The 53,651-nt window shown below is 64.3% G+C and carries 63 protein-coding genes (2 of these 63 only partly in view); 44 read left to right on the plus strand and 19 right to left on the minus strand.

What is annotated here, in order from left to right; all coding sequences use genetic code 11:
• Positions 1-712: the 3' portion of a GGDEF domain-containing protein gene (locus tag JEQ47_RS14145; protein WP_198877085.1), read on the plus strand. The gene continues 353 nt to the left of window position 1, outside the view; the window shows 712 of its 1,065 coding nt (coding positions 354-1,065); the start codon falls outside the window, past its left edge; the stop codon is at positions 710-712.
• Between the two features lie 122 nt (positions 713-834).
• On the opposite strand, the gene JEQ47_RS14150 is transcribed toward JEQ47_RS14145, so the two are convergent.
• Both JEQ47_RS14150 and JEQ47_RS14155 read right to left on the minus strand, forming a co-directional pair.
• Positions 835-1,944 (minus strand): hypothetical protein, encoded by a 1,110-nt coding sequence (locus JEQ47_RS14150; protein ID WP_198877086.1) that lies wholly within the window; start codon positions 1,942-1,944, stop codon positions 835-837.
• A 171-nt stretch (positions 1,945-2,115) separates the two neighbouring features.
• On the minus strand, positions 2,116-2,847 hold the full coding sequence (locus JEQ47_RS14155) for a TetR family transcriptional regulator C-terminal domain-containing protein (RefSeq protein WP_198877087.1): 732 nt from the start codon (positions 2,845-2,847) through the stop codon (positions 2,116-2,118).
• Between the two features lie 173 nt (positions 2,848-3,020).
• Between JEQ47_RS14155 and aptA the strand changes: the two genes are divergently transcribed.
• From aptA to JEQ47_RS14205, 10 genes are all read left to right on the plus strand, one after another.
• Positions 3,021-4,301 (plus strand): omega-aminotransferase AptA, encoded by a 1,281-nt coding sequence (gene aptA, locus JEQ47_RS14160; RefSeq protein ID WP_198877363.1) that lies wholly within the window; start codon positions 3,021-3,023, stop codon positions 4,299-4,301.
• Between the two features lie 66 nt (positions 4,302-4,367).
• Positions 4,368-5,864, plus strand: coding sequence for a CoA-acylating methylmalonate-semialdehyde dehydrogenase (locus tag JEQ47_RS14165; RefSeq protein WP_198877088.1), 1,497 nt, complete (start codon positions 4,368-4,370; stop codon positions 5,862-5,864).
• A gap of 70 nt (positions 5,865-5,934) precedes the next feature.
• Positions 5,935-7,185 (plus strand): Zn-dependent hydrolase, encoded by a 1,251-nt coding sequence (locus JEQ47_RS14170; RefSeq protein ID WP_198877089.1) that lies wholly within the window; start codon positions 5,935-5,937, stop codon positions 7,183-7,185.
• Positions 7,186-7,336: 151 nt separating this feature from the next.
• Positions 7,337-7,852 carry an endonuclease domain-containing protein gene (locus JEQ47_RS14175; RefSeq protein ID WP_198877090.1) on the plus strand — a complete coding sequence of 172 codons (516 nt, stop codon included), beginning with the start codon at positions 7,337-7,339 and terminating at the stop codon, positions 7,850-7,852.
• Entirely contained in the window at positions 7,849-9,300 is a 1,452-nt protein-coding gene (hydA, locus tag JEQ47_RS14180) for a dihydropyrimidinase (RefSeq protein WP_198877091.1), read from the plus strand. The genes JEQ47_RS14175 and hydA overlap by 4 nt, the downstream gene beginning before the upstream one ends.
• A gap of 186 nt (positions 9,301-9,486) precedes the next feature.
• The gene (locus JEQ47_RS14185; RefSeq protein WP_328769094.1) at positions 9,487-10,317 is read left to right on the plus strand and encodes an ABC transporter ATP-binding protein; all 831 of its coding nucleotides are present in this window, start codon (positions 9,487-9,489) and stop codon (positions 10,315-10,317) included.
• 217 nt (positions 10,318-10,534) lie between these two features.
• Positions 10,535-11,401, plus strand: coding sequence for an ABC transporter permease (locus JEQ47_RS14190; RefSeq protein ID WP_198877092.1), 867 nt, complete (start codon positions 10,535-10,537; stop codon positions 11,399-11,401).
• Positions 11,398-12,507: an ABC transporter permease gene (locus JEQ47_RS14195; RefSeq protein ID WP_198877093.1), complete on the plus strand. Its 1,110-nt coding sequence runs from the start codon at positions 11,398-11,400 to the stop codon at positions 12,505-12,507. The genes JEQ47_RS14190 and JEQ47_RS14195 overlap by 4 nt, the downstream gene beginning before the upstream one ends.
• Positions 12,508-12,527: 20 nt before the next feature.
• Positions 12,528-13,508, plus strand: coding sequence for an ABC transporter substrate-binding protein (locus JEQ47_RS14200; RefSeq protein WP_198877094.1), 981 nt, complete (start codon positions 12,528-12,530; stop codon positions 13,506-13,508).
• A 239-nt stretch (positions 13,509-13,747) separates the two neighbouring features.
• Positions 13,748-14,647: a hypothetical protein gene (locus JEQ47_RS14205; RefSeq protein ID WP_198877095.1), complete on the plus strand. Its 900-nt coding sequence runs from the start codon at positions 13,748-13,750 to the stop codon at positions 14,645-14,647.
• Positions 14,648-14,928: 281 nt separating this feature from the next.
• Here the strand turns inward: JEQ47_RS14205 and JEQ47_RS14210 are convergent, their stop codons facing one another.
• Positions 14,929-15,516, minus strand: a complete 588-nt coding sequence (locus tag JEQ47_RS14210; RefSeq protein WP_198877096.1) for a TetR family transcriptional regulator — start codon at positions 15,514-15,516, stop codon at positions 14,929-14,931.
• A 76-nt stretch (positions 15,517-15,592) separates the two neighbouring features.
• Here JEQ47_RS14210 and JEQ47_RS14215 point away from each other — a divergent pair, with 76 nt between their 5' ends.
• The 10 genes from JEQ47_RS14215 to JEQ47_RS14260 all read left to right on the plus strand — a co-directional run bounded on the left by JEQ47_RS14215 (position 15,593) and on the right by JEQ47_RS14260 (position 22,288).
• Entirely contained in the window at positions 15,593-16,003 is a 411-nt protein-coding gene (locus tag JEQ47_RS14215) for a VOC family protein (RefSeq protein WP_198877097.1), read from the plus strand.
• Between the two features lie 328 nt (positions 16,004-16,331).
• Complete coding sequence (locus tag JEQ47_RS14220; RefSeq protein WP_198877098.1) at positions 16,332-16,814, plus strand: glutathione peroxidase; 483 nt, start codon at positions 16,332-16,334, stop codon at positions 16,812-16,814.
• Positions 16,815-16,937: 123 nt separating this feature from the next.
• Positions 16,938-17,396 (plus strand): Crp/Fnr family transcriptional regulator, encoded by a 459-nt coding sequence (locus JEQ47_RS14225; RefSeq protein ID WP_198877099.1) that lies wholly within the window; start codon positions 16,938-16,940, stop codon positions 17,394-17,396.
• Positions 17,393-17,686: an Rdx family protein gene (locus JEQ47_RS14230; RefSeq protein ID WP_198877100.1), complete on the plus strand. Its 294-nt coding sequence runs from the start codon at positions 17,393-17,395 to the stop codon at positions 17,684-17,686. The genes JEQ47_RS14225 and JEQ47_RS14230 overlap by 4 nt, the downstream gene beginning before the upstream one ends.
• A 67-nt stretch (positions 17,687-17,753) precedes the next feature.
• A complete protein-coding gene (locus JEQ47_RS21180; protein WP_198877101.1) occupies positions 17,754-18,119 on the plus strand; it encodes a YegP family protein in 366 nt (121 codons plus the stop codon).
• Between the two features lie 73 nt (positions 18,120-18,192).
• Positions 18,193-18,981 (plus strand): substrate-binding periplasmic protein, encoded by a 789-nt coding sequence (locus tag JEQ47_RS14240; protein ID WP_198877102.1) that lies wholly within the window; start codon positions 18,193-18,195, stop codon positions 18,979-18,981.
• Positions 18,982-19,146: 165 nt separating this feature from the next.
• Positions 19,147-19,965, plus strand: coding sequence for an amino acid ABC transporter permease (locus tag JEQ47_RS14245; protein WP_198877103.1), 819 nt, complete (start codon positions 19,147-19,149; stop codon positions 19,963-19,965).
• A 182-nt stretch (positions 19,966-20,147) separates the two neighbouring features.
• A complete protein-coding gene (locus JEQ47_RS14250) occupies positions 20,148-20,675 on the plus strand; it encodes a CreA family protein (RefSeq protein WP_198877104.1) in 528 nt (175 codons plus the stop codon).
• A 168-nt stretch (positions 20,676-20,843) separates the two neighbouring features.
• The gene (locus tag JEQ47_RS14255; RefSeq protein ID WP_198877105.1) at positions 20,844-21,479 is read left to right on the plus strand and encodes a peroxiredoxin; all 636 of its coding nucleotides are present in this window, start codon (positions 20,844-20,846) and stop codon (positions 21,477-21,479) included.
• 455 nt (positions 21,480-21,934) lie between these two features.
• Entirely contained in the window at positions 21,935-22,288 is a 354-nt protein-coding gene (locus JEQ47_RS14260) for a septal ring lytic transglycosylase RlpA family protein (protein ID WP_198877106.1), read from the plus strand.
• Between the two features lie 189 nt (positions 22,289-22,477).
• On the opposite strand, the gene JEQ47_RS14265 is transcribed toward JEQ47_RS14260, so the two are convergent.
• Genes JEQ47_RS14265 through JEQ47_RS14275 form a run of 3 tightly spaced genes read right to left on the minus strand, consistent with a single transcriptional unit; the run spans position 22,478 to position 24,623 of the window.
• A complete protein-coding gene (locus JEQ47_RS14265) occupies positions 22,478-23,443 on the minus strand; it encodes an aldo/keto reductase (protein WP_198877107.1) in 966 nt (321 codons plus the stop codon).
• Positions 23,444-23,466: 23 nt separating this feature from the next.
• Complete coding sequence (locus JEQ47_RS14270; protein ID WP_198877108.1) at positions 23,467-24,462, minus strand: aldo/keto reductase; 996 nt, start codon at positions 24,460-24,462, stop codon at positions 23,467-23,469.
• Entirely contained in the window at positions 24,453-24,623 is a 171-nt protein-coding gene (locus tag JEQ47_RS14275) for a YjiS-like domain-containing protein (protein ID WP_198877109.1), read from the minus strand. The genes JEQ47_RS14270 and JEQ47_RS14275 overlap by 10 nt, the downstream gene beginning before the upstream one ends.
• 184 nt (positions 24,624-24,807) lie before the next feature.
• Here JEQ47_RS14275 and JEQ47_RS14280 point away from each other — a divergent pair, with 184 nt between their 5' ends.
• From JEQ47_RS14280 to JEQ47_RS14310, 7 genes are all read left to right on the plus strand, one after another.
• Positions 24,808-25,683, plus strand: coding sequence for a LysR family transcriptional regulator (locus JEQ47_RS14280; protein ID WP_198877110.1), 876 nt, complete (start codon positions 24,808-24,810; stop codon positions 25,681-25,683).
• 71 nt (positions 25,684-25,754) lie between these two features.
• Complete coding sequence (locus tag JEQ47_RS14285) at positions 25,755-26,336, plus strand: hypothetical protein (protein WP_198877111.1); 582 nt, start codon at positions 25,755-25,757, stop codon at positions 26,334-26,336.
• 90 nt (positions 26,337-26,426) lie between these two features.
• A complete protein-coding gene (locus tag JEQ47_RS14290; protein WP_198877112.1) occupies positions 26,427-27,599 on the plus strand; it encodes an MFS transporter in 1,173 nt (390 codons plus the stop codon).
• Positions 27,596-28,789, plus strand: coding sequence for an MFS transporter (locus JEQ47_RS14295; RefSeq protein ID WP_198877113.1), 1,194 nt, complete (start codon positions 27,596-27,598; stop codon positions 28,787-28,789). Before JEQ47_RS14290 ends, JEQ47_RS14295 begins: the two co-directional genes overlap by 4 nt.
• Positions 28,782-29,246, plus strand: a complete 465-nt coding sequence (locus JEQ47_RS14300) for an MmcB family DNA repair protein (protein ID WP_198877114.1) — start codon at positions 28,782-28,784, stop codon at positions 29,244-29,246. The genes JEQ47_RS14295 and JEQ47_RS14300 overlap by 8 nt, the downstream gene beginning before the upstream one ends.
• Positions 29,243-30,145, plus strand: coding sequence for an SMP-30/gluconolactonase/LRE family protein (locus tag JEQ47_RS14305; protein ID WP_198877115.1), 903 nt, complete (start codon positions 29,243-29,245; stop codon positions 30,143-30,145). Before JEQ47_RS14300 ends, JEQ47_RS14305 begins: the two co-directional genes overlap by 4 nt.
• A gap of 11 nt (positions 30,146-30,156) precedes the next feature.
• Positions 30,157-31,293 (plus strand): MFS transporter, encoded by a 1,137-nt coding sequence (locus tag JEQ47_RS14310; RefSeq protein ID WP_198877116.1) that lies wholly within the window; start codon positions 30,157-30,159, stop codon positions 31,291-31,293.
• Positions 31,294-31,445: 152 nt separating this feature from the next.
• Here JEQ47_RS14310 and truB read toward each other — a convergent pair whose 3' ends face one another.
• The 4 genes from truB to JEQ47_RS14330 form a co-directional block, all read right to left on the minus strand.
• Positions 31,446-32,351, minus strand: a complete 906-nt coding sequence (gene truB, locus JEQ47_RS14315; RefSeq protein ID WP_236020882.1) for a tRNA pseudouridine(55) synthase TruB — start codon at positions 32,349-32,351, stop codon at positions 31,446-31,448.
• Between the two features lie 2 nt (positions 32,352-32,353).
• Positions 32,354-32,761 (minus strand): 30S ribosome-binding factor RbfA, encoded by a 408-nt coding sequence (gene rbfA / locus JEQ47_RS14320; RefSeq protein WP_198877117.1) that lies wholly within the window; start codon positions 32,759-32,761, stop codon positions 32,354-32,356.
• Positions 32,762-32,794: 33 nt separating this feature from the next.
• Entirely contained in the window at positions 32,795-33,454 is a 660-nt protein-coding gene (locus JEQ47_RS14325; protein ID WP_198877118.1) for a hypothetical protein, read from the minus strand.
• A gap of 160 nt (positions 33,455-33,614) precedes the next feature.
• Positions 33,615-34,634 carry a 2-hydroxyacid dehydrogenase gene (locus JEQ47_RS14330; protein ID WP_198877119.1) on the minus strand — a complete coding sequence of 340 codons (1,020 nt, stop codon included), beginning with the start codon at positions 34,632-34,634 and terminating at the stop codon, positions 33,615-33,617.
• Positions 34,635-34,748: 114 nt separating this feature from the next.
• Between JEQ47_RS14330 and JEQ47_RS14335 the strand changes: the two genes are divergently transcribed.
• Positions 34,749-35,291: an SH3 domain-containing protein gene (locus JEQ47_RS14335; protein WP_236020883.1), complete on the plus strand. Its 543-nt coding sequence runs from the start codon at positions 34,749-34,751 to the stop codon at positions 35,289-35,291.
• A gap of 7 nt (positions 35,292-35,298) precedes the next feature.
• On the opposite strand, the gene JEQ47_RS14340 is transcribed toward JEQ47_RS14335, so the two are convergent.
• On the minus strand, positions 35,299-36,096 hold the full coding sequence (locus JEQ47_RS14340) for a siderophore ferric iron reductase (RefSeq protein WP_198877121.1): 798 nt from the start codon (positions 36,094-36,096) through the stop codon (positions 35,299-35,301).
• A gap of 166 nt (positions 36,097-36,262) precedes the next feature.
• Between JEQ47_RS14340 and JEQ47_RS14345 the strand changes: the two genes are divergently transcribed.
• The 3 genes from JEQ47_RS14345 to JEQ47_RS14355 all read left to right on the plus strand — a co-directional run bounded on the left by JEQ47_RS14345 (position 36,263) and on the right by JEQ47_RS14355 (position 39,547).
• The gene (locus JEQ47_RS14345) at positions 36,263-36,691 is read left to right on the plus strand and encodes a TadE/TadG family type IV pilus assembly protein (RefSeq protein ID WP_198877122.1); all 429 of its coding nucleotides are present in this window, start codon (positions 36,263-36,265) and stop codon (positions 36,689-36,691) included.
• 41 nt (positions 36,692-36,732) lie between these two features.
• Positions 36,733-38,331, plus strand: a complete 1,599-nt coding sequence (locus JEQ47_RS14350) for a TadG family pilus assembly protein (protein WP_198877123.1) — start codon at positions 36,733-36,735, stop codon at positions 38,329-38,331.
• A gap of 88 nt (positions 38,332-38,419) precedes the next feature.
• Positions 38,420-39,547 carry a Gfo/Idh/MocA family protein gene (locus tag JEQ47_RS14355; RefSeq protein ID WP_198877124.1) on the plus strand — a complete coding sequence of 376 codons (1,128 nt, stop codon included), beginning with the start codon at positions 38,420-38,422 and terminating at the stop codon, positions 39,545-39,547.
• A 374-nt stretch (positions 39,548-39,921) separates the two neighbouring features.
• Here the strand turns inward: JEQ47_RS14355 and JEQ47_RS14360 are convergent, their stop codons facing one another.
• A complete protein-coding gene (locus tag JEQ47_RS14360) occupies positions 39,922-40,527 on the minus strand; it encodes a hypothetical protein (protein WP_198877125.1) in 606 nt (201 codons plus the stop codon).
• A gap of 99 nt (positions 40,528-40,626) precedes the next feature.
• On the opposite strand from JEQ47_RS14360, the gene JEQ47_RS14365 reads away from it, so the two are divergent.
• The gene (locus JEQ47_RS14365) at positions 40,627-41,064 is read left to right on the plus strand and encodes an Rrf2 family transcriptional regulator (RefSeq protein WP_198877126.1); all 438 of its coding nucleotides are present in this window, start codon (positions 40,627-40,629) and stop codon (positions 41,062-41,064) included.
• Positions 41,065-41,143: 79 nt separating this feature from the next.
• The gene (locus JEQ47_RS14370; protein ID WP_198877127.1) at positions 41,144-42,034 is read left to right on the plus strand and encodes an NAD(P)/FAD-dependent oxidoreductase; all 891 of its coding nucleotides are present in this window, start codon (positions 41,144-41,146) and stop codon (positions 42,032-42,034) included.
• 49 nt (positions 42,035-42,083) lie between these two features.
• On the opposite strand, the gene JEQ47_RS14375 is transcribed toward JEQ47_RS14370, so the two are convergent.
• Positions 42,084-42,452, minus strand: coding sequence for an endonuclease domain-containing protein (locus tag JEQ47_RS14375; protein ID WP_198877128.1), 369 nt, complete (start codon positions 42,450-42,452; stop codon positions 42,084-42,086).
• Positions 42,453-42,535: 83 nt separating this feature from the next.
• Positions 42,536-43,573 carry an aldo/keto reductase gene (locus JEQ47_RS14380; protein ID WP_198877129.1) on the minus strand — a complete coding sequence of 346 codons (1,038 nt, stop codon included), beginning with the start codon at positions 43,571-43,573 and terminating at the stop codon, positions 42,536-42,538.
• Between the two features lie 70 nt (positions 43,574-43,643).
• Between JEQ47_RS14380 and trhO the strand changes: the two genes are divergently transcribed.
• Genes trhO through JEQ47_RS14395 form a run of 3 tightly spaced genes read left to right on the plus strand, consistent with a single transcriptional unit; the run spans position 43,644 to position 45,237 of the window.
• On the plus strand, positions 43,644-44,684 hold the full coding sequence (gene trhO / locus JEQ47_RS14385; protein WP_236020884.1) for an oxygen-dependent tRNA uridine(34) hydroxylase TrhO: 1,041 nt from the start codon (positions 43,644-43,646) through the stop codon (positions 44,682-44,684).
• A gap of 30 nt (positions 44,685-44,714) precedes the next feature.
• Complete coding sequence (locus JEQ47_RS14390) at positions 44,715-45,005, plus strand: BrnT family toxin (RefSeq protein WP_198877130.1); 291 nt, start codon at positions 44,715-44,717, stop codon at positions 45,003-45,005.
• On the plus strand, positions 44,971-45,237 hold the full coding sequence (locus JEQ47_RS14395) for a BrnA antitoxin family protein (protein WP_198877131.1): 267 nt from the start codon (positions 44,971-44,973) through the stop codon (positions 45,235-45,237). Before JEQ47_RS14390 ends, JEQ47_RS14395 begins: the two co-directional genes overlap by 35 nt.
• On the opposite strand, the gene JEQ47_RS14400 is transcribed toward JEQ47_RS14395, so the two are convergent.
• Both JEQ47_RS14400 and JEQ47_RS14405 read right to left on the minus strand, forming a co-directional pair.
• On the minus strand, positions 45,234-45,548 hold the full coding sequence (locus JEQ47_RS14400) for a HigA family addiction module antitoxin (protein ID WP_198877132.1): 315 nt from the start codon (positions 45,546-45,548) through the stop codon (positions 45,234-45,236). The two genes, JEQ47_RS14395 and JEQ47_RS14400, sit on opposite strands and share 4 nt — an antisense overlap.
• A complete protein-coding gene (locus tag JEQ47_RS14405) occupies positions 45,523-45,804 on the minus strand; it encodes a type II toxin-antitoxin system RelE/ParE family toxin (protein WP_198877133.1) in 282 nt (93 codons plus the stop codon). The genes JEQ47_RS14400 and JEQ47_RS14405 overlap by 26 nt, the downstream gene beginning before the upstream one ends.
• A 121-nt stretch (positions 45,805-45,925) precedes the next feature.
• On the opposite strand from JEQ47_RS14405, the gene JEQ47_RS14410 reads away from it, so the two are divergent.
• On the plus strand, positions 45,926-46,879 hold the full coding sequence (locus tag JEQ47_RS14410) for a LysR family transcriptional regulator (protein ID WP_198877134.1): 954 nt from the start codon (positions 45,926-45,928) through the stop codon (positions 46,877-46,879).
• Here the strand turns inward: JEQ47_RS14410 and JEQ47_RS21080 are convergent.
• Positions 46,837-47,631 carry a LytTR family DNA-binding domain-containing protein gene (locus JEQ47_RS21080; RefSeq protein WP_198877135.1) on the minus strand — a complete coding sequence of 265 codons (795 nt, stop codon included), beginning with the start codon at positions 47,629-47,631 and terminating at the stop codon, positions 46,837-46,839. The genes JEQ47_RS14410 and JEQ47_RS21080 overlap by 43 nt on opposite strands.
• Before the next feature lie 89 nt (positions 47,632-47,720).
• Here JEQ47_RS21080 and JEQ47_RS14420 point away from each other — a divergent pair, with 89 nt between their 5' ends.
• Positions 47,721-48,242 (plus strand): DUF2306 domain-containing protein, encoded by a 522-nt coding sequence (locus JEQ47_RS14420; protein ID WP_236020885.1) that lies wholly within the window; start codon positions 47,721-47,723, stop codon positions 48,240-48,242.
• On the opposite strand, the gene JEQ47_RS14425 is transcribed toward JEQ47_RS14420, so the two are convergent.
• Entirely contained in the window at positions 48,187-49,017 is an 831-nt protein-coding gene (locus tag JEQ47_RS14425; protein ID WP_198877137.1) for an alpha/beta fold hydrolase, read from the minus strand. The genes JEQ47_RS14420 and JEQ47_RS14425 overlap by 56 nt on opposite strands.
• A gap of 39 nt (positions 49,018-49,056) precedes the next feature.
• Positions 49,057-50,037 (minus strand): iron exporter MbfA, encoded by a 981-nt coding sequence (gene mbfA / locus JEQ47_RS14430; RefSeq protein ID WP_198877138.1) that lies wholly within the window; start codon positions 50,035-50,037, stop codon positions 49,057-49,059.
• Positions 50,038-50,200: 163 nt separating this feature from the next.
• Here mbfA and JEQ47_RS14435 point away from each other — a divergent pair, with 163 nt between their 5' ends.
• From JEQ47_RS14435 to JEQ47_RS14455, 5 genes are all read left to right on the plus strand, one after another.
• A complete protein-coding gene (locus JEQ47_RS14435) occupies positions 50,201-50,602 on the plus strand; it encodes a hypothetical protein (RefSeq protein WP_198877139.1) in 402 nt (133 codons plus the stop codon).
• 64 nt (positions 50,603-50,666) lie between these two features.
• Positions 50,667-51,188: a YcnI family copper-binding membrane protein gene (locus JEQ47_RS14440; protein WP_198877140.1), complete on the plus strand. Its 522-nt coding sequence runs from the start codon at positions 50,667-50,669 to the stop codon at positions 51,186-51,188.
• A 50-nt stretch (positions 51,189-51,238) separates the two neighbouring features.
• A complete protein-coding gene (locus JEQ47_RS14445) occupies positions 51,239-52,843 on the plus strand; it encodes a copper resistance CopC/CopD family protein (protein WP_198877141.1) in 1,605 nt (534 codons plus the stop codon).
• Positions 52,844-52,864: 21 nt separating this feature from the next.
• Positions 52,865-53,359, plus strand: a complete 495-nt coding sequence (locus tag JEQ47_RS14450; protein ID WP_198877142.1) for a copper chaperone PCu(A)C — start codon at positions 52,865-52,867, stop codon at positions 53,357-53,359.
• Positions 53,360-53,362: 3 nt separating this feature from the next.
• Positions 53,363-53,651 carry the 5' portion of an SCO family protein gene (locus JEQ47_RS14455; RefSeq protein ID WP_198877143.1) on the plus strand. The gene runs 302 nt beyond the window's last position, so the window shows 289 of its 591 coding nt (coding positions 1-289); the start codon lies at positions 53,363-53,365; the stop codon falls past the right edge of the window.

Below are 53,651 nucleotides of genomic sequence, written 5' to 3' on the forward strand. Positions count from 1 at the left end.
GCAATTCCTGGTCTGGACTTCGGACCGCCCCGGCCTTGTCCTGCTCCGCACCCACGCTCCGGTGCGCGTGCCGCTGATCCTCACCATGATCGGCGGTGTGATGGCCTGCCTCCTCCTCATGCTGCGCCATGTCAGGCGCATCGAGAGCCAGCGCCTCGAGGCCCGGCACCAGGCCCTGCGCGATCACCTCACCGGCCTCCCCAATCTCCGCGCGCTCGAAGCCGAACTGGCGCGGCTCGCCGGCGCCGGACAGCGCTTTTCAGTGCTGGCGCTTGATCTCGATCGCTTCAAGCCGGTCAACGATCTTTTCGGTCACCATGCCGGCGACCTGGCGCTGGTCGAAGTGGGCAAGCGTCTCGCCGCGCAACTGCAACCGGGCGAATTCCTGGCCCGCATCGGCGGCGACGAATTCGTCGCCATCGTCAGGCGCGGCGACGGGCGCCCGGCGCTGACCCAGTTGGCCCGCGACTGCATCGCGGCCGTCAACCGCCCGCTCCATGTCGTGGGCCAGAACGTCTCCGTCGGCATCAGCCTCGGCATCGTCGAAAAGGGCCTGGACCATCCCGCCGACGCCCTGCTCAAGCTCGCCGACAGGGCGCTCTATCAGGCCAAGGACCTCGAGGGCGGGGCGTTTTGCTTTGCAGGGGAGGCGGGGGTGCGGCGCACGATGGAGCCTGCGCGTACCCTACAGCGGTTGCGAGCAGAACAATAATTTGCGCAAAAGATGCGGTTGAGGCGGCACAGGATACCAGCTTCCTAAGACTGGGACGCAACTGACAGTCTAGCGATGCGACTATGCCGGGGCGGGGTATTTGGAGGGTTTGGCTATGTTGCCTAAGCTGCTTCGACGCCCGGATCGATATCTGAGATACTTGGCACGTCTGACTCCACGCTCTTGGGAATATCGACTTTGATCCAATTGCTCGGGCTGCTACCGATCCGCAGATCGGCACCAATCCGCTCAACGTGGATCGGCAACGTCGCCCCCGGGTGGACACCCCAGCGTTTGAGTGTGGGCAACGCGATTACCCCGACGAACTGTTGAAGGTCGTTGAGTTGGTCCACCAATCTCATGTCGCGCCTCGTACGGTTATAACTGCTCAATGCCTGTCTGCGGTCCTCGTCTGTCCAGGAGGACACATCAGGATGCGTCGTGATTTGGTCGATGATGCGTGAGAGACCGAACTTGATGTTATTCAAGGTCATATCGAACGATCTGGCCATCGGATCTAAAATCCTAAAGCCTCGCAATGAAGCATAGGCTATCTTCGCGTCCACTTCGCGTCGTTCAATTTCACCATCCTTGTTGATAGTGACTTCAGTGCGACGCTCGAAAATTGACAATACTCCTTGCGAGCAATGGTCCCACAGAGGCAGGTTTTGCAAAGCTGGTGCTTGTTGAATTTCTGACCGCAGGCTATCTACACCATAGGCAATCTTTCGGACTTCTTTGAATGCGTCGGAGATCGCCAACAAACGCGGCAGACTGTCTGACAGGTATCGAATTCCTTGCTCGCGCTTACGTCGCGCCACTAACTCTGCCATTGCTTCGCGATGGCCCATAGCGTTAAGCGACTTATAGCACTCTGGTCCTATGAGCCGAATTACACCCTCTTGGGGGAACCATGCGATCTTCCCGCCTCGCTTGTATTTGGCTTTTAGGGGAGAGCAGCAAGGACAAGGCGCAACGGCGTGCACGTTTCGTCCGCCCGTGGGAACATCAAACTCATCAAGGTATTTGGGTGCGGGGCCGTCAGCGGGCGGCTTAGTGTGAGTGTGTCCGCGCCACTCATGTGGAAGCCCTGTTGACCGTACCCAATCTAGTATTTCCCGTACGATTTCGCGATCTGGTTCTTCATGGAAGACAGATTTCACCTCGAAGCACTTCGTCGGAACCACCAGCTCGTCTCGGTAGGCAATCGAATCAGCAATGGAGTTGTTCATGTGCTGATAATAAACCCACTGGGTACAAGAGTCTCAACAAACAGAACAATAAGAGAACTGAAGGCGACTAAGGTTGGTTTGTCTTGGACCTGTCGGAACGTTCGAGTGTGCGTTAGTCTCCGTATCGCCAGCTATAAGCGCCCCCTTCCTTCGCCCTTTACCCCTTTACCCCTACACCCCCACCCGTGGCTTCGGGGTGAGGCCGTGCATGAATAGCTGTTCGAGATACCGCGCGGCATCCTCGAACCGCCCTTCGCCATTGCGGCCTTTTCCCAGCACCGCCCGCACCTGCACGTCGAAATCGGCATAATGCTGGGTCGTCGCCCAGATGGAAAAGATCAGGTGATAGGGATCGGCGCGGGAGAGGCGCCCCTGGTCCATCCAGGTGAGCAGCACCTTGGCCTTTTCGTCCACCAGCGCCTTCAGATCCACCTCGATCATCTCGGCGATGCGCGGCGCGCCCTGCAGCATTTCATTGGCGAAGAGCCGGCTTTCGCGCGGGAAGTCGCGCGCCATTTCGAGCTTGCGGCGGATATATGAACGGATCTCGGTGAAGGGGTCGCCGCTTTCGTCGAAATCGCGCAGGGGCGCCAGCCAGGTGTCGAGCAGGGCTGAGATCAGGCGGCGGTGAATCTCTTCTTTCTTCGGGAAATAATAGAGCAGGTTGGGCTTGCTCATCCCCGCCTGGGTGGCGATCTGGTCGATGGTCGCGCCGCGAAACCCGTGCAGCGAAAACACTTCCAGCGCTGCCTCGAGGATAATGTCCTGCTTTTCCTTCTGGATGCGGGTGAGCGGCCGCGGCCGGGCCGGCGGATGGCTCGACGCGGCCCTGGCATCGGCCTTGTGCTGGCGCTTGACCGAGGCCGGCGCCGGGTCGGCGGCATTCAGTTTTCGAGGGGCCATTTTCGCCTTGCGGGAAAGTATAGGGATGCTAACATTTTTCCAACTGGTCAAAATTTCCGGGGTTCGGGACGGTCCGTCAAGAGCCAATCGGTGACCGGAGCAAAAACATCGGGAGCGAGAGTTTCGTGTCCACTTCGTCCAACGTTGCGCCGAACGATCTCAGCGCGTTCTGGATGCCCTTCACGGCAAACCGGCAGTTCAAGAAGGCCCCGCGCATGTTCGTGGCGGCCAAGGACATGCACTACACCACGGCCGATGGGCGGCAGGTGCTCGACGGGACCGCGGGGCTCTGGTGCTGCAATGCCGGCCATGCGCGCCCCAGGATTGTCGAGGCCATTGCCAACCAGGCGGCCGAACTCGATTATGCCCCCGCCTTCCAGATGGGCCACCCCAAGGCGTTCGAACTGGCCAACCGGCTGGTCGACCTGACGCCCGACGGGCTCGATCACGTGCTCTTCACCAATTCCGGCTCTGAATCGGTCGAGACGGCGCTCAAGGTTGCCCTCGCCTATCACAAGGTGAAGGGCGAAGGTTCGCGCACACGGCTCATCGGCCGCGAGCGCGGGTATCACGGCGTCAATTTCGGCGGCATTTCCGTAGGTGGCATCGTCACCAATCGCAAGATGTTCGGCACGCTGCTGACCGGCGTCGACCACATGCCGCATACCCATAACCTGGCGAAAAACGCCTTCTCCAGGGGCCTGCCGCCGCATGGCGCGGACCTAGCCGACGAGCTCGAACGCATCGTCACCCTCCATGACGCTTCGACCATCGCCGCCGTCATCGTCGAGCCGGTGGCCGGTTCGACCGGCGTCCTGATTCCGCCCGCGGGCTATCTCCAGCGCCTGCGCGAGATCACCAAAAAGCACGGCATCCTGCTGATCTTCGACGAAGTCATCACCGGCTATGGCCGCCTCGGCACGCCTTTCGGCGCCGACTATTTCGGCGTCGTCCCGGACATCATGGTGACGGCCAAAGGCCTCACCAATGGTGTCATCCCCATGGGCGCGGTGATGGTCTCGGCCGATATCCACGACACCTTCATGCAGGGCCCCGAGCACCTGATCGAGTTCTTCCACGGCTACACCTATTCGGGCAATCCGGTGGCCTCGGCCGCCGGTCTCGCCACGCTCGAAACCTACAAGGAAGAGGGCCTCCTCACCCGCGGTGCGGACCTCGCGCCGAAATGGGAAGAGGCGCTGCATTCCCTCAAGGGCCTGCCGCATGTCATCGACGTCAGGAATATCGGCCTTGTCGGCGCCATCGAACTGCAGCCCATCGACGGGCAGCCCACCAAGCGCGCCTTCTCGGCCTTTTTGAAGGCTTTCGAACAGGGCCTGCTGATCCGCACCACGGGCGACATCATCGCGCTCTCGCCGCCGCTGATCATCTCGGAAAGCCAGATTGACGAAATCGTCACCAAGCTGGCGGGCATTCTGAAGACGCTGGACTAGAATGGAACGAAAATTCTATACACAAGAATATAGAATGAATGTTCCCGAATTGGAGGGGAAACCCTGATGCATGTCATCGAAAACGCCGTTTCCGGCAAACGCTACGTTTCCGCGTCCACCCGCCGCGTCCCGGTGTTCAATCCAGCCACCGGCGAGCAGGGCGCCGAATTGCCGCTCTCGACCATGGACGAACTGAACGCGGCCGTGGCCTCGGCCGTCAAGGCACAGGTGGCCTGGGGCAATACCCCGCCGATGAAGCGCGCCCGCGTCATGTTCAAGTTCAAGGCGCTGCTCGATCAATATGCCGATGACCTGGCGCGCGAGATCTCGAAAGAACACGGCAAGGTCCATGACGATGCGCTGGGCGAAGTGGCGCGCGGCATCGACTGCGTCGATTTCGCCTGCGGCATCCCTCAACTTCTTAAAGGCGAATTTTCGCGCAATGTCGGCCCCTCGATCGACAGCTATTCCGACCGCCAGCCGCTCGGCGTCGTCGCCGGTATCACCCCGTTCAACTTCCCGGCCATGGTGCCGATGTGGATGTATCCGGCCGCCATTGCCTGCGGCAATGCCTTTATCCTCAAGCCCTCCGAGCGCGACCCGTCCGCCCCGATGCTGGCCTGGAACCTCTTCATGGAGGCGGGTCTGCCAGAGGGCATCCTCAATATCGTCCACGGCGACAAGGAAATGGTCGACGGCATTCTCGACCATCCCGATATCAAGGCCGTCAGCTTCGTGGGCTCCACGCCCATCGCCGAATATGTCTACCAGCGCGGCACCAAGGCCGGTAAGCGGGTGCAGGCGCTGGGCGGCGCCAAGAACCACATGATCATCATGCCCGATGCCGATCTCGATCAGGCGGCCGATGCGCTGATGGGCGCCGGTTACGGTTCGGCCGGCGAGCGCTGCATGGCCATTTCCGTGGCCGTGCCGGTGGGCAAGGACACGGCCGACGCGCTGATCGCCAAGCTGAAGCCGCGCGTTGAATCACTCAAGATCGGCCCGGCCACCGACAAGGACGCCGAAATGGGTCCTGTCGTCACCAAAATGCATCGTGACAAGATCGTGGGCTATATCGACAGTGGCGTCGAAGAAGGCGCCAAGCTCGTGGTCGACGGGCGCGGCTTCAAGCTGCAGGGCTATGAGAACGGCTATTATGTCGGCGGCACGCTGTTCGACAATGTCGAGCCGGACATGAAGATCTACCGCGAGGAAATCTTCGGGCCGGTGCTGTCGGTGGTGCGCCGCGACAGCTTCAAGGACGCCGTCGACCTGATCCAAGGCCACGAATACGCAAACGGCACGGCCATCTTCACCCGCGACGGCGACGCCGCGCGCGAATTCGCCGACAAGATCGAGGTCGGCATGGTCGGCATCAACGTGCCGATCCCGGTGCCGGTGGCCTACCACTCCTTCGGCGGCTGGAAACGCTCGCTGTTCGGCGATCATTCCATCTACGGACCCGAAGGCGTGCATTTCTACACGCGGCTCAAAACCGTGACCACCCGCTGGCCCGCCGGCATCAAGGGCGGCGCCGAATTCAGCTTCCCCAGCGTGAAGTAGCACAATGGACCCCGCCTCGCTTTGCGACGGCGGGGTCTTTTCTTTGACCAACTCGTATCAAGAGCAAGACATGACTTCTCCCGGTGAAAACCTTCGCATCAATGGTGATCGGCTCTGGGAGAGCCTGATGGAAATGGCCAAGATCGGCCCTGGCGTTGCGGGCGGCAACAATCGCCAGACGCTGACCGACGAGGACAAGCAAGGCCGCGCGCTGTTCCAGCGCTGGTGCGAGGAGGCGGGGCTCACCATGGGTGTCGACCAGATGGGCACCATGTTCATGACGCGCCAGGGGACCGATCCCGATGCGCTGCCGGTCTATGTCGGCTCGCATCTCGATACCCAGCCCACCGGCGGCAAATATGACGGCGTGCTGGGCGTGCTCGCCGGCCTCGAAGTCGTCCGCTCTTTGAACGACCTGGGCATCAAGACCAGGCATCCCATCGTCGTCACCAACTGGACCAATGAGGAAGGCGCCCGCTTTGCCCCGGCCATGCTGGCCTCGGGCGTCTTTGCCGGGGTTATCCCCCTCGAGCATGCATATGCGCGCACCGACATGGACGGCAAAACCTTCGGCGATGAGCTCAACCGCATCGGCTGGGTCGGCGACGAAGAGGTCGGGGCGCGCAAGATGCACGCCTATTTCGAATATCACATCGAGCAGGGCCCGATCCTCGAAGCGGAGGACAAGCAGATCGGCGTCGTCACCCATTGCCAGGGCCTCTGGTGGCTCGAATTCACGCTATCCGGCAAGGAAGCCCATACCGGCTCGACACCCATGACAATGCGCGTCAATGCGGGTCTGGCCATGGCCCGCATCATGGAAATGGTGCAGGAGGTGGCCATGGCCGCCCAGCCCGGCGCCGTCGGCGGCGTGGGGCAGGTAAAGTTCACGCCCAATTCGCGCAATGTCCTGCCGGCCAAGGTGATGTTCACCGTCGATATCCGCTCGCCCGACATCGAAAAACTCAACCGCATGCGCGCCGAGATCGAGAAACGCGCGGCCGAAATCTGCGCCGAGATCGGCGTCGGCTGCGCCGTGGAAGCCATCGGCCACTTCGATCCGGTGACGTTTGATCCGACGCTGGTCGGCCGTGTCCGCGCCGCCGCCGAGCGGCTCGGCTACAGCCACATGAACGTCATTTCTGGCGCCGGCCACGACGCCTGCTGGGCCGCCAAGGTGGCGCCAGCGACAATGATCATGTGCCCGTGTGTCGATGGCCTCAGCCACAACGAAGCCGAAGAGATTTCCAAGGACTGGGCGACCGCCGGGGCCGACGTGCTGTTCCACGCGGTAGTGGAAACGGCGGGGGTGGTAGAGTGAAATTATCTCTCGTTTCAACATCCCCCTCATCCGGCGCTCCGCGCCACCTTCTCCCCGAGAGGGAGAAGAATGGCCCGGCCTACGCCTCTTATTCCTCTCCCTCTCGGGGAGAGGTGGCTCGGCGCAGCCGAGTCGGTGAGGGGGATTACAGGTGAACACCCGCCCCCGACAGTTGCGCAAAAATGCATCCGACGCCGAAAACCGGCTCTGGTACGTGCTGCGCAATCGGGGATTGAGCGGGCTGAAGTTCAACCGGCAATTCGCGGTCGGGCCCTACATTGCCGATTTCGCCTGTCGCGAGGCAGCGCTGATTGTCGAACTCGATGGCGGCCAGCACGCTGGCAATATGGCGGATGAAAACCGGACCACCTTCCTCAATGCCGAAGGCTATTCGGTGCTTCGCTTCTGGAACGATGAAGTGCTCAAGCATCGCGACACGGTTTGTGAATTGATCCTGGGGGTGATCGAGGGATCCCCCTCACCCGACCTCCGCTTCGCTCCGGCCACCCTCTCCCCGAGTGGGAGAGGAATAAGAGGCGTTCGCGCTGCCGCCGGCGCACAATTTCTCAATCAGGCACGGTCCGTTCTTCTCCCACCTGGGGAGAAGGTGGCTCGCCCGCAGGGCGAGACGGATGAGGGGGCCTCAGCATCAAGAGGGAATCCATGAGCACAGTCATCAAGAACGGCACCGTCGTCACCGCCGACCTCTCCTACGCAGCCGACGTCCTTATCGACGGCGATGTCATCGTCGAGATCGGCAAGAACCTTTCCGGTGACGAGACCCTGGATGCCACCGGCTGTCTCATTATGCCGGGCGGCATTGATCCGCACACCCATCTCGAAATGCCGTTCATGGGCACCTATTCGGCGGACGACTTTGAGAGTGGCACACGGGCAGGGCTCGCGGGCGGGACGACCATGGTGGTCGATTTCTGCCTGCCCAATCCGGACCAGTCGCTGCTTGAAGCCCTCAAGATGTGGGACAACAAGACCGGCAAGGCAGCGGCCGACTATTCGTTCCACATGGCCATCACCTGGTGGGGGGAACAGGTGTTCAACGAAATGGCCGAAGTGGTCGATCGCGGCATCACCTCGTTCAAGCATTTCATGGCCTATAAGGGCGCGCTGATGGTCAATGACGACGAGATGTTCGCCTCGTTCCAGCGCTGCGCCGCGCTCGGCGCGCTGCCGCTCGTCCATGCCGAAAACGGCGACGTGGTTGCTGCCATGACCGCCAAGCTCCTCGCCGAGGGCAATAACGGCCCCGAAGGCCATGCCTATTCGCGGCCGCCCGAGGTCGAGGGCGAAGCCACCAATCGCGCCATCATGATCGCCGACATGGCGGGCGTACCGCTCTATGTCGTCCACACCTCCTGCGAGCAGGCGCATGAAGCCATCCGCCGGGCCCGCCAAAAGGGCATGCGCGTCTATGGCGAGCCGCTGATCCAGCACCTCACGCTAGACGAAAGCGAATACTTTAATCCTGACTGGGACCATGCGGCGCGGCGCGTGATGTCGCCGCCCTTCCGCAACAAGCAGCATCAGGATTCGCTCTGGGCCGGTTTGCAGTCGGGCTCGCTCTCATGCGTCGCGACCGACCACTGCGCCTTCACCTCCGAGCAGAAGCGGTTCGGCGTCGGCAATTTTGCCAAGATCCCGAACGGCACGGGCGGGCTCGAAGATCGCCTGCCAGTTCTGTGGACGGCAGGCGTCAATACCGGCCGCCTGACGCCCAATGAATTCGTCGCGGTGACCTCGACCAATATCGCCAAGATCCTCAACATGTATCCCAAAAAGGGTGCGGTCATGGTCGGGGCCGATGCCGATCTCGTGGTCTGGGACCCCAAGCGGAAAAAGACCATTTCGGCGAAATCGCAGCAGTCGGTCATCGACTACAATGTCTTCGAAGGTTTTGAAGTCACCGGTCTGCCGCGCTTTGTCCTCAGCCGGGGCAAGGTGTCCATCGTCGAGAACGAAGTGAAGGCCGAGCCGGGCCACGGCAAGTTTGTCGCCCGCGAAGCGAAAAACCCTGTGAACCGGGCGCTGAGCCAGTGGAAGGAACTGGTCGCACCGCGCAAGGTCGAACGGACGGGCATTCCGGCGACCGGGGTGTGATTGGGGCACGATGACCAAGAAAGCGGCAGTGGCGAGGGAGGAAACCGGGACGGAGCGCGCCGGCGCTGCGCACCGGCCGTTCGGCACGCCGCTTGCAAGGTCGTCGCAGAAGCAATTCGTCAACCGGGGGAGCACCAGAGGCTCCGGCTACCCTCGGCCGCATAAGACTTGAAAGGCAGAGCGCCAGTGTCCGATACCGTGATTGAAACTTCATTTGCAAAGGACACCGGCCCCGCCGTCGTCCGTGCCGAACATCTCGGCCTGACCTTTCCGACCGGCGATGGCGACGTAGTGGCGCTGAGCGACGTCAATCTCACCATCAACAAAGGTGATTTCGTTTCGTTCATCGGCCCATCGGGCTGCGGCAAGACCACGTTTCTGCGCACCATTGCCGATCTCGAAAAGCCCACGTCCGGCACCTTGACCATCAACGGCATGAGCGCCGAAGAGGCGCGCCGGGCGCGGGCCTATGGCTATGTGTTCCAGGCGCCGGCGCTCTACCCCTGGCGAACGATCGAAAAGAACATCGCCCTGCCGCTCGAAATCATGGGCTATGCGCCGGCGCAGCAGGCCGAGCGCATCAAGCGCACCATGGACCTCGTCAACCTTTCGGGCTTCGAGAAGAAATATCCCTGGCAGCTTTCGGGCGGCATGCAGCAGCGCGCTTCCATTGCCCGCGCGCTCGCCTTCGACGCCGATCTTCTCCTCATGGACGAACCCTTCGGCGCCCTGGACGAAATCGTCCGTGACCACCTCAATTCCGAACTCTTGAAGCTCTGGGATCGGACGCAGAAGACCATCTGCTTTGTCACCCACTCCATTCCCGAGGCGGTCTACCTTTCGACCAAGATCGTGGTCATGTCGCCGCGCCCGGGCCGGGTGACGGACGTGATCGAATCGACGCTGCCAAGGGAGCGTCCGCTCGATATCAGAGAGACGCCCGAGTTTTTGGCCATCGCGGCCAGGGTGCGCGATGGGCTGCGGGCAGGGCATAGCTATGACGGGGAGCATGTGTAGTGGCTCCTGATGCGAATTGGACAGCGGGCCTTGAGCCCCTCCCCCTTGAGGGGAGGGGTTGGGGTGGGGGTGTCGATGTTCACTCCGAACTCCGCATGCATGGGGGACGTCGACACCCCCACCCTAGCTCTGCTTCGGCCTTTGGCCGAGCGACGCTACCCTCCCCTCAAGGGGGAGGGTACGACGGGGCCTACACAACGGTGTTTGGACCGCGCCCATGACCCGCATCCTCCCCGTCCTCACCATCCTCCTCGCCATCCTCCTCTTCTGGTATGCCATGGCGGTGCATATGAACGCGCCCTGGCAGACGACGCTCAATACGCGCGCCGATCTGACCGAGGTGCCCTTCACCACCTTTGCCCAGCAGACCTGGGCGCAGGACAAGCCGGTGCTGCCGGCGCCGCATCAGGTGATTACCGAAATCTGGAATGCCACCGTGGCGCTGGAGCTTTCGTCCAAACGCTCGCTGGCCTATCATGGCTGGATCACCCTTTCGGCAACGCTTCTGGGCTTTGCCTTCGGCACGGCACTCGGCGTGCTCTTGGCCGTGGCCATCATCCACAATGATGCGTCCGACCGCTCGCTCATGCCCTGGATCATCGCCAGCCAGACCATTCCCATTCTCGCCGTGGCGCCCATGGTTGTGGTGGGCCTGGGGGCAGTTGGGCTGACGGGCCTCGTGCCCAAGGCACTGATTTCGATGTATCTCAGCTTCTTTCCGGTGGTCGTCGGCATGGTCAAGGGCCTGCGCTCGCCGGAAAACATCCAGCTTGACCTGATGCGCACCTACGACGCCTCGCCCTGGCAGGTGTTCTGGAAACTGCGCTGGCCCGCTGCCATGCCCTTCCTCTTTGCTTCGATGAAGGTGGGCATCGCCATTTCGCTGATCGGCGCCGTTGTGGCCGAGCTGTCCAATGCCTCGGGCGGCGGCCTCGGCGTGCGTCTCCTCACCGGGTCCTATAACGGCCAGACGGTGCAGATCTGGGCGGCGCTGTTCATCGCCGCGGGCCTTGCCGCCATCCTTGTGGCCCTGGTCGGCAGCGCCGAGCGCCTGGTCAATCGCCGCATGGGGGCACGGGCATGAGAAGCGATCTTTCGAGCCTCCAGCTCTACCTCGCGCTGGTTGCCGCCGGCACCGGGCTTGCCGGGCTTCTCGCCGGCCTGCCGACCTTGGGCGCCGCGCCTTTGCTCACGGCCTTTTATGCCCTGGCGACCCTGTCGCTCGCCCGGCTGGTCATGCCCTGGAGCCTCTGGCTCGATCTGCTGCTGGCGCTGCTGGGCGCAGTGGCGCTGATCGCGTCGCTGCCGCCGGGCGCGGCCATGCCGCTCCACCATTGGCTGGCTTTGTTCTCGGCCTGGGCCTTGGCTTGGCTCTTTGTCGAGCGCCTTTCCGCCGCCATCAGGCGAGGCAGATTGCCCGAAACCGGCATAGGCCTCATCATCCCTGTTCTCTTCGGCCTGGCGCTGCTGGTGATCTGGGAAGTGGTGACGCGCGGCGCCAATGTGCCGCCGGTGCTGCTGCCGCCACCATCGGCCATCTGGGCGCGGCTGACGGCCGAAGTGCCGCTGCTCTGGGCCGATTTCGTCCAGACCTTCATCAAGTCGGTGATCCCCGGCTACATCATCGGGTGCCTTGCGGGGCTCGCGGTCGCCATTGCGGTGGATCGCTCGCCTTTCCTCAAGGCCGGGGTCATGCCGATCGGCAATTTCATGTCGGCTTTGCCGATCATCGGCATCGCGCCGATCATGGTCATGTGGTTCGGCTTCGATTGGCAGTCCAAGGCCGCCGTGGTCGTGGCGATGACTTTCTTTCCCATGCTGGTCAACACCGTCGCCGGGCTCAACGCCGCTTCGGCCATCGAGCGCGACCTCATGACCACCTATGCCGCCAGCTACTGGCAAACCCTTATGAAGCTACGGCTCCCCGCTGCGGGCCCCTTCATATTCAACGCCCTCAAGATCAACTCGACTCTGGCCTTGATCGGCGCAATCGTAGCGGAATTCTTCGGGACGCCCGTCGTGGGAATGGGCTTCCGGATTTCGACCGGGGTGGGGCGTCTCGCCATCGACCTGGTCTGGGCGGAGATCGCTGTTGCGGCGGTCGCGGGGTCCGCCTTCTACGCAGGTGTCGCGCTCGTCGAGAGGGCCGTCACCTTCTGGCATCCGTCTGTCCGTGGTGGACGGGCGTAAAGGGAAAAAGGGAACGACAAATGAACAAGATCATCACCGGTCTGCTGGCTGGCGCCCTGGCGCTGTCAGCCGCCCCGGCCGTCCTGGCCCTGGACGCGCTGACGCTCCAGCTCAAATGGGTGACCCAGGCGCAGTTCGCCGGCTACCTGGTCGCTGAATCCAAGGGCTTCTACGACGAGGAAAACCTCGACATCACCATCCTGCCCGGCGGCCCCAACATTGCCCCCGAACAGGTGATCGCCGGCGGCGGCGCCGACATCATCGTCACCTGGATGGCGGCCGGCATGGCAGCCCGCGAGTCGGGCGTGCCGCTGGTCAACATCGCCCAGCCCTTCAAGCGCTCGGGCCTGATGATGATCTGCCCCACCGAGACCGGCATCACCGAAGTGGCTGATTTCCCGGGCCATACGCTGGGCGTCTGGTTCTTCGGCAACGAATATCCGTTCTTTGCCTGGATGAACAAGGAAGGCATCCCGACCGACGGTTCGGCCGGCGGTGTCACCGTCCTGCAGCAGAGCTTCGACATCCAGCCGATGATCCAGGGCCAGGCGGACTGTATCTCGGTCATGACCTATAACGAATACGGCCAGGCGCTCGATGCCGGCTACGGCCCGGAAAACCTGACCATCTTCAACTATACCGAGATGGGCAATGACCTCCTCGAGGACGGCCTCTATGTCATGGAAGATAGCCTCGACGATCCGGCCAAGGTCGATGCCTATACCCGCTTCGTGAAGGCTTCGATGAAGGGCTGGCAATACGCGCTGGAGAATCCCGAAGAGGCCGCGCAGATCGTCGTCGACATGGACGATACCGGCGCCGCCACCCTCGAGCACCAGCTCTACATGGTGGGCGAGGTTTCCAAGCTCGTCGATGCCGACGATCCGGCCCTCAACATGGAAACCTATGACCGCACGGTGCAGGCCCTGCTCGACCAGTCGATCATCAAGGCCACGCCCGAAGGCGCCTATACCACCGTCGTCACCGACGCGCTGAAGTAGTTATAGCTTACAATAACTTAACAGTCGGGCGGGGGTCATCCTCCGTCCGCCTTCTTTTTGCAAAAACCCGGTTCTGCGGGCGGGAACAAATTGATGGCCCTCACAGTTGATTGATCACTAGCGTCACCAACAAGAGGGTCTAAAATGAACTCCATCATTTATCTCGTCGGTCTTGTGGTCATCGTCCTGGCCATCCTGTCCTTCATCGGCCTCGCCTGAGCGGCCCGGGAGGACTGAACATGAGCATAGAGACACCGGCCGGCATCGCGGTCGTTGAAACCTCCACCAGCGCAGGCGCCGAACGCGCCAGCTATGTCGATTGGCCAGCCATCATCGCCGGCATTGTCATCGCCACCGCGATCTCCCTGGTGCTGATCAGCTTCGGCTCGGCCATCGGCCTCAACTTCGTCGACTTCAATGCCCGCGAGGGTGCGTCGCCGATCCTTATCGGCATTGCGGCCGCGTCCTGGTTCCTCTGGGTCCAGATTTCGAGCTTCATGGCCGGTGGCTATGTCACGGGCCGCCTGCGGGCCCGCAACTATGACGCCACCGAGGATGAAAGCGATGTCCGCGACGGTGCCCATGGCCTGCTGGTCTGGGCCGGCGCGCTGATCATCGGTGCAATCCTTGCCATCAGCGGCGTGGGCGCGGCCGTCAATATGGGCGGCTCGGCTCTCGCCACCGCAACGGTTGCGGCCTCCAACGTGGCCGAGGGCGAAGCCAATCCGCTCGATCCCAACGCCTACTTCGTCGATACGCTGTTCCGCAGCGAAACCCCGGCGGCCGATACCGGCATTGCCCGCGACGAAGCCGGCCGCATCTTTGCCCAGGTGGCCCTGGGTGACGGTACGGTTGCGGCCGAAGACCGGACCTATCTCGCCAATGTCGTGGCGGCCAACACCGGCCTTGCCCCGGAAGAAGCCCAGGCCCGTGTCGATCAGGTGATCGCCAATGTCGAGGCGGCTCGCCAGGAAGCCATCGAGGCGGCCCGGATTGCCCGCAACACCGCCATCATCGCCGCCTTCCTGCTCGCTGCCTCTTCGCTGGTCGCCGCCATCGGCGCCTACTGGGCAGCCCAGAAGGGTGGCAACCACCGCGACAACAACACCGTCTTCGCCGACGTGTTCCGCCGCTTCTAAACGAGGGAAAGGAGACGAAAGATGTTCAAGGGTCTTGCCCTCTGGCTGCTCGGCGTGCCGATCTGGCTCATCATCATCATCTTCCTGGTCACCTGACCGGAAGCTGCAAAAGCGGGGCGCAAGCCCCGCTTTCTTTTTGTTATAGAAGGCCCCTCACCCGGATTGCTGCGCAATCCGACCTCTCCCCCCAGGGAGAGGTGTCGCTCCGCCACATCGGCACTCTTCACCTCTCCCTTTGGGGGAGAGGTCGCCGCGCAGCGGCGGGTGAGGGGGCCTTCGCTTTACTTCCTTAACCCCCTGATCACCGCCTCCATCGCCGCCCGATAAGCGCCGGCCTCGCCTGCCGGCGCGAGGGCCGCGCGATCGAACAAGGCGCCGAGGAGTTGCGCCGTTGGTTCGACCTCGACAGGGCGCAGGACGCCGGCCTCGACCGCACAGCGCACCCCTTCGGTCAGCGTCTGCTGCCCGTAGCGCTGGTTGATGGCGTCGAGCCGGTCCCGCCCCAAAACGGCGGGCGCGTCGATCAGCATGATGCGGCGTCGACCCTCGTCCTGCATGGCGGAAAGGAAGCCGTCGCCCCCCGCCACCAATGCGTCGATCATGTCGGGCGGAGCTTCGGCCCCGTCAGCCACCGAGGTGATGGCCTCGGCCACGGCGCGATGCTCGTCCTCCACCACCGCCTCGAACAGCGCCAGCTTGTCGGCAAAGTGGTGGTAGAGCGCGCCGCGCGTCACGCCGGCCGCGGCCACGATGTCGGGCGTACCGGTGGCGGCATAGCCCCGTTCGGCGAACAGCGTCCGCGCCGCATCCATCAAGGCCCTGCGGGTGGTTTCCCGGCGCTCTTCCTGGCTGCGTCTTGCCTCTTGCATACATACTGCCTGTATGTTATTGACATTGATACATGCAGTATGTATCTATTGTGACGACGAAGCAAGGAGAGAGACGATGAAGTTCACCAGCATGTTCCCCCTGATCCATGTCGGCGACGTGACTGCCACCGCCGACTTCTACCGCCGCCATTTCGGCTTCACCTCGGTCTTCGAAAGCGACTGGTACATGCACCTGCGCGGCGATGCCGAGGGCCTCTTCGAGATGGCACTGATCGACTATACTCATGACTCCATTCCCGAAGCCGGCCGCCAGCCGACCACCGGCTTCATCCTCAGCTTCTATGTCGAGGATGCCACCGCCGAGGCGAAACGCCTCGAAGCCGAGGGCGTCACCATTGCCCAGCCGCTGCGCGACGAACTGTTTGGCCAGCGCCACGTCATCGTCGCCGATCCCAATGGCATCCTGATCGACGTCATCCAGGCCATCGACCCCGATCCCGCCTGGCTCGCCGCCCAGCAGGGCTAGGTTCTGCCTAGGCGACTGTCCAAGCACGATGCCGCCCTCGGGCTCGACCCGAGGGCCATTTTCCACTGGCACATTGTGCGTGTCTGGAGTGGTCCTCGGGTCAAGCCCGAGGACGGCGTGGAAGGTGGGGGTAAGTCGCGTCTACCGTGCACACCCGACCTCGCATTACCCCCGGTCTGTCACCCCGGGCTTGACCCGGGGCCTATCCCCGAGATCTCAGGATGGGCCCCGGCTTTCGCCGGGGTGACAGCCGTGTCTGTCTAGCGCTCGCATTTCCCAGGCAACAAAGTGTGCTAGGTCTGGATCATTCCCGATCCAGAGCGCTCCCATGACCAAGACCCTGTCCGATTTCTCCGCCAACCGCCTTGACGGTCAGCCGCAATCGCTGGCCGACTATGCCGGCAAAGTCGTGATGGTGGTCAATGTCGCCAGCAAATGCGGGCTCACGCCGCATTATGAGGGGCTTGAGGCGCTTTATCGCCAATACAAAGATCAGCGCCTCATCATTCTCGGTTTCCCCTGCAACCAGTTCGCCGAACAGGAGCCGGGGACCAGCGCCGAGATCGCCGAGTTCTGCGAGCTGAACTACGGTGTCAGTTTCCCACTGTTCGAGCGCGTCGACGTCAATGGCGACGCCGCTCACCCGCTCTACGACTGGCTCAAATCCTCCGCGCCCGGCATTTTCGGCACCGAGGACATCAAGTGGAATTTTACGAAGTTCCTGGTCGGTCGCGATGGCCGCGTGGCCGAGCGTTTCGCGCCGGTCACCGAACCCTCGGACATCGCGCCGGCGGTCGAAAAGCTGCTCTAGGCGGTCCATTCACAGCCGTCCGGGGCCTTTCTCCGGGCGGCTTTGCTTTGCCCTTCCAATGTTTTAGATTTCGCCCAGGAGACAGCCGGGCACTGGTCCGGCGGGGTTTTGGAGGCAAGGCCGATGGCCGATATTCTCGACTATTGCGCGGACCTGGCGGAAGTGCGGTTCAAGTCCGGGCAGGTCATGCTGCCCGAGGGGGAGCGCCTGGGCAAACTTCTCGTGCTGATCGAGGGTCAGGTGGAGGTCATCCGCGAGCGCACCCAGGTCACCCATGTTGACGAGCCCGGCTCGATCTTTGGGGAAATGGCCGTGCTGCTCGACATGCCCCATTCCGCCACCGTCAAGGCGCTCTCGGCGGTGCGCGCCTATGAAATCCCCGATGCCCTGACCTTTCTCGAAACCCGCCCGGAAATGAGCCTCCACATCGCCACCATGCTGGCGCGGCGGCTTTATTACACCACTTCCTACCTCGTCGACCTGCAGCAGCAGGCTGCGGGCAAGCGGCAGGATCTCGACCTGGTGGATCAGATCCTTTCGAGCCTCGTCGATCCCGCCGAAGCCGGCAAGAAGCGGAAATGAGCGACAAGCCGGCAGTGTCGATCGCCTATTGCACGCAGTGCAACTGGCTGCTGCGGTCCGGCTGGATGGCGCAGGAACTGCTCTCCACCTTTTCCACCGAGCTCGGCCAGGTCACGCTCATCCCCGGCACCGGCGGCATTTTCGAAATCCGCCTCGGCGACGAGCTGATCTGGGAGCGCAAGCGCGATGGCGGCTTCCCCGATATCAGGGTCTTGAAGCAGATGGTCCGCGACCGCATCGATCCCGATCGCGACCTGGGCCATGTCGACCGCGTCGCGCTTGAACACTGAGGGTTTTCAACTGCCCCGATTGCGCTAATCTTGGCCTCGCAGACTTAACCTTTGGGAGGCCAGCGTCATGGCTCACAAGTTCAATATCACTGCAGCATCGGGCGACCAGTTCAAGTTCGACTTCTCCTACAATTCCGAGAAGATTTTCTGGTCCGAAAACTACAAGCAGAAATCCAGCGCCAAGGCCGGCATCGAGTCGCTCAAGAAAAATGCTCCCGGCGCGGCCACCGTCGATCTGGGCAAGGGCGAAACCGGTTCGGGCTATCGCTTCGAGATCGTCGAGAGCAAGGACGGGCAGCATTTCGTGCGCTTCGTCGCCGGCAATGGCGAGACGATGGCCCGCACCGAAACCTATGCCTCCAAGGCCAGTGCCAGGAATGCCATCGAGTCGCTCAAGACCAGGGGCCCCGGCGCCGACGTGCTGGACGCCTAGTCGTCTGCCCCATTCCCAAACCTGACCGGATTGGTCTAGTCTCCCGGGGACAATACCGGGAGACGTCAAGACCATGACCATGAAATCCGCTCTGCTTGCCGGCGTCGCGCTGGCTGTCGCTGCCCTGCCGGTCGCCGCGCAGGACCTGCCCGACCTCCAGGGCCGCACCATCCATGCGGTGACCGAGAACGCCTATTATCCGCTCAATTTCGCCGGCCCGGACGGACAGGGTATCGGGTTGGAATATGACGTCATCAACGAGGTCGCCAAGCGCCTCAATGCGACGGTGGAATGGGATCTCACCGCCTGGGACGTGATGATCGAAAGCGTGCGCACCGGCCAGTTCGACATCGGCGCCGATGGCATCACCATCACCGCCGAGCGCGAAGAGCAGATCGATTTCACCGATCCCTTCATCACCGTCGAGCAGTATTTCCTGGTCCGCGCCGATGAAGAGCGGATCACCGGCCCCGAAAGCTTTGCCGAAAACACCGATCTGCTGTTCGGCGCCCAGGCCGGCACCTCGTCCTTCTACACCGCCATCTATGACGTGCTCGATGGCGACGAGGCCAATCCGCGGGTCAAGACCTTCGACAGCTTCGGCGCCGCGGTGCAGGCGGTCAAGGCCGGCGACGTCGATGCCGTCATCGCCGACCAGGCCGCCGCGACCGGCTATATCGGCGCTGATCCGGGCGCCTTCAAGCAGGTGGGCGAGAGCATCAAGTCCGATCCGCTCGGCTTCATCCTCACCCCCGGCTCTGATCTGGTCGAACCGTTCAACGCCGCCCTCGACAGCATGCGTGCCGACGGCTGGCTCGACGAACGCATCAACTACTGGTTCTTCGACTACGCAGCTGAGTAAGCTTCACCGAACCCCCACCCTTGATCCCTCCCCACAGGGGGGGAGGGAGACGATGAACACCGGCACCTCGCCCAGCGCCTCCCTCCCCTTGATGGGGAGGGACTGAGGGTGGGGTGACAGACTTTCCACTGGCCAAAAGCCGTTGAGCGGTACACACCCTCCCCCATGACCTACCGCCCCCGCCGACCATCGCTGTTTGCCCGCCTGCCCTATTGGCTGCTGGCCATCCTGCTGCTGTTCGTCGTCGGCCTCTGGGCCATCACCACCAACGAGACCTATGCGGGCATTTTCCGCATGCTTTCGGCCGGCGTGGTGACGACGCTCTGGGTGACCATGGTCGCGTTTTTCGCCGCCACCATATTGGGGCTTCTGGTGGCGCTGGCGCGCACCTCGAACGTTCGCGTGCTGCGCGAGATCGCCACCTTCTATGTCGAAATCCTGCGCGGCATTCCGATCCTGGTGTTCCTCTTCTACATCGCCTTTGTTGCCGCTCCGGCCATGGTGGCCGGCTTCAACTGGGTGATGGCGCCGTTTATCGGCTGGGGCTGGATCGAGCCGGCCACCGTGCGCGGCTTCGATTTCGTCTGGCGCGCAATTTTCGCGCTCACCGTCTGCTATTCGGCCTTCATCGCCGAAATCTTCCGTGCCGGCATCGAGGCGGTCGGCCGCGGACAGATCGAGGCGGCGCGCTCGCTGGGGCTGTCGCGCTGGCATTGCTTTCGCCACATCATCTTCCCCCAGGCGCTGCGCACCATCCTGCCGCCGCTAGGCAATGACTTCGTCTCCATGGTCAAGGATTCGGCGCTGGTCTCGGCCCTGGGCGTCCAGGACATCACCCAATTGGGCAAACTCTCCGCCTCCTCGAGCTTCCTCTTTTTCGAGACCTACAATGTCGTGGCCTTCCTTTACCTCACCATGACCATCTCGCTCTCCCTGCTGGTGCGCTGGTTGGAGCGGGTGATGGATCAAAGGGTAGGGCGGTAGAGATCGCTCCGGCGTATCCAAAACACCGGGTCATTCCCGCGAAAGCGGGAACCTCCGTTGGCGATGCGAAAGGGAGAAACAGGGGTTCCCGCTTTCGCGGGAATGACGTCCGGATTTTATGTGCGGGTCTTGTGAATGACACGCCGCTCCCCCATCTTCCTCCTGTCATTTCGGAGGACACCATGCATCCCATCGCCCGTTTCGCCGTGCTCGCCGTCGCCGCCGTGTCGCTGGCCGCCTGCGGCAATCGCAGCGAGGTGGCCAATGTCGGGGTCGACTGGACCGGCAACGACATTTCCATCGAAGCGGTGGCCGATCCCGATGTCGAGGGCGTGGTGTGCCACCTCTCCTTCTTCAACCGCTCCTTCATCGATCGCATCAGCCAGGGCAACTGGTTCGAGGACCCGTCCTATTCGGCGCTCGACTGCTCAGCGGTCGGCCCCATCACTGTGGGCGACATCAACATGCGTGGCGGTGGCGAGGAGATCTTCCAGCAGGGCCGATCGCTGATCTGGAAGTCCCTGCGCGTCACCCGCATCTACGACGCCGCCAACAATTCTCTCGTCTATCTCGCCCATGCCCGCCAGGTGCAGCAGGGCTCGGGCAAGATGAGCCTGTCGGTCGTGCCGCTCTATGGCGAGGAGGTCACCTGGACCAATGGCGCGCCCGCTACGCCGCAGCCCGTAGAGGGCTCGGTCATGGTGCAATAGGCCGCCCATTGCACCGGCGCCGCGCCCGGGGGAACGGCTTGGCGCGCTTCTGCCCAACAAGGCAAAAGCGTTCCGCATGAGGCCGCTTCAACCGGCAGGCTTGAGTACGATATTCTCTTTGACAACAAGACGATGCACCCGCCCGCGCGCGGGAACAAGGAGAAGGCCATGGCAATCCTGATCGGCGATACCGCCCCCGATTTCACCCTCGAATCCACCGAGGGCACCATTCACTTCCACGATTTCATCGAAGGCTCCTGGGCGGTGCTGTTCAGCCACCCCAAGAATTTCACCCCGGTCTGCACCACCGAGCTGGGCTACACCGCAAAGCTCAAGGACGAATTCGCCAAGCGCGGCGTCAAGGTTCTGGGCCTTTCGGTCGACAAGCTCGAGGATCACGCAGGCTGGGCCCGCGACATCGAGGAGACCCAGGGCTCGGCCCTTAATTTCCCGCTGCTGGCCGATACCAAGGGTGAGGTCGCTCGCCAGTACGACATGATTCACCCCAATGCCGACAACACGCTGACGGTGCGTTCACTCTTCGTCATCGGTCCGGACAAGAAGGTGAAGCTCAAGATCGAATACCCGGCCTCGACCGGGCGCAACTTTGACGAGATCCTGCGCGTCATCGACAGCCTGCAGCTGACGGCCAAGCACCAGGTGGCGACACCGGTGAACTGGAAGCAGGGCGAGGACGTGATCATCGTGCCGGCCGTGAGCAACGAGGCAGCCAAGGCGAAATATCCGGAGGGCTGGAAGGAACTCAAGTCCTACCTGCGCATTGTCCCTCAGCCGCAGGGCTGATCCCGCGGCACCCTGTTTTCTCCCTGACCAACTGGGCGGTGACATCAGTCATCGCCCTTTTTCGTGCCTGAAACTGGCCCAATCTGCCACATTCCCGCCCAAAAGCGGCATCGGTGGCGACCTCAGGGGGCGCATTTCCCGCCTCCGCCCACCCATTTGGGTGTTGTTGGGTGCGGTTTGACGGAACCGTGACCCAAACGTCACAGGGCGCAAATCGGTTCCCGCTTATCGCGAAAAATCGTCGACATGGTGATGGAAACCCCCGTTGCGGGAGATTCGGTTTCTAGGATTGATGAAATCTGAACGCCCGGTCGTCTCGCCGACGGGCGGCAAACCTGTGGCATACGTGCATCAGGCTGAGGCCGGACGTCGCACGGGTCGGAAACTGCCCCATTCAGGGCCCCGCTCGCCCCTATTCAATCGGTCATCGAAAACTTCAGTGAGTTCCAAGACCATTGACTAAGAAAGCCGTTCTCGCCGCCGCATCTGTTGCAGCTCTTCTCCTGTCGTCCTCTGCAGCATATGCGCAGTGTGGTGGCGCCTCCTGGTACGGTCCCGGGTTCAACGGCAAGGTTGCCGCCTCCGGCGAGGTCTTCAACCAGGATGCCATGACCGCGGCGCACCGGACTCTTCCTTTCGGCACCAAGGTTGAAGTCACCGACCAGAACACCGGTAAGACGGTGGAGGTCACCATCAACGATCGCGGGCCATTCCACGGCAAGCGCATCATCGACCTTTCCAAGGGCGCAGCGGCTGCCCTCGGCTTCCAGAACCGGGGCGTCACCTCGGTCTGCATCGCGGAAAAGTAAGTTCCGCTTCTCCTCCCGAGACGAGAAGGCCGCCCGGTTGTCCGGGCGGCCTTTTTCATTGAGGGGATAACCTCTTAAGTCACTCCAAAACTGGTTGTCACCCCGGCGAAAGCCGGGGCCCATCCTGAGATATCAGGATGGATCCCGGCTCAGGGCCGGGATGACAGCCGGTGGGTGTGTGAGTGTGCCCTAGCGCAGATGCAGGCTCTCGATGGCCGCGAGTTGCTCTGCCTCCAGCGGCCCCGCCGCTTCGGCCTTGAGCGCCACCGACAGCTCGGCGCGGTTCTTCACCCCCAGCACCAGCGTATCGACCCCCTTGATCCCCAGCGCATAGCGGTGGGCGACAAGGGCCGGGTCTTCGCCCCAGCCCCGGCAGAGCGCCCGGAACGCTTCGGCCCTGGCATAGTCGTCGCGGTCCGGTCCGTGGGTGTCGGGTCGATCGAAGCTCTCGGTCAAGGCGCCCGCCTGCACGGCCCGCACCCCCATGACCCCCACTCCGGCGCGCCGCGCGGCGGCGATGACGTCGCGGGGCCGTGGCGCAAGGCCGGTACCGTTCATGGCGCCCGGACTGTCGAGCAGGTTGGCAATGGCCTGCACGGCGGCAGGCACCGGCCCCTCGGACAGCGCATCGATGGTCGCCGCTGCATGATTGATGCCGGTAATACCCCAGTCGCCGATCAGTCCCTCGGCCACCAGCCGGGCAAAGGCCGGGCGTACTGCGTCCCGATAAAGCGAAAGGGCTGTCGAGCGCTCGTTCTTGGGCGGCTCGCCCGGCGGATATTCGAAATCGTCGGGCCGGATTTCGCTGTGGAGCAGCATCATGTCCACCCGCTCGAGCCGCATGGCGGCAAGGCTGGCGGCCAGCGATGCCCGCAGGCGGAAATAGACATCCTCCATCGCCACCGTGCCCAGGCTATACTTGGTGGTGACCCGCACGCCACTGGGCAGGCGCCCGGCAAAGGCCTCGCCGATCATCGCCTCGCAGATCTGGTAGCCGGGCGCCGCATCGATCAGCGTAATTCCGCCATCGACTGCGGCGCGCAGCGTGGCCACGGCTTCCTCCTCCGAGGTCGGGCCCCAGACCTGGCCGATGCCACCGCCGCCCAGGGTCAGCCGGCTGACCGTGCCGAAGCGTCCCAATTGATTGGTCTTCATGCATATTCTCCTTGGATATGGGCTCAGGCGAGCTGCAGGTCGGTCCGCAGCACGGCGTCGATCTCGGCCATCACGGCCGCAGGCAACGGACCCTTTTCCAGCGCGCCCAGATTGTCCCGCACCTGGGCTTCCGTCTTGAAACCCGGGATCGGGAACGTGTGCGGCGAACGGGCCAGGATCCAGCCCAGCGCACCTTGAGCCGGCGTGCGACCGCCGCTGGTCAGCAGGTCGCGCAGCGCCGCCAGCCGCGCCAGCACCTGCGGGGTCGGAACGCCGCCCTCGAAGTGCTTGACCCAGCTATGCCCGGCTCCGCGTACGTCGCCGGCGCCAAAGCGCGTCTGCGGGCCGAACTTGCCCGACAACAGGCCCATGGCCAGCGGCGAACGGTTGAGGCTGGCAAGGCCCGCCTCGGCGCAGAGATCGAGCATGTCGGGTCCATCATGCATCACGTTGAGCTCCTGCTGCACCGCAGCGAAATGCGGGAACTTCAGCATGCGTCGGGCCGCCCCGGCGTCGTCGGTGCTCCAGCCCCAGTGGCCGATCCGCCCGGCTTCCGCCAGCTTTTCCAGCGCCGCACCTGCCGCGTCCGCCTCGGCTTCCGTGAGGCCGCCCGGATGGATCTGGTAAAGGTCGATGCGCTCGATGCCGAGCCGCTTCAGCGACTGGGCATTGGCCCGGTCGATGTAAGAAGGGCTGACATCGACGCCGAGCACCGCCCGCTGTCCTGCGTCATAGGTAAAGCCGAACTTGGTGGCGATGATTACAGAGTCGCGCCGGCCCTTTATGGCAAGGCCGATGATTTCCTCGCTGTGTCCCGTGCCATAGGCATCGGCGCTGTCGATCAGCGTGGCGCCGAGATCGAGGCCGACCTCGATCGCGCGGATCGATTGGGCATCGTCCACCTCGCCCCAGCCGTCATTGCGCCCGTCGAGGGTGAAATGACCGCCGATCGCCCAGCATCCGAGCCCGATCGGCGCCACCATCCGGCCGGTACGGCCAAGCCTGCGTGTCAGTGCCATTTGCGTGCCCCCTCCGCATCGAGGCGGGCAACGAAGTCGCCGATATGGCTGCGCTCGATGCCCATGTCGCCGAGCAGCCGATCGTCCAGCATGGACAGCTTGCGGCGGGTGACGTTGCGCATATGCCAGGCATGCAGCCGGCGGCTAAGGGGTTCGAACATTCTTCGTCTCCTCTGAAATTGGGCGCAGCCGGATCCGGTCACGGCACGGTGGGTGCCGCGTTTCAAAACCAGATGTGTGCTGCGATATCGATCCGCATGTCCGCGGATCGCTGCGGAGACAATTGCGCATTTCTGGCGGTTTGCGCTATATTCAGGAACGCAATACGCTTTTCAGAAATGCAAAATGGATTTCTCCTGGGACGACCTCAGACTGTTTCTTGATGTCGCGCGGCTGGGTGGGCTGAGTGCCGCGACCACGACGACCGGCCTTTCGGCAGCCACGCTCGGCCGGCGCGTTACCGCGCTGGAACACCAGGTCGGCGAGCCGCTCTTCGTGCGCAGTCAAACCGGTTATCGTCTGACCCCCTCCGGTGAGGAACTGCTCTTGCGCGCCGAAGAGGTCGAGGCGGCCATGCTGTCCCTCAAGCGCTGGAAGGACGGCGCCATCGGTGAGCGCGTGGTGCGTGTGTCAGCCGGCCCCTGGACCTCGGCTTTCCTTGCGCGTCATATCGCCGATATCTGGACCGCCGCCGACCGCTTCGCGCTTGAACTCGTGACCGCCAGCCAGAAGGTCGATATCGGCCGGCGCCATGCCGATATCGGCCTCCGCAACCAGCGTCCCACCGAGCCTTTCCTTGCCGGCCGGCTGATCGGCAAGGTTGCCTATGCCCTTTATGCCCGGCCCGAGCTAATCAACGGCGTTGCCGCGGGCTATTTTGTCGGCGTGGCCGGGGAGGGTGGACAGACCCATTCGGCGCGCTGGCTCCATGCCCGCCATGGCGATCGCATCGCTACCCGCGGCAATGACGCCATGAGCGTCCTCGAACTGGTGGCGGCCGGGGCCGGCATTTCGGTTTTTCCCTGTTTCGTGGGCGACAGCGATCCGCGCGTCCACCGCATGGCCGCGCCCGTGCCCGAACTCGAAACCGAGCAATGGCTGGTCTGCCACCACGAGGAGCGCCACCTCCCTGCCGTGCGCATGGTGACCGACCGCATCGCCGCGCTGATGCGCAAGCACAGTGCGCTCTTCCGGGGCGAGGCGGCCCCCGAGGGCCAGTGAAACGGGCCTTAGCACTGTATTAGCGCCTCGGGCGCACTCTTGCTGCCGGCGTGAAAAATGGGCGACGCTCCATGCAGGCATTTGCTTACATCGTGGGGCCCGATAGCGGTCCTCGGGCGGCTTTGTTCGATCTGGCACGGGGCATCGGCTTTGCCGGGGTCGCGCCGCTCTCGTCCATGGCCGCGGCCGGGCAACAGATACTTGCGACCCCGCTGTGCTTTTTCCTCTTCGCCGCGACCGACGATCTGCGGAGCCTGCGCGGCATTGCCGATGCCGTGCGCTTTTCCACGGTGCGGCGGCTGCGTTTTTCCCCGCTCGTCTATTTTGCCGAGAGCCCTTCCGCCGAAACCATCGGCGCCTGCCTCAATATGGGGTTCGACGATATCATCACCATGCCCTTCACCCAGGCGCGGGTGGAGGAGCGGCTCGCCCGCCAAGTAGGCCAGCCGCTGGTCTATTACGAAACCGCAAGCTATTTCGGCCCCGACCGGCGTGGTCGCAACGGCCTGCCGCGCACCGCGCACGAGAACCGCACAGGCGGGGTCTATCGCCGGTTCGAGATCATCCGCGACATCACGGGCGGCACGCATGTGCTGCGGGACGATCATGTCGTACCCGAGGCCCGTGTGACCGTCATGCAATCGTTGCAATAAACCGTTCTACAAAATGCTCCGGCCTATTCTCAGCGCTGCTGAAATCGCCTAGCTTGCGGCCCATCGATCTGATTTGAGCACTTTCCAAAAATGCGATTTGGCCTTGCGCTGCCGCCCCAGATCAAGGTCTTCGGGGCATTCTTCGTTTATTCCTTCTGCATGGGATCCATCTTCCCCCGCCTCCCCGATATTCAGGAGGCCATGGGTGTGGGCGAAGGTGCGCTGGGCCTGGCGCTGATCGGCTCGGCCGTCGGTACGCTGATTTCGCTGACCTTTGCCGGCCGCTTCGTCGAGGCCGTCGGGTATCGCCGCGTCCTGCTCGTCGCCATCCCGCTGCTTTCCGCGCTCTATGCGCTGGCCAGTTGGGCGCAGTCGCCGCTCGCCTTCTTCCTGCTGCTCCTGCCCGTGGGCCTTACCATCGGCTGCATCGAGATCATCATCAATGTCGAGGCCGACCGGGTCGAACACCAGATCGGCCGCCGCATCATGAGCCGCGCGCACGCCTTCTGGAGCCTCGGCTTCTTTGCCGCCGGCATGGTCGGCTCCTTTGTCGCCCAATCAGGGCTCGAAGTGCATTTCCACCTCATGCTGATGATCCCGGTGGTCATCCTCGCGACCCTGCTTGTGCTCGGACAGTTCCAGCCGGCGCCGCATCGCCATGACACCAGCGCCGAAGAGGCGCCGCGTTTTGCCCGCCCCACCACCACCATCATGGCGCTGGTCGCCGTCTGCCTTTCGGCCATGCTGATGGAGGGCGCAGGCATTGACTGGTCGGCCATCTACATGCGCAACATCTTCGGCGCCGAGCCCTTCTGGGCCGGTCTTGCCGTCGCCACCGTGGCCGGTTCGCAGGGTGTCGCCCGCTTCTTTGCCGACAGCTTCGTCGAGCGTTTCAGCCCGGTTCTCGTGGCCCGCGTGCTGCTGACCGTTCTGGGTGCCGGCGTGCTCGCCGCCTTCTTCGCCCCTGCCGCCTGGGTCGCCTATCTCGGTTTCGCGCTGATCGGCGTCGGCTCCTCGGCGCTGTTCCCGCTGGCCATGTCGGCCGCCGCGCAGCAGACCGATCGGCCCGCCGCCATCAACGTCGCCGCCCTGGCGCAGTTCTCCTTCACCGCTTTCCTCCTCGGGCCGCCACTCCTTGGCTATATCGGCGAGCATTTCGGCATTCAGTGGGTGTTCGGCGTCGGCTTCCCGCTGGTGCTGCTCGGCCTTGCCACCGCCCATGTGCTGGGTCCCAAGCCCGTGCTGCGCGAGGTGACGCCATGAGGATCGAACCGCAGCATCGCATCTATGCCTGCTTCTTCTTTTTCGCCGTGACCACCGGCGCGCTGATGGCGCGCCTGCCCGATATCCAGACCCATTTCGGCCTCACCGAGGGGCAGCTCGGGCTCACCATGATCGGCATGGCCATCGGCTCGCTGATCGCGCTGACCGTGGGCGCGCCCATCGTCGAAAAGCTCGGCTTCCGCACCACCGCCTTTTTCACCACGCTGGGGCCGGCCATCCTTTTTGCCACCATTCCCTGGCTGCCGGTGGCGCCGGCCATGTTCGCCGTGCTGTTCATCGTGGGACTCCTGGCCGGGGCCCTGGAGATCAATCTCAATGTCGAGATCGATCGCCTCGAAGCCCAGTCCGGCAAGCGCTACATGAACCGCGCCCATGGCTTCTGGAGCGTCGGCTTCTTCGTCACCGCCCTTTTCGGCGCCATGATCCGCCAGTCCGGCGTGTCGGCGGGCCTGCATATGGGTGCGGTGGCGCTGATCGTCGTCGTGATCGGCGGCTGGCTCATCTATGGCGCCACCAATGCGCCGAAAAAGCCCCAGGCGGCGGGCGAGGCCTCAGGCCACCACTTCGCCTTCCCCAATTTGGGGCTCCTGCCGCTCTGCCTCATCGGCTTTGCCGCCTTCCTCGTCGAGGGCGCCGGCATCGACTGGTCGGCCATCTATATGCGCGACGTCTTCGCCGTCGAACCCTTTGTGGGCGGCATGGGCCTCACGCTCTTTGCCTTTTTCATGGCGGTGATGCGCCTTTCGGCCGATCCCATCGTTTCCCGCTATGGGCCGCGCAATGTCGCCATGGTCATGCTGAGCTTTGCCAGCCTCGGCGCCCTGGCGGTCGGCGTTGCGCCCCATCCCGCGCTGGCCCTCCTCGGCTTTGCCCTGATGGGCGCGGGCTGCTCGGCGGTCTATCCGCTGGCGGTTTCGGCCGCCGCGCAGCGCACCGACAGGCCGGCGGCGGTCAATGTCGCCGCCCTGGGGCAGGTGAGCTTCGTGGTCTTCTTCCTCGCGCCGCCCCTGCTGGGCTTCGTGGCCGAATATATCCACATCCGCGCCTCCTACCTCATCTGCCTGCCCTTGCTCTTGGCGGGTCTCTGGGCGTCGAGCTTTGCGCTCGGCACCAAAAAGGTGGACACTCCTCCGGGAATGCCCGCCGAACCTCTGGGACCCAATGGCTGACCTGCCACCTATCGTCGACCTCCGCCAGTCGGCTACGGCCCTGCGCGTCCAGCGCGGGGTCATGCGCATGCTGCGCGAGCGTCACGACATGTCCTGCTATGCCGAAGTGCCGCTGGCCAATGGCCGCCGCGCCGATGTCATGGCGGTCGGCCCCAAGGGCGAAATCTGGATCATCGAGATCAAGTCGAGCCTCATCGATTTCCAGGTCGATCGCAAATGGCCCGAATACCGTGAGTTTTCTGACCGCTTCTTTTTCGCCAAGCCGCCCGAGCTCGATGCGGAAATCTTTCCCGAAAGCGAGGGCCTGATCGTCGCCGACGGCCATGACGGGGCCATCCTCCGCGACAGTCCCGACACCCCGCTCGCCCCAGCCCGGCGCAAGGCACTGATGCTCAAGCTTGCCCGCATGGGCGCCGACCGCATCCATGTGCTGATGGATCCGGGACCGGTCGCGTGAGTGTTTTTTCCCTGAGGGCCGAACCACTGGTGCCGGCGGGTAATCAAACCGGAGAATGCCCGGTCTGGGATGCGGCAAACGCCGCCCTCTACTGGGTCGATATCCCGAGGGGCCTGATCCAGCGTCTCAACGCCGATGGCCAGGTCGAGCGCTGGACTGCACCCATGATGATCGGCGCCATTGCACTCACCGAAGCGGGTACGCTTGTCGCCGCGACCGAGCGCGGCTTTGCCGAGGTCACCCTCGACGTCGACGGCACGGCGCGCCTTGGCCCCATCGCCGATGTCCTGTCGGCCGGCAATTCGATGCGCTTCAACGACGGCGCGGTGGACCGGCAGGGGCGCTTCTGGTCGGGCACCATGCTGATGCCGCCCGATCCCGCCCGTCCCGTGGGCGTGCTCCACCGCCTCGACGGCGACGGCAGCGCCCGGCCGATCGTCGACGGCCTCCTTATCCAGAACGGCCTCGCCTGGAGCCCCGACGGGCGGCGGATGTACCTTTCCGATTCCCACCCCTCCGTGCGCACCATCTGGCGCATGGATTTCGATCCCGAAACCGGCACGCCGAGCAATCGGCAGGTCTTCTGCGCCGATCTTCCCGGCCGTCCCGATGGCGCCGCGATGGATGCGGATGGCTGCTACTGGATCGCGGCGACCGATGCCGGAAAAATCCTGCGGCTGACGCCCGAGGGCAAGATTGACGCCGAAATCGTCGTGCCGGTGCCCAATCCCACCAATCTCTGCTTTGGCGGGCCGGATTTGAGGACCGTCTTCATCACCTCCATGCCGCCCAAATCGGGCGACGTGCCCATGGCCGGTGCGCTGTTCTCGGCCGAACTGCCCTTTGCCGGCCTTGCCGAGCCGCGTATGCGCCTGGCCCGGCGCCGCACCCGGACCTAAGTTACCCCGCCATGCTCTCCACTCATTGGCGCATTGTCGCGCTGTTTTTCACCCATGCCCTGGCCGCCGGCGCCATCCACACCCGCATTCCCGACCTCCAGGAGCTGATCGGCCTTTCCGATGCGCAACTGGGTCTGGTGCTCATGGGCCAGCCGCTTGGCGCGCTGTCCATGTTCCTGTTTTCGAGCGCCATCATCGAGCGCTTCGGGCCGCGCCTTATGATCCTGGTGCTCCTGCCCGGCGTCGTCGTGACCGCAGCTCTGGCCAGCGTCCTGCTCCATCCACTGGCACTGTTCGTGCTGCTGGCCGTCAACGGGATAGGCTTTTCGCTCACCAATATCGCCATGAATGTCGAGGCCGACCGGGTCGAGGCGGCAAGCGGCGCGCGGGTGATGAACACCTGCCACGGCGCCTGGAGCCTTGGCTTCCTGTTGACCGCCCTGCTCGGCGCCGCCCTGCGCGGGCTTCATGTCTCGCCCGCCATCCACCTCTGGGGTCTCGCGCCGATCCTGATTGCGCTGATCTTCGTCGTCGTCCTGCCCATGCCGGCCATGCCGCCGCGCGCCCATGCCGACGGCACGGCGAAAAAGCTCGCCTGGCCCACCTGGGCGACCATGGGTCTCGTCGCTTTCGGGCTCGGGGCCGGCCTGACCGAGGGCGCAGCGCGCGCCTGGTCGATCATCCTCCTGCGCGACAGTTTTGACGTCGCTCCCTTTATCGAGTCGCTGGCTTTGCCGGCACTGCTGGTGGCCATGACCACCGGCCGGCTCCTCGCCGATCGCTATATCGACCGCTTCGGCCCGGTGCTTGTGGCGCGCAGCCTCTCTGCCCTGGCCATGACAAGCATGCTCGTCATTGTCCTCGCGCCTCAAGCGTGGCTGGCGCTTCTGGGCTTTCTCGGTCTCGGCGTGGGCATCTGCGTGCTCTATCCGCTCATGCTGTCAGCGGCTGCACGGTTGGGCGATCGTCCGGCCAGCCAGAACGTGGCGGCGACGACGCTGATCTTCCAGATCGTCAATCTCGGCGCCCCGGTGCTGATCGGCGGCGTCGCCGAAAGCTTCGGCGTGCGCATGGCCTTTGCCGGGCTGATCCCGCTCCTGGCGCTGACCTTTGTCATGGCCGGGCGATTGAGGTCGGAAGAAGACTGATTGTGCAAGACCCCCACCCTTGATCCCTCCCCACAAGGGGGAGGGAGACGATGAACACCGACGCTGCGCCCAGCGCCTCCCTCCCCTCGATGGGGAGGGAATGAGGGTGGGGTGGGGCCAGACACTCTCCCCCAGAGGGAGAGGTGAAGACCCTAAAGATTAAAAACCCGGCCCGGCTTGAACTGGCCGAATTCGACATGGCCGGTGGCCAGCACCTTGCCCTTGAAACTGACCCAGCATTCGTCCAGCGACACCGGGGCGCCGGCGCCGGTGAGCAGCACCGGATTGCCATGGCCCACGGCCGTGGCCTGCACCGCGTCGAGGCGGATTTCGTCGAGGTCGCCGAGCCCGGCCGAAACCGGCTTCAACAGGGCATCGCGCGCGTCGCCCTCGGCCGCCTCGAGCTGGTCGAGGGTAATCGCATCGGCATCGGTAAAGGGTCCGACTGCGGCGCGATGGAGCTTGGTGACATGGCCCACCGTGCCCAGCGCCTCGGCAATGTCGCGCGCCAGCGAGCGCACATAGGTGCCCTTGCCGCAGGTCACTTCCAGCACGCTTTCGTCCGGTCCATGCGAGACCAGCGTGATGGCGTCGATATCGATGGGCCGTGCCGCCAATTCAACCGTCTCGCCGGCCCGCGCCAGGTCATAGGCGCGCTCGCCATCGACCTTGATCGCCGAAAAGGCCGGCGGCCGCTGCATGATCGTGCCGGTAAAGCGCGGCAGCACGGCTTCGAGCGCCGCGCCATCGGGGCGGATGTCGGAGGTGGCGATGACGTCGCCTTCGGTGTCGTCCGTGGTGGTGGCGCGGCCCCAGCCAATGGCGAAGCGATAGATCTTGGTTCCGTCCTGCACTTGCGGCACGGCCTTGGTGGCCTCCCCCAGCGCAATGGGCAGGATGCCGGTCGCCAGCGGGTCGAGCGTGCCGGCATGGCCTGCCTTGGCGGCACTCAGGAGCCAGCGCACCTTGCCCACGGCCTGGGTCGAGGTGAAGTCATAAGGCTTGTTGAGCACGACCCATCCGGAAATGGCGCGCTTTTTCGATTTTGGCTGGCTCAAGGTCAGTCTTCGCCCGTGTCTTCGTCGTCAAGGTCGCGCTTGACCCGGTCCGAGCGCAAGAGCGCATCGATCCGGCCCGCTTCGGCAAAGGTATCGTCCACGAAGAACCGGATTTCCGGGGCATATTTGAGATCGATCAGCGGCGCCACGCGGCCACGGATGAACTTCTGGTGGCGGTTGAGCGCCGCCACGATTTCCTCGGCATGGGCGCCGCCGAGCGGCATCACATAGGCATTGGCGATCTTGAGGTCGGGCGTCATGCGCACTTCCGGCACGGTCACCACCGCACCGGCAAGGGCCTCGTCCTCGATGTCGTCGCGCGCGAACAGCGCTGCCAGGGCATGGCGCACCAGTTCGCCGACGCGCAGCATGCGCTGGCTCGGGCCAGCGGGCTTATGGTCTTTTTTCATGGGCAAGCGGCTTAGGCCCTTAGGGGCCCGCCGTCAATCCGCCGCGAGGAGCGTCACGTCGGTCTTGAGCCGCGCCATATAGGCTTCGACCTCATCGGGCGTGACCGGCCAGCTTGCCGGATCCTCGGTGTCGAAGGCATCGCCGCGCCACTCCTGATAGACCATGGCGACGCCCTTGTCGGACTTGTAAAAGCCCATGATCATCACTTCGCCCTGGCCGGCAAAGGCTTCGAAGTCATCGAGATAGGCGCCGCAGACATAGCCCACCGGCGGCAGCACGTCTTCCTGGTCTTCCTCGAACTGGAACAGGGCAATGGCTTGCGGGTCGCACGACTGCGCATAGACGTTGATGACCACCGAGCGGAAGTCGGCCAACGACATGCCCGGCTGGTTGGACAGGCGCGCGCCATAGATTTTCGTCCAGAAGGCTTCGCCCTCGCCGCGCGGATAGACTTCCAGATGCGCCTGGCCGCTTTCCTCGACGAAGCGGGTGGAGACCACTTCCGACAGGGCTGCGTCGGTCTCGGCGCCGGTCGCCCAGTCGGGCATGGGCAAGGTCAGGGTCTGGTTCAGCGCCTCGAGCACCAGCTTGCCGTCCTGGATGGAAAAGGGCAGGGCGCCGTTCACCTGCGCTGAGGCGGGAGCGGTCAGCGCCACAAGGGCCGCCAAGGGAGCCAGCACGTGTTTCATCATGACTGCGGGGATCTCCTGACACCCGAAACGCGATCCTGTGTCGAAGGCGCAGTCCCCAGCCGCGTCGACAGGCTGACGATTAGGGGGCAAGGCCAAAGGGTGCAAGAGCCTGCCGAGCAAAAGTTGCAACTGTTGCCCGCTCGTCCCTTATGGGCAAAGGTCAGCCACGGGCGCTGCGCGGCTGCGGCTGGTCGGGCAGCAGGCGGTGTGGCGGCTGGTGTCCATCCATGAAGGCGCGGATGTTGACGATCACCGCTTCGCCCATCTCCACCCGGGCTTCCAGCGTCGCCGAGGCCATATGCGCGGTGAGCACGACGCGATTGTCCGATGCCAGCGCCAGGAGGCGCGGATTGATGCCATGGCGGTTCTCGAACACGTCGAGCGCCGCTCCGGCCAGGCGCCCGCTTTCGAGTTCTGAGATCAGCGCCGGCTCGTTCACCAGTTCGGGTCGGCTGACATTGACCACATAGGATCCCGGCTTCATGCGGCCGAGCCGCTCCGCCGAAAGGATATGGTGGGTGTCGCGGGTCAGCGGCGTGTGCAGCGAGACGATGTCCACGGCCTCCAGCATGGCGTCGAGATCGTCCCAGTGATGCGCATCGAGCGGCGTTTCCACCGCCGGCGGCCGCCGGTTGCGCGAATAATAGTGGATGTTGAGCCCGAAGGCCCGTGCCCGCTGCGCCACGGCAGTGCCGATGCGGCCCATGCCGACAATGCCCAGTGCCTTGCCGCGGAGGCGATGCCCCAGCATCGAAGTGGGCGACCAGCCGGCCCATTCGCCCTCGCGCAGCAGCATCTGCGTCCCTTCCACCAGCCGCCGGGGCAGCGCCAGCATCAGCGCCGTGGCCATGTCGGCCGTATCCTCGGTCAGCACCGAGGGCGTATTGGTGACGGTCAGGCCCGCCGCCCAGGCCGCTTCGAGGTCGATATTGTCCACCCCATTGCCGAATTGGGCGATCAGCCGCACGCTTTGCGGCAGGCGGGCGATCAGGTCGGCATCGATTCGGTCGGTAATGGTGGAAACCAGCACGTCCTTGCCGGTGAGACCCTCGAGAATATCCTCGCTGGTCAGCGCCACGTCGGCTTCGTTGACATCGGTTTCGAACAGGGTCGCCATGCGCGCTTCAATGCTCGCCGGCAGGCGCCTGGTCACCAGGATCTGGGGTTTATGCGCGCTCATGCGTTCCGAAAACAAGGCCGGTCCACCCCGGCGCCAGGGCCGCCTTCAGCGACCATTAAGGATCATGGGCTAGTGATAAGGCAAATCCAATCCGTCTGCAAAGTGATGTTGTTCTTGCCAGCCTTCACGGGCCGCGTCCGCGCTTTTCTTTTTGTCATTATCGCCGCTGTGTCCGGCCTTTGCACCGTTCCCGCTCAGGCCCAGGACAATCCCAGCGGCCTGAAACTGCCGCGTTTCGTCACCACGCGCTCGCATCCGATCAACGTGCGCGTCGGGCCGGGCACGCGCTACGAAATCGCCTGGAACTACACGGTGTCAGGCGTGCCGGTGGAGATCATCCAGGAGTTTGACACCTGGCGCAAGATTCGCGACATGGACGGCGCCGAGGGCTGGGTGCACCAGAGCCTGCTCTCGGGCAATCGCGCCGGTGTCGCCACGCCCCTCATCGCCAACGGCGAAGTGGCCATGCACACGCAGAAGGCCGAGACCGCCTCGGTGCGCGCGCGCCTCTCGCCCGGCGTACGGGTGACGATCAGCGAATGCGACGGCGCCTGGTGCAATGTTGCGGCCGGCCAGCCGGGCGAGGGCCGCCCCTATGCCGGCTGGGTGCGCCAGGAAGAACTCTGGGGCGTCTATCCCGACGAGGAATTCGACTGACCTCAAGTCAGCTCGCCGCATCGAGCTCGGCAAGAGCATTGGCCGTCTGCCGGGCAATGCGCACATCGTCGTCCTGCTTGGGACACGAGGTGCAATAGGTGTCGGGAAAGGCGAGGTAATCGAGGCAGCAGCCCTTGCGCGCCACGATATTGACCCGCCGCCCGTCATGGAGGTCGAGCCTTTCGAGTTCGCCCATGCCCACAAGGCCCATGGCCTCGAGCCAGAGCGTGCAGAGCCGCTTCTGCTCCTCCACCGTGATCTCGGGCTGGAAATGCGGCAGCCGCGTCATCAGCGCCAGCATCCGGTCAGTGAGCAGCCGCAGCGCCGGTACGCGCTTGAGCTTTGTCACCGTGTTGATCTCATTGAGGATCGCATCGGCCATGGCCCGCAGGTCCGTGCCGGCGCGAGCGATCAGCGTTTCGAGATCGTCAGTCACCATCGGCCCGGACCGAAGCCGGTAGCGGTCGACATCGAGGTTTTGCAGCGCCTGGCTGATCCCAGCCACCTTGGGCAGCGCGCCATGGAGATGCACGGCGATGACTGCCAGGTAGGCCGGCTGCCACATCAGGTTGGTCCAGAGCCGCACCGCGTAAAAAGGCTGCCCGGCCTGCGGATAGGCTGCGGCATTGCGGTCGTAGAGCGTCCGGAGAAAGGCCGAATTGTCTTCGCCCAGCGTGTGCCAGCCCGGCAGATGCCCGCCGGGCGCGCCCTTGAGGAAGCCCGTCGCCGATGCACCGAGCGCGATGAAGCGGGTCAGCGCGACATCCTCTTCAGTGGCGGCAAAGAGATAGTTTCGGGCGGTCAAAGCTGGGCCTCGTGAGCTGGCACAGCACTATCGCGTTCAACCGGAGGAATAAAGTCATCTTTTCGCGCGGGGTTTCTACGGCTCGCGCAAATACCGATGGCGCCCTTTACCACCCGCTTGCCGCGCCGGGGCAATCTGGTCGCACGAGACCATCCCGGAGGCTTCCATGCCAGGCCTTCTCAGCCGCTTCCATGCCGCGACCACGGGGACCGCGGTCATCGAATTCGCCATCCTGACGCCGGTCTATCTGCTGATGCTGACCGGCATGCTGGCCTATGGTCTTTACTTCGGCACCGCCCATGCGCTCCAGCAATTGTCCGCCGACGCCGCCCGCACCGCCATTGCCGGGCGCGACGAGGCCGAACGTGACGGGCTGGTTTCCGCATTCCTCGATCGCAATGCATCGCGCTACATGCTGATCGATCGGGCCCTGCTGACCCACAGCGTGGGGGACAGCACCGCCGATCCCAATCAATACGAAGTGCGCCTCAGCTATGACGCGACGGCGCTGCCGATCTGGAACCTCTACCCGCCCCTGCCGCTGCCCAGCACGACCATTTCCTATGGGGCGACGATCCGGCGGGGCGGCATATGAATGGGTCTTGGCCAGAATTTTGCCGCGATGAGCGCGGCAATATGGCAATCCTGTTCGCATTCGGTTTCACAGTCTCCGCCCTGGTGTCGGCCGTGGCGGTGGATGCAGCCTCGCTCTACCACGAGCGCCGGCTGCTGCAGGCCGGAGTGGACCTGGCGGCCATATCGGCAACGGCGGATCCCTCCCGCGCTGCCGAGATCGCCCAATCCGTGCTGGTCGAGGCGCGGCTCCTCGCCCCGGCCAGCACGGATGGGCTGACCGTTAGCACAGGCCACTATGACGCGACCGCGCCCGATATCGCCGATCGCTTCACGCCCGGCGGCCTGCCGGTCAATGCCGTCTCCGTCGCCCTCGAGCAAAGCGGCACCCTCTATTTTTCCGCCGGCTTTGCCGGGCAGCCGACCATCGCCGCCGCGGGTCTCGCCGCGGTCACGCCGGAAGTGTCCTTCTCGCTCGGCTCGCGGCTGGCAAGCCTGCATGGCGGTCTCGCCAACGCGGTCCTCTCCGATCTCCTGGGCGCCACGGTGGCGCTGACCCTGGCCGATTACGCGGCTTTGGCCGCTGCACAGGTCAATGCCTTTGCCTTCCTCGATGCCCTGGCACAAAAGCTCGGCGTCACCGCCGGCACCTATGACGAGCTGCTTGCCATGGAGGCCGATGCCGGCCAGATCGCCGGCGCGCTGGCCAGCCTCACGGCCGGGCCGGCACGCACCGCGCTCCAGTCCATCCTCGGCGGCAGCGGCCACGACGTCGCCCTCTCGCATCTGATTTCGCTGGGAGAACTGGGCAGCATGCATCTGGGCAGTGGCGCCGTGGCGGGCCTGAAACTCTCGGTGCTCGACATTCTTTCCGCCGCCGCTTCCCTCGCCGATGGCGACCGGCAGGTCTCGGTCAATCTGGGGGCAGGGGTGCCGGGCCTGGTCTCCCTTGGTCTCGATCTCGCCGTCGGCGAGCCGCCGCAGGGCGCAGCCTGGTTCGCCATGGGTCCGGTCGGCACCACGGTGCGCACCGCCCAGGTCCGCCTGCGGATCAAGACGCAGCTTCTCGGCGGGCCCGTGCTGCTCGGCGCCGGGGTGAAACTGCCGCTCTGGCTCGATCTCGCCGCTTCGGAGGCACAGGTGACCGCCGCCACCTGTCCCACTGCCGCCGCCCCCAATGGCAGCGCCACGATCGCCGTCCGCCCCGGCGTGGCGCGGCTCGGCCTTGGCGAATTGAGCGACGGCGCCCTTGCCGATTTCGGCGCTGCGCCGCCCCAGACGCCGGTGCATCTCATCAATGTGCTGCTGCTCAAGATTTCCGGCACGGCGCTGGTCGAACTGGCCCAGACCACGCCTGTCCCGGTCGGCTTTTCCTCGGCCGAGATTGGCGCCGGAGCGACGAAGACGGCGAAGACAACCACGGCCGTGACCTCGCTTGTCGGCTCGCTCCTGGGCAATCTCGATCTCACCATCAATGTGCTCGGCGTCGGGCTGGCCTCGACGACAGTGCTCGGCAATACCCTCAGGGCGCTGCTCGCGCCCCTTGCCCCGGTGCTCGATACCACGCTCAACGCCACCCTCGGCGTCCTGGGCCTCGGCATCGGCGAAGCCGATGTGCGCGTCCATGGTGTGCGCTGCGACCACGCCGTGCTGGTCGGATAAGGCCGGCCGGCAAAAAGCGCTCATGGCCCCTTCCGACTCCCGCTCTGCGCGGATAGTCTGATGCACGTACATCTGAGAGGAGTGCGCCATGAGCGGCAAGCGCCTCGGTATCGGCCTGATCGGTACCGGCAATATTTCTTCGGCCTATCTGAAGGCCATTATGGGCAAGGACGGGCTGCCGGGTTTTGAGGTCCTCGACGTCAAGGGCGTCGCCGACATGAAGGCGGAAGCCGCCCGCGCCCGCGCGGCGGAATTCGGCCTCCAGGCCATGACGGTCGATCAACTGCTCGCCGATCCCGAGATCGACCTCGTCGTCAATCTCACCATTCCGCGGGCCCATGTCGATGTCGGTCTGCAATGCCTCGCCGCCGGTAAGCATGTCTATTCCGAAAAGCCGCTTGGCATCACCTATGCCGAAGGCCGTCGCCTGCTCGATGCCGCCAATGCGGCCGGGCTGCGCATCGGCTCGGCGCCCGATACCTTCCTCGGCGGTTCGCACCAGCAGGCCCGATCCGTGGTCGATAGTGGTGCCCTGGGCACCATTGTCGGCGGCACCGCCTTCTTCCAGTGCCCGGGCCACGAAAGCTGGCATCCCGATCCGGCCTTCTACTACGACCTCGGCGGCGGCCCCATGCTCGACATGGGCCCCTATTACATCACCGACCTCGTCAATCTCCTGGGCCCGGTCGCCCGCGTCTCGGCCATGTCCTCGCGCCTGCGCGCGGAGCGCACCATCACCTCCGAGCCCAAAAAGGGCCAGACGATGCCGGTGCATATCGACACCCATGTCACGGGCTCGCTGGGCTTTGCCAATGGCGCCATCGTTCAGATCGGCATGAGTTTTGACGTTGCCGCCCACAAGCACGTGCCGCTCGAACTCTACGGCACCGAGCAGACGCTGATCGTCCCCGATCCCAATTTCTTCGGCGGCAAGGTCGAATTGCGTAAGCGCGGCCGCAATGAGGAATGGACCGATGTCCCGGTCACCGCGCCCTATGCGGACGGCAATTACCGCTCCCTGGGCGTCGCCGACATGGCGGCCGGCATTCTCGAAAATCGCCCCCACCGCGCCAATGGCGACCTCGCTCTCCACGTCCTCGAAGTCATGGAAGCCTTCGAACACGCCGCCCGTGAGGGCCGCACCGTGGACATCAATACCCCGGTCACCCGCCCCGCCGCGCTATCGGAGAGTCTGAAGGACGGCAAGCTGAGCTAGGCGCCACCTTCGGTCCTGCAGGCCTAATGCCAGTGTTCATCCCTCCCTCCCCTTGAGGGGGAGGGTAGCGTAGCTTGGCCGAAGGCTTAGCGAAGCTGGGTGGGGTGAAGAGGCTCATAACGGCCCGTGTCGAGTGCGCCTGGCACCTCCCCCACCGTCACCACCCGGCTTGACCGGGTGGTCCATGCGATGACGCGGCAAAGATGGATTGCCCGGCCAAGCCGGGCAATGACGGTGGACGTGAAGCCTTAGGTGTAACATCGAGCGCGCCGTCACCCCACCCTCGGTCCCTCCCTCCCCTCGAGGGGGAGGGTAGCGGAGCTTGGCTGAAGGCTTAGCGAAGCTGGGTGGGGTGACTAACCTCGATTTCTAACCTACCAATACCACCCCAGCGCCTCGGCGGCGTCCTTGTCGAAGTAAAGCTTCACTTCCACATCATTGGCCGGGTCGGTTTCCCCGTCCACATACTGGCGCTGCAGCAGGGTGACGATTTCGGTCTCGGCATCGGCGCCGCGATAGACATAGTCGAAGCAGTCGCTGTTGTCGGCGGTGGTGATGGTGCTGGCGATTTCCTGCCGCAGCGCTTCGAGCGCCCGCCCCTCGATGGCGTCGCCATCCTCGCGCTCATAAGCGCGCACCGAGGGTACCCAGTCGAACCCGATTTCGCAGATATAGCGATTGTCCCGCAACTCCCCGTGATCGACGAAGGAAATGTCGATCTCCTCGGTCCAGGGATTGGATATCTCGTAGGTGGCGTCCGTGCCTTCGATCGAGAGGTAGATGTCCGACCACGAGCATTCGCCGTCCTGCTCGAAATAGCACCAGCGCTCCGAGGCCATCATCAGGGTGGCGATGTCGTCGATATGCACCAGCTTGCCGGTCTTGAGCCGGTCCAGCACAGCCTCGGTATCGGCGTCGAAGGCGAGGCCGGGGACTGCTCCGGCAACGAGCAGGGCGAGCGAAAAAGCGAGGCGACGCATGATGATCCTCCCGAATTGTCGGGGTCAATCTAGCCCAGCTCCGCCCGCGACGAAACCGGGCACTTGACGGCGAAGCTAATATGTAACAATAAAAGTTACATGAAACGCTCAAGCCGCCTTTCCATTGCGCTGCATGCGCTTGTCCATCTCCATGCCCAGCCGGGCAGGGCGCTGACCTCGTCGGCACTTTCGACCTGCCTCATGACCAATCCGGTCGTGGTGCGCCGGGTGCTCGGCGAATTGCGCGAGGCCGGCATTGTCGATGCCAGCAAGGGACCCAATGGGGGCTGGTCGCTGATGCGCCCGGCCGAGGACATCACGCTGCATCAGGTCTATGCCGCCATGGGCGAGCGCCTGCTCATTCGCACCGAAAGCGATCCCGGCGACGTCACCTGCGCCATCGTGCGCTCCGTCGACAGGGTCATGACTGATTTCCTCGATGACGCCGAGGCCCTGCTGGCCGCAAGGCTGGCGCGCGTCCGCCTCAGCGACATCGCGTCTCAAGCCATCAACGCGGGCTTCCCCCGCCTCGACTGAACGAATTCCAACGCGACGCGTCTCGTCTCTGGCCCCTTGGCGCCAGCCGATATCGCTCGCCTATCTGAAAGGATCACACATGCAGGATGTCATCATTGTCGGGGGCAGCTTTGCCGGCCTCACCGCCGCCATGCAATTGGGCCGCGCCCGCCGCAAGGTCACGGTGCTCGACACTGGCCTCAACCGCAATCGCTACGCCGAACATGCCCATAACATCTTCGGCCATGACGGCACCCCGCCCGGCGATCTGCTTGCCGTCGCCCGCCAGCAGGTCGGCCAGTATCCCACGGTCGATCTGGTTCAAGGCAAGGCCACGACAATTGCCGGCGAGCCCGACAGCTTTGTCGTCACCACCGAGGACGGCCGGACCATCGATGGCCGCCGGGTCATCCTCAGCTATGGCATTGTCGACGAATTCCCCGCCATTCCCGGCTTTGCCGAAAGCTGGGGCAAGACCGTCATCCACTGCCCTTTCTGCCATGGCTATGAAGTGGCCGGCACCCGCTGGGGGCTGGTCTATTCCTCGCCCATGTCGCTGCATGGCCCGGTTCTCTATGCCAACTGGACCGACGACATCACCCTCTTCCTCGATGGCAATGACATCATCGACGAGGAGCGGGCCAAGCTTGTGAAGCGCGGGGTCAGGATCGTCGACGGCAAGCTTGCGGCCATCCACCACGAGGGCGGCCGGGTCTCTGGCGTCTCCATCGAGGGCGGCGAGCGGATCGCGCTCGAAGCCCTCTACGCCCACCCCCGCAATCGCCCCTCGGCCGATCTTCACGCCCAGCTTGGCCTCGACATGAAGGATACGCCCACCGGCACCATGGTCGCGGTCGATGCCATGCAACTGACCTCCCGCCCCGGCATCTACGCCGCCGGCGACCTGACCACCGGCATGCATTCGGTAACTTTTGCCACCAATACCGGCTCCCTCGCCGCCATGGGCGCCCTGCAGTCGATGATGGTGTGAGCCTGCAGGTGCGGTGCGCTTGGATCACCCCACCCTCGGTCCCTCCCCCTCAAGGGGAGGGATGCGCAGGACTGGCAAGGGTGTGCAAAACGAGGGTCATGACGCCTTCCAGATTATGCATGACTTCGCCATTGGGTACACGCAACACGCGATAACCCTCGCCGTTGAGAAAGGCGTCCCGGACCCGGTCGCGCGCCGGCGCATTGCCGGCAAAATGCGTGTCGCCGTCCACTTCAATGACGAGCCCCGAAGCGTGGCAGCAGAAGTCGACATAGTAGCGGCGACCGATCTCCACCTGTCGCCGAAAATGGTATCCTTGGGCGCGCAGCAGTCGTAGCGCATTCCAGAGCTTCGCCTCGGGAATGGGCATGTTCCTGCGAAGGTGCCGGGCACGGTCGACGCACATGTCACCCAACATTGCCGGTGCTCATCGCCTCCCTCCCCTTGAGGGGGAGGGACCGAGGGTGGGGTGACGTTACACGCAAGAAGGTCGGCGTGGAACTACCGCAGCCACCCCTGCGGCCGGGGATGCAGTTCCATCTGCCCGCCGGCCGTCGCGGCGTCGATGGCCGCGATCTCCTCGTCCGAAAGGTCGAGATTGTTGAGCACGCCCAGATTGTCCTTGAGCTGGTCGAGGGTCCTGACCCCGATCAGCGCCGAGGTCATTTCCTTGCGTCGCAACACCCAGCTCAGTGCCAGTTGCACCATGCTCTGCCCGCGCGCCCTTGCGATTTCGGCCACCTTGTCGACGGCCTCGAGCACCCGCGGCTCGATATGGCTGGCGCGCAGCGTACCCTGCGGATTGCCGCCCCGCGTCCCCTCGACGCTGCCCGAATTGTACTTGCCCGACAGCACGCCCTGCGCCAGTGGCGAAAAGGCGATGACCCCGATCCCGAGCTCGCCACAGGCATCGATCGTCCGGTCGTTCTCGATCCAGCGATTGATCATCGAATAGCTCGGCTGGTGGATGGTCGTCGCCACGCCCATCTCTTTCAAGATCCGATGTGCCTCGCGCGTCTGCGCTTCGGGATAGGACGAGATGCCCACATAAAGCGCCTTACCCGATTTCACCGCATGGGCCAGCGCGCCCATGGTTTCCTCGAGCGGCGTGTCCGGGTCGAAGCGGTGCGAATAGAAGATGTCGACATAGTCGAGCCCGAGGCGTTTCAGGCTCTGGTCGAGGCTGGCCAGCACATATTTGCGGCTCCCCCATTCGCCATAGGGGCCCGGCCACATATTGTAGCCGGCCTTGGTGGAAATGATCATCTCGTCGCGATAGGGGCGGAAATCGCGCGCCATCACCGTGCCGAACAGCTCTTCCGACGACCCGGCCGGCGGTCCGTAATTGTTGGCGAGGTCGAAATGGGTGACGCCCTGGTCGAAGGCATAGCCCAGGATTTCCATGGCGCTGGGATAGTCGCGCGTTCCCCCGAAATTCTGCCACAGCCCCAGGCTCACCACCGGCAGTTTCAGGCCCGAGCGGCCCGAGCGGCGGTATTCCATGGTGTCATAGCGTGCGTTATCCGCCCGGTAGGTCATGTCTCACTCCCAATTTTGTGGCTGCGGCCGCCCGTGACGCCGGACCCGGCCGATGCTATGAGCGGCGCCGATGACCGCGCAACGCTCCATGTCCGACCCCACTCTGCCCCAGCCCCATCACCCATACAAGGTGATGGCCGTCTATAAATTCGCCGATCTGCCAGATGCCGAGACGCTGAAGACGCCGCTGGCCCAGTTCTGCTGCAATCGGGGCATCAAGGGCACGCTTATCCTCGCGCCCGAGGGCATCAATGGCACCGTGTCAGGCACACCCGAAGCGATCGACGCGCTGGCCGATTTCCTTTTTGCCTCCGGCCCATTCGGCACCCGTCTTACCGGCGCCGAGGTGAAATATTCCTTCGCCGACACCGCGCCGTTCCTGCGCATGAAGGTTCGTCTGAAACCCGAAATCGTCACCCTGCGTGCCCCCGAGGCCAATCCCAGCCAGCAGGTCGGCACCTATGTCGAGCCGGAAAACTGGAACGCGCTGATCGAGCGCAACGACGTCGTCCTGGTCGATACCCGCAACGACTATGAAGTCGGCCTCGGCACCTTCCAGCGCGCGCTCGATCCCAAGACCGAGAGCTTTGTCGAGTTCAAGGACTATGTGGCGAAAAACCTCGATCCGGCCCGCGACAGACGAGTCGCCATGTTCTGCACCGGCGGCATCCGCTGCGAAAAAGCCTCGTCCTATCTGCTGAGCCAGGGTTTTGAAGAGGTTTTTCACCTCAAGGGCGGGATCCTGAAGTATCTCGAAACTGTCCCTGAAGCCGAAAGCCGCTTTGCCGGCGAATGCTTTGTCTTCGACGAGCGCGTCTCGGTCGGACACGGGCTCGAACTGGGCACCGCCACGCTCTGCCGCGCCTGTCGCCACCCGCTGACCCCTGATGACCGCCAGCATGCCGACTATCACGAAGGCATTTCCTGCCCGCATTGCGTCGGCGACGCCGCCAAGCACGCCGCTGCTGCCGAGCGCCAGCACCAGATGGACCTCGCCAAAAAGCGTGGCGCCAGCCACCTGGGCGACGACGCCATGACCGATGCCGCCGAGCGCCGCCAGGCCAAGAAGGCCCGGGCCGAACAGTCGCGGTTGGCGAACAAGCTGGATTGATTTGTACATACAATTGTACTAACAATCAGCATGGACTTCGAGTGGGACGAAGCGAAGAACGAGGCCAACAAGCTCAAGCACGGTATCGGCTTTGAGCGGGCAATTGCCATTTTCGACGGTCGTGTTCGAACCATAGTGGATACCCGCTTCGACTATGGTGAGACGCGTCAAATCAGCTTCGGCATGGTCGACGTGGCGCTCATCCTGGCGGTCGTCCATACCGATCGGCATGGCCGCGTCCGGATCATTTCGGCGCGTCGCGCCTCAGCAAAGGAAAGGCTGTTCTATGAAGGGCCCCTACCAACGCGAACTGACCAATGAGGAACTCGCCAACCTGAAGGACGAGGATATCGACTTCAGTGACATCCCCGAACTGGATGAGACGTTTTGGAAGAATGCCGAAGTGGTCGAGACCGTTGGCTCGACCACGCCCGTCACTCTGCGCGTTAAAACCTCCGTCCTTGAAGCCTTCAAGGCCGATGGCAAGGGCTATCAGACACGCATGAATGCCGTGCTCGAGGCCTATGTGAAGGCGATGAAGAAAGCGGGCTAGGCAGAGCGCGGTTCGATGCGGTCGAGGTCGGCGCCGATCTCGCGCCGCTTTTGCATCAGGTCAAACTCGGCCTGCAGCGTCAGAAAGAACCCTTCGGAAAGCCCGAAATAACGTGCCAGCCGCAAGTCGGTATCGGCCGTCACGCCGCGCAGGCCGAGGACTATTTCGTTGATCCGCCGGGGCGGCACATGGATGCCCCGCGCAAGCGCGTTCTGGCTGAGGCTCATGGGTTTGAGGAATTCTTCGAGCAGAATTTCACCCGGATGTGGATTGGGCAGCAACGCGTCAGTGGTAGTCGACGATTTCGACATCTCTCGGTCCTCCTTCCGTCCAGGCAAAGCAGATGCGCCATTGGTCATTGATCCGTATGCTCCATTGCCCGACACGGTCGCCCTGGAGGCTTTCCAGGCGGTTGCCCGGTGGTATCCTCAGGTCCTGCACCAACCGCGCGGCATGCAGGAGGCGGAGCTTGCGCAGCGCGACGGACTGGATGTCGCCGGGCAGCTTGCGGCTGCGTCGGCCTTGCCAGATGAGCTCCGTTTCACCGTCAGCAAAACTCTGGATCATGACTACAATATAACGTTTCGCGTTATATAACGCAATCCGTCATGCGTCACTCGACGTATAGACATTGCCAATGGCGCGCGCGATAGATGGGGCAGAACCTGCCATCGCATAAGCCTTGTCTATGGACCTCGACCAGCTTCGCACTTTCGACCGCATCGTTCGTGACCAGTCCTTCACGCGGGCGGCGGCCCATCTCAACATCACCCAGGCCACCGCCTCCATGCGCATCCGCGCGCTGGAGCAATTGCTGGGCGTGCAGCTTTTCGTGCGCGGCCGCACCGTGACCCTGACCGATCAGGGCATGACCTTCCTGCCCTTCGCCCGCCGCATCATCGGTACGGCTCAGGAGGGGCGCGAAGCCCTGCGCCGGGTCGAGCGCGGCCGTGTCTCCATCGGCTCGCTGCGCACGCTGGTTTCGCCACTGATCACCGAAAGCCTCATCCGCTTCCAGCAGCAATATCCCGCCGTCGACGTCGTCGTGCGTGAAGGAAGGCAGGCGCAGATCGCCGCCATGCTGCACGAGCGCGAGGTGGAAATGGGCATCCTCTGCTGGCCCAATATCGATCCGCTCGTGGTCGATCTCGAACCCTTGGTCATCATGCGCGAGCGCGTGCCTCTGGTCGTCTCGCCCGAAGTTGCGGCCAGGCTATCGAGCCAGCCCACCATCGACGAGGTGCTGGCCTTGGTGCCACGCGTCATTTCGCTGCGCTGGTGGCAGGCCGATCCCGAGCGCGCCGCCGCCCTGGTCCGCCTTGCCCAGACCAGTGTTGAACTGCCCACCGGGCCGGCCCGGCGGCTGGCGCTCAAGGGCGAGGGTCTCGGCTTCTTCGTCAATTCGGCCGTCGAGGACGACGTCAAGGCCGGGCGGCTGGTGGAAATTTCACCGATCGATTTCGAGCCCCTGCATCGCGATACCGCCATGGTGGTGCGAAACCCGGCCGTGCTGGAACGCCCCATGCTGGCTGACTTCATCCGCGAGATCGCGCTCGAATGCGCCCGTGTCGGCGAGATCATCGACGATCGCCTGCACCTTTACCCCTCGAAAAGCCCCGCCGCTCGCGCCGCCTCGAGATAGGTGCGGCTCACCGGCACTTTTGTCCCGGTTTCGAGCTCCAGCATCGCCTTGCCGTTCTGGCGCAGGCTGCGCCTCACTGCGTCCAGCGCCACCCAGTGCGAGCGATGCACCTGCAGCCCGGCAACGGGTGCGGTTTCCCTGATGGCGTCAGAAAGCCGGATCAGCACGAGGCTCGTGCCCCTTTCAGTGGTCACGTCGACATAGTGGTCGGATACGGCAAGGTGGATGAGCCGCCCGCGCTGCGCCCGCGGCAGCCGGTCGAGCAGCGCCGGTTCGGGCTGGGATGCTGCTTGTGCCGAGACGGGCGCAGCCTCGGCCCCCGGCGGTCTTGCGCCCAGCACGGCGCTCAACACGGTCACCGCCATGGAGATCAGCGTGCAATAGGTTGTGAGCGTCACGAGGTCGATCACGGTGACGTTGGGGCCGAAGGCGCCAATGTTCAGCGCCGCCACCACGGCGGCAATGGGCGGTCCCGCTGCGGCCCCGGCAATGGCAGCGGCCAGCGCTGCGGGCAGATGCGGCCTGAGCTGACGCTCGAGAAAGCTCGCCACCAGCGTGCCCGTCGCGGCCGTGCCCACCACGATGGCGCCCCAATAGGCCAGGCGCGGCACCAGCGGAATGGCCTCATAGGTGCCGAATGGCCCGATCATCCCGGCAATCAGGCTGAGCACCAGCAGCACGGCCCAGCTTCGCCCATCGCGCAGCAGCACCTGCATTTCGCGCAGCGTGGATTGCATTGGCTTGTCGCTCACGAAGAATTCCGGCGGTTCGAGAATGGCGCGTTGCGGCCCGGAGTGTAGCGACTCACCCCTTGGTGGCAATGACCAAGCGGAGCCTTTCCATGACTCTCGACCCACTTCTCGAGGCCGATTTCGCCATCCAGATCCATGCCGCATCCGCCATTGCGGCAGTGGTGCTCGGCGCCTTTGTCCTCTGGCGGCGCAAGGGTACGCCCTTACACAAGACGCTGGGCCGGGTCTGGGTGCTCCTCATGTTCGCCGCCGCCACCAGCGCGCTTTTCATCCACGAAATGCGGCTGGTCGGGCCGTTCAGCCCCATCCACCTCTTCTCGCTCTTCACCTACATCACGCTTTTCAATGGCCTCAAGGCCATCATCATCGACCGCGACGTGGTCCGCCATCGCGCCGAGATGCAGGGGCTCTATGCCGGCGCGCTGATGCTGGCCGGGGCCTTTACTTTCCTGCCGGGGCGGCGGATGCACACCGTGCTGTTCGGCGCGGATGCAGGCTGGACCCAGTCGCTCTTGGTCATCGTGCCGATCCTCGTCGGCGCGGGCTTTGTCTGGCTCAATATGCGCCGCCGCGCGCTGCGGACTGGACTGCCGGCGCCGTCACGAAATTGAGCACCGCCTCCCGCCACGCCCCCGTGGCATCGAGATTGGCGCAATGTCCGCCGCCGGCCAGGTGTTCGACCCGCCAGTTGGGCTTGCCTTCGATGGCCTGAAGCTGGGGGATCAGCACCCGGTTGACGCTGGTGTCGAGTTCGCCCACCAGCACCAGTGCCGGTCCAGTCCAGCCCTGCGCCGCCGAAACCAGGTCGTAGCGTCTGACATGGCTGGCGATTTCGCCCACGGCCCGTCCGTTATACTGGCGCAGCAACTGCACGATCAGCGGCCAGGCCGCGCGATTGCGCGTCGTATTACGGGCAGTGATCTCGGCGGCCAGCGCCCGCCCGGGCACGATGTCGAGCAGCGGCACGAGGCCCACCACCGGCGGCAGGTCGAGCGACAGCGCCGTGCCGAACAGGGTGAGCGATCTGAGCCGGTCCGGCGCTTCCGCAGCCGCGCCGAGGCCAAGAATGCCGCCCAGCGAATTGCCGACCCAATGGACTGCCGCGAGCTCCGTCGCATCCGCCATGGCATAAAGATCGGCGCGCATGCGCTCGGGCGAAAATCCGGCGGCGTCGATGCTTGCGGGGACGCCCGATTGTCCATGTCCGCGCAGGTCCGGCAGCAGCACGCGGATTCCCCTCTCGCCGAACCATGTTGCATCGGCGGCGAACTGGTCGCCACCGGCGCAAAGGCCGTGGCAGAGCAGCATGGCCGGGCCGCTTTCGGGCCCGGTCAGCCCGAAGCGCAGCCGCGTCCCATCATCGGCGACGATCTCGCGATACTCCATGGTCCGAGCTTACCCCGGCGCCACGCTTTGCGGTAGCCGCTAGGCGTGGCCGATGAGAATACCGGCGGCGAACACCAGCGAACCGCCCAGCACCACCTGCAGCACCGCCCGCCAGAACGGGGTATGCATATAGCGCTGCTGGATATAGGCAATGGCCCAGAGTTCGAGCAGCACCACGGCCACCGCCACGGCGGTCGCGGTGAAGAAGTCGGCAATCAGATAGGGCAAGGCGTGGCCGAGCCCTCCAATGGCGGTCATGACCCCGGCGGCAAGTCCACGCTTGATCGGCGAACCGCGTCCGGTCAGCTTGCCATCGTCCGAGGCCGCCTCGGTAAAGCCCATGGAAATACCGGCGCCGACAGCAGCGGCAAGGCCCACGAGGAAGGTCTGGTGCGTATCGCCGGTGGCAAAGGCGGCGGCAAAGACCGGCGCCAGCGTCGACACCGAGCCATCCATCAGCCCCGCAAGGCCCGGCTGCACATAGGTCAGGAGAAACTGCCGGTGCTGCTCGTGCCCTTCGCTCTCCCGGCCTTCCTCGCCCAGCACCTTTTCGTCGATCTGGTCGGCGCGTCTGGCATGGCCTTTTTCGGCAGCGGCAAGGTCACCCAGCAGCTTGCGAATGCCGGCATCGGTCACCTGTTGGGCCGCTTCGAGATAGAAGCGGTAGGCGCCTTCTTCCATTTCCCACACCTGCTGGCGGGCCTGCTCCAGGGTCAGTGTCTTTTGCAGCCAGATCGGCTTGCGGGCGAGAAAGCCACGCACATGCTCGCGGCGGATCGGCACCAGCCTCTTGCCGAAGCGCGCGACATAAAGGTCGAGCAGGCGCCGGCGATGCTCGTCCTCTTCGGCCGCCATGCCTTCAAACAGTGCAGCGCTGCCCGGATAGGTCTGGTCCAGCCGGGCCGCGAATTCCGAATAGATGCGCCCGTCTTCTTCTTCGGCGGCGATGGCCAGCGAGAGGATTTCGCGTTCCGAAAGCGAGGCAAAGTCGCGCCGGTTGTCGGGCCAGAGACGCAGCATGGCGCCCTCCAAACTTTAGAATGGTTCCAAACAATGCTTAGAACTGTTCTAAACTGCGCGCAACGACTTTATGATCCCGGTTTTTGATCTGCGACAATGTGAATGCGCTCCCGCCATGCCAAATCTCTTGAGCACTGGCAGGGGCCGGGCTATCGAGGTTGCCGTGAGCACCAGGGCGCAAATCCGAGAGCGAAATCTGTTCCGCGAAGCCGGTCTGGCGGTCGCGGTGCTGGCCATCTATGTGCTCACGCTCCTGTTGCCGCTGCATCAGGTCGCGGGCCTGCAGCGCGATCTCAACGCGCTGGGCTATTCCACTCTCGATAACTGGTCGGCCTGTCAGCCTCTGGCGCAGGACGAAAATGGCGATCCCCAGCAAGCCGCGGCGTTGAGTTGCCCGGCCAGCGGCATCGCCAAGCATCAGCTGGCCGCCGTGCTGCCGCCGGTTCTGGTCTTCGATCCCCCAACGGCTGCCAAACGTGTCGGCTTCGTCGAACTCTTAAGCATCCGCAGCGTCAACCTGCCCGATCATGTGGGGCAATCCCGCGCGCCTCCCGTCACGGTCTGATTCCAAGCATTTCAGTGCCCGCACCAGCGTGCCGGTATCAGACCAAATCGACCGGAGATCACAGATGATCCGTACTTTTGCGCGAGCCGCCCTGGCCGCCACTACCCTTGCCGCCCTCGCCGCTCCCGCTTTTGCTCATGCCACTTTGGAGGTCCAGGAAGCTGAGCTTGGCGCCGGCTACAAGGGCGTGCTGCGCGTCCCCCATGGTTGCGGCACCGAGGCCACCCACACCGTCCGCGTGCAGATCCCTGAAGGCTTCTACAATGTGAAGCCCATGCCCAAGGCCGGCTGGACGCTGGAAACCGTGACAGGTCCCTACGCCAATTCCTATGACAATCACGGCACGCCGATGACCGAAGGTGTCCAGGAAATCGTCTGGTCGGGCGGCAACCTGCCCAATGAATGGTATGACGAGTTCGTCTTCCGCGGCACCTTTGCCCCGACGCTCGAACCCGGCACCTTCTATTTCCCGGCCATCCAGGAATGCGCCAATGGCGAAGAGGCCTGGGTCGATGTCACCGGCGCCGAGGATGCGGAAATGCCCGCGCCCAGCGTTGAGCTGGTGCGCGGAGCGGCCGGACACTGAGCCCTGAACCGGGGCGGAGCTTTGCTCCGCCCTTCCCGGAGGCCCCGATCATGCTGCGCTCGCCCGTATCCCTGCTGGCTCCTGCCCTGGCCCTGCTGCTGTCGCTGTTCGCGGCGCTGCCGGCCCTTGCCCATGCGCAACTGCTCGCCTCGAACCCGGCCGCCAATGCACTGCTCGCCGAAAGTCCGGCGCAGTTGGAACTCACCTACAACGAGCCGGTCACCGCGCTGGCCATGACCCTGATCGGCCCCGATGGCGTGTCGGCCGACATCACCCCATCGACCACTGCGGGCGCCACCCTGGCGATACCGCTCCCCCCCTCCCTGGCCGATGGTACCCATGTCCTGTCCTGGCGCGTGATCTCGACCGATGCGCATCCGGTTGCCGGGTCGCTGATCTTTTCGGTCGGCCATGTCACCGGCGCTGCCGAGGTCGCCGCCGCCCCCACCGGCTCGCGCGCCACCGCCATCCTGCTCTGGGTCAGCAAGGCCTTGCTGTTTTCCGCCCTTTTCGTCGGGGTCGGCGGCGCCGTCTTCGCCCTGTTTGCCCCGCTCCCGCATCCTGCCCGCCGGCTCGCTGCCCTTCTTGCCCTCATCGGCCTCGTCATCGCGCCCCTCAGCCTCGGCCTCCATGGCGCCGATGCCTTGGGCGCCGATCCCGATGCCATGCTCGGGACCGCCCCCTGGTCCACCGGCTTTGCCACCTCCTATGGCGCCACCGTCCTGGCTTTGGCCGCGAGCCTCGCCCTCGGCGCCGTGGCGCTGGTCCATCCCCGCATGGCCTGGCTCGGCTGGCCCGCCTGGCTGGTCGGTGCCCTGGCCCTCGCCATGAGCGGCCATGCCGGCTCCGCCGCGCCGCAGTGGCTCACCCGCACCGCCGTCACCTTCCACATCGCCGGCATCCTGTTCTGGATCGGCGCGCTGCTGCCCATTTGGTTCTGGCTGCGCGACCGCAGGCCCGAAGCGGACAATGCCCTGCGCCAATTTTCCCGCATCATCCCCTTGGCCGTAGCGGCAATCCTCGTCTCCGGCGTGACGTTGGCCGTCATCCAGATGGGGCCGCCCGGCCCAGCCTGGCTCACGCCCTATGGCTATCTGCTGGCCGGCAAGCTTGGCTGCCTCCTCGTGCTGTTCCTGCTCGCGCTCTGGAACCGTTACCGCCTCACCGGCTCGATCCTTCTCGGCGAGCTGGAACCACGCCTGCATCTGCGGCGCACCATCCTCGTCGAACTGGTGCTGGTCCTCGCCATCCTCGGCCTCGTCTCGGCCTGGCGCTTCACCCCGCCGCCGCGCGGCATTGCCGAGGCCGATGCCGCGCAGGCCGCGCGCAGTGAACCGGCTTATGCCCATGTCATGACGGACACCCTCATGGTCGATGTCACCGCCGCGCCCGGTCGCCCCGGCCCGGTGGATTTCGAGATCTGGCTCGTCGATGCGGTGGGCGATCCCGTCGCGCCGCTCGCCGTCGAGGTCACCTTCGCCGCCCCGACGCTCGGCATCGAGCCCTTCAGCGCCAGCGCCACCTTTGCCGACGGCTTCTGGCTTATCCAAGGCCAGACCATTCCCCTTGCCGGCACCTGGGATGTCACGCTCGACATCCGCTTGAGCCGCTATGCCCAGAACACGCTCGCCACGCAGATCGAAATTCTGCCCTGATCCCCTCGAAAGGAAACCACCATGTCCCTCCGTCTCTCCATCATCGCCCTGGCCTTTGCCGCCGCCCTGACGCCGGCATTCGCGCAGGATCATGCCGCCCCCGCCGCTGCCACCGTCACCGTGGGCAGTATCGAGATTTCCGGGCCCTTCACCCGCGCCACCCTGCCCAATGCGCCAGTGGCCGGCGGCTTCCTGACGCTGACCAATACCGGCGCCGAGGATGATCGCCTTCTGTCGGCCACGTCGTCCATCGCCAAGGAAACCCAGGTTCATGAAATGGCCATGCAGGGCGACGTCATGAAGATGCGTCAACTGACCGATGGCATCGTCATACCCGCCGGCGAAACCGTCGCGCTCGAGCCGGGCGGCTTCCACCTGATGTTCATGGGCCTCACCCAGACCCTGGTCGAGGGGGAAACCGTCGCCGTCACCCTCACCTTCGAAAAGGCCGGCGAGATCACCGTCGACCTGGCTGTCGGCGGCACTGCGGCAGACGCGCCGGCCATGGGGCATTGAGCCATGGCGCTCAATCGTCTGCGCCTGGTCCTCTGGCTGCTGGTGGCGTTTGCCGCCCTCGCCGCCACCGGCCTTTATGCCTATACCACCCTCAATCGTCCGGCCCGCGTCGCGGGCCTGGGGCAGGGGGATTATCAGCTCGCCACCACGTCGGGTGAGGCCTTCACCGCGGCGAGCCTCGTCGGCAGTCCCTCCATGGTGTTTTTCGGCTTCACCCATTGCCCGGAAGTCTGCCCCACCTCGCTGGCCGAAATGACCACCTGGTACGAGGCGCTGGGCGATGAGGCCAGGG

The organism is Devosia sediminis (genome assembly GCF_016411825.1).
Taxonomy (GTDB): Bacteria; Pseudomonadota; Alphaproteobacteria; order Rhizobiales; family Devosiaceae; genus Devosia; species Devosia sediminis.

Bases quoted from the DNA above. Each gene is read 5' to 3' on its own strand.
- JEQ47_RS14150 (WP_198877086.1), bottom strand. From the start codon at position 1,944: ATGAACAACTCCATTGCTGATTCGATTGCCTACCGAGACGAGCTGGTG.
- JEQ47_RS14395 (WP_198877131.1), top strand. From the start codon at position 44,971: ATGAAGGGCCCCTACCAACGCGAACTGACCAATGAGGAACTCGCCAAC.
- JEQ47_RS14445 (WP_198877141.1), top strand. From the start codon at position 51,239: ATGCTGCGCTCGCCCGTATCCCTGCTGGCTCCTGCCCTGGCCCTGCTG.
- JEQ47_RS14405 (WP_198877133.1), bottom strand. From the start codon at position 45,804: ATGATCCAGAGTTTTGCTGACGGTGAAACGGAGCTCATCTGGCAAGGC.
- mbfA (WP_198877138.1), bottom strand. From the start codon at position 50,037: ATGCTGCGTCTCTGGCCCGACAACCGGCGCGACTTTGCCTCGCTTTCG.
- JEQ47_RS14195 (WP_198877093.1), top strand. From the start codon at position 11,398: ATGAGAAGCGATCTTTCGAGCCTCCAGCTCTACCTCGCGCTGGTTGCC.
- JEQ47_RS14245 (WP_198877103.1), top strand. From the start codon at position 19,147: ATGACCTACCGCCCCCGCCGACCATCGCTGTTTGCCCGCCTGCCCTAT.
- JEQ47_RS14360 (WP_198877125.1), bottom strand. From the start codon at position 40,527: ATGCGTCGCCTCGCTTTTTCGCTCGCCCTGCTCGTTGCCGGAGCAGTC.
- JEQ47_RS14230 (WP_198877100.1), top strand. From the start codon at position 17,393: ATGAGCGACAAGCCGGCAGTGTCGATCGCCTATTGCACGCAGTGCAAC.
- JEQ47_RS14170 (WP_198877089.1), top strand. From the start codon at position 5,935: ATGACTTCTCCCGGTGAAAACCTTCGCATCAATGGTGATCGGCTCTGG.
- JEQ47_RS14350 (WP_198877123.1), top strand. From the start codon at position 36,733: ATGGCAATCCTGTTCGCATTCGGTTTCACAGTCTCCGCCCTGGTGTCG.
- aptA (WP_198877363.1), top strand. From the start codon at position 3,021: ATGCCCTTCACGGCAAACCGGCAGTTCAAGAAGGCCCCGCGCATGTTC.
- JEQ47_RS14390 (WP_198877130.1), top strand. From the start codon at position 44,715: ATGGACTTCGAGTGGGACGAAGCGAAGAACGAGGCCAACAAGCTCAAG.
- trhO (WP_236020884.1), top strand. From the start codon at position 43,644: ATGACCGCGCAACGCTCCATGTCCGACCCCACTCTGCCCCAGCCCCAT.
- JEQ47_RS14310 (WP_198877116.1), top strand. From the start codon at position 30,157: ATGCTCTCCACTCATTGGCGCATTGTCGCGCTGTTTTTCACCCATGCC.
- JEQ47_RS14165 (WP_198877088.1), top strand. From the start codon at position 4,368: ATGCATGTCATCGAAAACGCCGTTTCCGGCAAACGCTACGTTTCCGCG.
- JEQ47_RS14325 (WP_198877118.1), bottom strand. From the start codon at position 33,454: ATGATGAAACACGTGCTGGCTCCCTTGGCGGCCCTTGTGGCGCTGACC.
- JEQ47_RS14355 (WP_198877124.1), top strand. From the start codon at position 38,420: ATGAGCGGCAAGCGCCTCGGTATCGGCCTGATCGGTACCGGCAATATT.
- JEQ47_RS14290 (WP_198877112.1), top strand. From the start codon at position 26,427: ATGCGATTTGGCCTTGCGCTGCCGCCCCAGATCAAGGTCTTCGGGGCA.
- JEQ47_RS14225 (WP_198877099.1), top strand. From the start codon at position 16,938: ATGGCCGATATTCTCGACTATTGCGCGGACCTGGCGGAAGTGCGGTTC.
- JEQ47_RS14420 (WP_236020885.1), top strand. From the start codon at position 47,721: ATGACTCTCGACCCACTTCTCGAGGCCGATTTCGCCATCCAGATCCAT.
- JEQ47_RS14370 (WP_198877127.1), top strand. From the start codon at position 41,144: ATGCAGGATGTCATCATTGTCGGGGGCAGCTTTGCCGGCCTCACCGCC.
- JEQ47_RS14265 (WP_198877107.1), bottom strand. From the start codon at position 23,443: ATGAAGACCAATCAATTGGGACGCTTCGGCACGGTCAGCCGGCTGACC.
- JEQ47_RS14425 (WP_198877137.1), bottom strand. From the start codon at position 49,017: ATGGAGTATCGCGAGATCGTCGCCGATGATGGGACGCGGCTGCGCTTC.
- JEQ47_RS14220 (WP_198877098.1), top strand. From the start codon at position 16,332: ATGACCAAGACCCTGTCCGATTTCTCCGCCAACCGCCTTGACGGTCAG.
- JEQ47_RS14215 (WP_198877097.1), top strand. From the start codon at position 15,593: ATGAAGTTCACCAGCATGTTCCCCCTGATCCATGTCGGCGACGTGACT.
- JEQ47_RS14210 (WP_198877096.1), bottom strand. From the start codon at position 15,516: ATGCAAGAGGCAAGACGCAGCCAGGAAGAGCGCCGGGAAACCACCCGC.
- JEQ47_RS14275 (WP_198877109.1), bottom strand. From the start codon at position 24,623: ATGTTCGAACCCCTTAGCCGCCGGCTGCATGCCTGGCATATGCGCAAC.
- JEQ47_RS14450 (WP_198877142.1), top strand. From the start codon at position 52,865: ATGTCCCTCCGTCTCTCCATCATCGCCCTGGCCTTTGCCGCCGCCCTG.
- JEQ47_RS14365 (WP_198877126.1), top strand. From the start codon at position 40,627: ATGAAACGCTCAAGCCGCCTTTCCATTGCGCTGCATGCGCTTGTCCAT.
- JEQ47_RS14330 (WP_198877119.1), bottom strand. From the start codon at position 34,634: ATGAGCGCGCATAAACCCCAGATCCTGGTGACCAGGCGCCTGCCGGCG.
- JEQ47_RS14410 (WP_198877134.1), top strand. From the start codon at position 45,926: ATGGACCTCGACCAGCTTCGCACTTTCGACCGCATCGTTCGTGACCAG.
- JEQ47_RS14380 (WP_198877129.1), bottom strand. From the start codon at position 43,573: ATGACCTACCGGGCGGATAACGCACGCTATGACACCATGGAATACCGC.
- JEQ47_RS14190 (WP_198877092.1), top strand. From the start codon at position 10,535: ATGACCCGCATCCTCCCCGTCCTCACCATCCTCCTCGCCATCCTCCTC.
- JEQ47_RS14440 (WP_198877140.1), top strand. From the start codon at position 50,667: ATGATCCGTACTTTTGCGCGAGCCGCCCTGGCCGCCACTACCCTTGCC.
- JEQ47_RS14155 (WP_198877087.1), bottom strand. From the start codon at position 2,847: ATGGCCCCTCGAAAACTGAATGCCGCCGACCCGGCGCCGGCCTCGGTC.
- JEQ47_RS14400 (WP_198877132.1), bottom strand. From the start codon at position 45,548: ATGTCGAAATCGTCGACTACCACTGACGCGTTGCTGCCCAATCCACAT.
- JEQ47_RS14200 (WP_198877094.1), top strand. From the start codon at position 12,528: ATGAACAAGATCATCACCGGTCTGCTGGCTGGCGCCCTGGCGCTGTCA.
- JEQ47_RS14255 (WP_198877105.1), top strand. From the start codon at position 20,844: ATGGCAATCCTGATCGGCGATACCGCCCCCGATTTCACCCTCGAATCC.
- JEQ47_RS14300 (WP_198877114.1), top strand. From the start codon at position 28,782: ATGGCTGACCTGCCACCTATCGTCGACCTCCGCCAGTCGGCTACGGCC.
- JEQ47_RS21180 (WP_198877101.1), top strand. From the start codon at position 17,754: ATGGCTCACAAGTTCAATATCACTGCAGCATCGGGCGACCAGTTCAAG.
- JEQ47_RS14240 (WP_198877102.1), top strand. From the start codon at position 18,193: ATGACCATGAAATCCGCTCTGCTTGCCGGCGTCGCGCTGGCTGTCGCT.
- JEQ47_RS14270 (WP_198877108.1), bottom strand. From the start codon at position 24,462: ATGGCACTGACACGCAGGCTTGGCCGTACCGGCCGGATGGTGGCGCCG.
- hydA (WP_198877091.1), top strand. From the start codon at position 7,849: ATGAGCACAGTCATCAAGAACGGCACCGTCGTCACCGCCGACCTCTCC.
- JEQ47_RS14250 (WP_198877104.1), top strand. From the start codon at position 20,148: ATGCATCCCATCGCCCGTTTCGCCGTGCTCGCCGTCGCCGCCGTGTCG.
- JEQ47_RS14285 (WP_198877111.1), top strand. From the start codon at position 25,755: ATGCAGGCATTTGCTTACATCGTGGGGCCCGATAGCGGTCCTCGGGCG.
- JEQ47_RS14295 (WP_198877113.1), top strand. From the start codon at position 27,596: ATGAGGATCGAACCGCAGCATCGCATCTATGCCTGCTTCTTCTTTTTC.
- JEQ47_RS14205 (WP_198877095.1), top strand. From the start codon at position 13,748: ATGAGCATAGAGACACCGGCCGGCATCGCGGTCGTTGAAACCTCCACC.
- JEQ47_RS14345 (WP_198877122.1), top strand. From the start codon at position 36,263: ATGCCAGGCCTTCTCAGCCGCTTCCATGCCGCGACCACGGGGACCGCG.
- rbfA (WP_198877117.1), bottom strand. From the start codon at position 32,761: ATGAAAAAAGACCATAAGCCCGCTGGCCCGAGCCAGCGCATGCTGCGC.
- JEQ47_RS14375 (WP_198877128.1), bottom strand. From the start codon at position 42,452: ATGTTGGGTGACATGTGCGTCGACCGTGCCCGGCACCTTCGCAGGAAC.
- JEQ47_RS14280 (WP_198877110.1), top strand. From the start codon at position 24,808: ATGGATTTCTCCTGGGACGACCTCAGACTGTTTCTTGATGTCGCGCGG.